The organism is Candidatus Methylomirabilota bacterium, assembly GCA_035260325.1.
Lineage (GTDB): Bacteria > Methylomirabilota > Methylomirabilia > Rokubacteriales > CSP1-6 > AR19.
Genome location: DATFVL010000295.1, coordinates 1 through 48,755 on the forward strand (window position 1 = coordinate 1; position 48,755 = coordinate 48,755).

54 protein-coding genes and 2 pseudogenes are annotated in these 48,755 nt (G+C 72.7%); 24 read left to right on the plus strand and 32 right to left on the minus strand.

The annotated features are described in order from the left end of the window. Both VKG64_18750 and VKG64_18755 read right to left on the minus strand, forming a co-directional pair. Positions 1-576, minus strand: a 576-nt coding sequence (locus VKG64_18750; GenBank protein ID HKB27081.1) for a thiamine pyrophosphate-binding protein, incomplete at its 3' end; no start/stop codon positions are given. Between the two features lie 13 nt (positions 577-589). Next, positions 590-1,486 (minus strand): SDR family NAD(P)-dependent oxidoreductase, encoded by an 897-nt coding sequence (locus tag VKG64_18755; GenBank protein ID HKB27082.1) that lies wholly within the window; start codon positions 1,484-1,486, stop codon positions 590-592. Between the two features lie 151 nt (positions 1,487-1,637). On the opposite strand from VKG64_18755, the pseudogene VKG64_18760 reads away from it, so the two are divergent. Both VKG64_18760 and VKG64_18765 read left to right on the plus strand, forming a co-directional pair. Then, positions 1,638-2,003 (plus strand): annotated as a pseudogene (locus VKG64_18760) (OsmC family protein). A 27-nt stretch (positions 2,004-2,030) separates the two neighbouring features. Then, complete coding sequence (locus VKG64_18765) at positions 2,031-2,522, plus strand: redoxin domain-containing protein (GenBank protein HKB27083.1); 492 nt, start codon at positions 2,031-2,033, stop codon at positions 2,520-2,522. Here the strand turns inward: VKG64_18765 and rpsU are convergent. From rpsU to VKG64_18825, 12 genes are all read right to left on the minus strand, one after another. Beyond that, positions 2,519-2,722 carry a 30S ribosomal protein S21 gene (gene rpsU / locus VKG64_18770; GenBank protein HKB27084.1) on the minus strand — a complete coding sequence of 68 codons (204 nt, stop codon included), beginning with the start codon at positions 2,720-2,722 and terminating at the stop codon, positions 2,519-2,521. The genes VKG64_18765 and rpsU overlap by 4 nt on opposite strands. 123 nt (positions 2,723-2,845) lie before the next feature. Then, complete coding sequence (locus tag VKG64_18775; GenBank protein ID HKB27085.1) at positions 2,846-3,217, minus strand: FxLYD domain-containing protein; 372 nt, start codon at positions 3,215-3,217, stop codon at positions 2,846-2,848. 58 nt (positions 3,218-3,275) lie between these two features. After that, positions 3,276-4,142 carry an ABC transporter permease gene (locus VKG64_18780; GenBank protein ID HKB27086.1) on the minus strand — a complete coding sequence of 289 codons (867 nt, stop codon included), beginning with the start codon at positions 4,140-4,142 and terminating at the stop codon, positions 3,276-3,278. Positions 4,143-4,204: 62 nt separating this feature from the next. Continuing rightward, positions 4,205-5,146: an ABC transporter permease gene (locus tag VKG64_18785; GenBank protein HKB27087.1), complete on the minus strand. Its 942-nt coding sequence runs from the start codon at positions 5,144-5,146 to the stop codon at positions 4,205-4,207. 18 nt (positions 5,147-5,164) lie between these two features. Next, complete coding sequence (locus VKG64_18790) at positions 5,165-6,745, minus strand: ABC transporter substrate-binding protein (protein HKB27088.1); 1,581 nt, start codon at positions 6,743-6,745, stop codon at positions 5,165-5,167. Positions 6,746-6,853: 108 nt separating this feature from the next. Continuing rightward, positions 6,854-7,489, minus strand: a complete 636-nt coding sequence (locus tag VKG64_18795; protein ID HKB27089.1) for a YqgE/AlgH family protein — start codon at positions 7,487-7,489, stop codon at positions 6,854-6,856. 107 nt (positions 7,490-7,596) lie between these two features. Continuing rightward, positions 7,597-7,839: a hypothetical protein gene (locus VKG64_18800; protein ID HKB27090.1), complete on the minus strand. Its 243-nt coding sequence runs from the start codon at positions 7,837-7,839 to the stop codon at positions 7,597-7,599. Positions 7,840-7,880: 41 nt separating this feature from the next. Then, entirely contained in the window at positions 7,881-8,351 is a 471-nt protein-coding gene (locus VKG64_18805) for a periplasmic heavy metal sensor (GenBank protein HKB27091.1), read from the minus strand. Positions 8,352-8,373: 22 nt separating this feature from the next. Then, on the minus strand, positions 8,374-8,898 hold the full coding sequence (locus VKG64_18810) for a hypothetical protein (GenBank protein ID HKB27092.1): 525 nt from the start codon (positions 8,896-8,898) through the stop codon (positions 8,374-8,376). Beyond that, on the minus strand, positions 8,895-9,434 hold the full coding sequence (locus tag VKG64_18815; GenBank protein HKB27093.1) for an RNA polymerase sigma factor: 540 nt from the start codon (positions 9,432-9,434) through the stop codon (positions 8,895-8,897). The genes VKG64_18810 and VKG64_18815 overlap by 4 nt, the downstream gene beginning before the upstream one ends. 98 nt (positions 9,435-9,532) lie before the next feature. Beyond that, a complete protein-coding gene (locus VKG64_18820) occupies positions 9,533-9,661 on the minus strand; it encodes a hypothetical protein (GenBank protein ID HKB27094.1) in 129 nt (42 codons plus the stop codon). A gap of 87 nt (positions 9,662-9,748) precedes the next feature. Continuing rightward, positions 9,749-10,666, minus strand: coding sequence for an aminotransferase class IV (locus VKG64_18825; protein HKB27095.1), 918 nt, complete (start codon positions 10,664-10,666; stop codon positions 9,749-9,751). Between the two features lie 100 nt (positions 10,667-10,766). On the opposite strand from VKG64_18825, the gene VKG64_18830 reads away from it, so the two are divergent. From VKG64_18830 to VKG64_18845, 4 genes are all read left to right on the plus strand, one after another. After that, entirely contained in the window at positions 10,767-11,414 is a 648-nt protein-coding gene (locus VKG64_18830; protein ID HKB27096.1) for a hypothetical protein, read from the plus strand. A gap of 154 nt (positions 11,415-11,568) precedes the next feature. After that, entirely contained in the window at positions 11,569-12,396 is an 828-nt protein-coding gene (locus tag VKG64_18835) for an SDR family NAD(P)-dependent oxidoreductase (GenBank protein ID HKB27097.1), read from the plus strand. Then, positions 12,396-13,181: an alpha/beta fold hydrolase gene (locus VKG64_18840; GenBank protein HKB27098.1), complete on the plus strand. Its 786-nt coding sequence runs from the start codon at positions 12,396-12,398 to the stop codon at positions 13,179-13,181. Before VKG64_18835 ends, VKG64_18840 begins: the two co-directional genes overlap by 1 nt. Beyond that, a complete protein-coding gene (locus VKG64_18845; GenBank protein ID HKB27099.1) occupies positions 13,178-14,323 on the plus strand; it encodes an LLM class flavin-dependent oxidoreductase in 1,146 nt (381 codons plus the stop codon). The genes VKG64_18840 and VKG64_18845 overlap by 4 nt, the downstream gene beginning before the upstream one ends. 13 nt (positions 14,324-14,336) lie before the next feature. Here the strand turns inward: VKG64_18845 and VKG64_18850 are convergent, their stop codons facing one another. The 3 genes from VKG64_18850 to VKG64_18860 all read right to left on the minus strand — a co-directional run bounded on the left by VKG64_18850 (position 14,337) and on the right by VKG64_18860 (position 16,103). Then, positions 14,337-14,786, minus strand: coding sequence for a hypothetical protein (locus tag VKG64_18850; protein ID HKB27100.1), 450 nt, complete (start codon positions 14,784-14,786; stop codon positions 14,337-14,339). 141 nt (positions 14,787-14,927) lie between these two features. Continuing rightward, positions 14,928-15,680 (minus strand): glucose 1-dehydrogenase, encoded by a 753-nt coding sequence (locus tag VKG64_18855; protein HKB27101.1) that lies wholly within the window; start codon positions 15,678-15,680, stop codon positions 14,928-14,930. A 12-nt stretch (positions 15,681-15,692) separates the two neighbouring features. After that, the gene (locus tag VKG64_18860; protein ID HKB27102.1) at positions 15,693-16,103 is read right to left on the minus strand and encodes a response regulator; all 411 of its coding nucleotides are present in this window, start codon (positions 16,101-16,103) and stop codon (positions 15,693-15,695) included. 93 nt (positions 16,104-16,196) lie between these two features. On the opposite strand from VKG64_18860, the gene VKG64_18865 reads away from it, so the two are divergent. The 3 genes from VKG64_18865 to VKG64_18875 are packed head-to-tail and all read left to right on the plus strand — an operon-like array spanning position 16,197 to position 20,454. Beyond that, positions 16,197-18,290 carry a hydantoinase/oxoprolinase family protein gene (locus VKG64_18865; GenBank protein HKB27103.1) on the plus strand — a complete coding sequence of 698 codons (2,094 nt, stop codon included), beginning with the start codon at positions 16,197-16,199 and terminating at the stop codon, positions 18,288-18,290. Beyond that, entirely contained in the window at positions 18,287-18,841 is a 555-nt protein-coding gene (locus VKG64_18870) for a GNAT family N-acetyltransferase (GenBank protein HKB27104.1), read from the plus strand. Before VKG64_18865 ends, VKG64_18870 begins: the two co-directional genes overlap by 4 nt. Next, positions 18,838-20,454 (plus strand): hydantoinase B/oxoprolinase family protein, encoded by a 1,617-nt coding sequence (locus VKG64_18875; GenBank protein ID HKB27105.1) that lies wholly within the window; start codon positions 18,838-18,840, stop codon positions 20,452-20,454. Before VKG64_18870 ends, VKG64_18875 begins: the two co-directional genes overlap by 4 nt. On the opposite strand, the gene VKG64_18880 is transcribed toward VKG64_18875, so the two are convergent. Then, positions 20,427-21,884: an RNB domain-containing ribonuclease gene (locus tag VKG64_18880; GenBank protein ID HKB27106.1), complete on the minus strand. Its 1,458-nt coding sequence runs from the start codon at positions 21,882-21,884 to the stop codon at positions 20,427-20,429. The genes VKG64_18875 and VKG64_18880 overlap by 28 nt on opposite strands. 108 nt (positions 21,885-21,992) lie before the next feature. Between VKG64_18880 and VKG64_18885 the strand changes: the two genes are divergently transcribed. Then, positions 21,993-22,460: a hypothetical protein gene (locus VKG64_18885; protein ID HKB27107.1), complete on the plus strand. Its 468-nt coding sequence runs from the start codon at positions 21,993-21,995 to the stop codon at positions 22,458-22,460. Between the two features lie 18 nt (positions 22,461-22,478). After that, entirely contained in the window at positions 22,479-23,228 is a 750-nt protein-coding gene (locus tag VKG64_18890) for an MBL fold metallo-hydrolase (protein ID HKB27108.1), read from the plus strand. A 13-nt stretch (positions 23,229-23,241) separates the two neighbouring features. On the opposite strand, the gene VKG64_18895 is transcribed toward VKG64_18890, so the two are convergent. Together VKG64_18895 and VKG64_18900 are read right to left on the minus strand one after the other, a co-directional pair. Continuing rightward, positions 23,242-24,186: a metallophosphoesterase gene (locus VKG64_18895; GenBank protein ID HKB27109.1), complete on the minus strand. Its 945-nt coding sequence runs from the start codon at positions 24,184-24,186 to the stop codon at positions 23,242-23,244. Next, positions 24,183-24,524, minus strand: coding sequence for a cupredoxin family copper-binding protein (locus tag VKG64_18900; GenBank protein HKB27110.1), 342 nt, complete (start codon positions 24,522-24,524; stop codon positions 24,183-24,185). Before VKG64_18900 ends, VKG64_18895 begins: the two co-directional genes overlap by 4 nt. Before the next feature lie 119 nt (positions 24,525-24,643). On the opposite strand from VKG64_18900, the gene VKG64_18905 reads away from it, so the two are divergent. Both VKG64_18905 and VKG64_18910 read left to right on the plus strand, forming a co-directional pair. Continuing rightward, positions 24,644-25,189 (plus strand): sigma-70 family RNA polymerase sigma factor, encoded by a 546-nt coding sequence (locus VKG64_18905; protein HKB27111.1) that lies wholly within the window; start codon positions 24,644-24,646, stop codon positions 25,187-25,189. A gap of 2 nt (positions 25,190-25,191) precedes the next feature. Beyond that, a complete protein-coding gene (locus tag VKG64_18910) occupies positions 25,192-25,983 on the plus strand; it encodes a zf-HC2 domain-containing protein (GenBank protein ID HKB27112.1) in 792 nt (263 codons plus the stop codon). 1 nt (position 25,984) lies between these two features. Here VKG64_18910 and VKG64_18915 read toward each other — a convergent pair whose 3' ends face one another. From VKG64_18915 to VKG64_18940, 6 genes are all read right to left on the minus strand, one after another. After that, positions 25,985-27,970 (minus strand): hypothetical protein, encoded by a 1,986-nt coding sequence (locus VKG64_18915; GenBank protein HKB27113.1) that lies wholly within the window; start codon positions 27,968-27,970, stop codon positions 25,985-25,987. A gap of 2 nt (positions 27,971-27,972) precedes the next feature. Beyond that, positions 27,973-28,878, minus strand: a complete 906-nt coding sequence (locus VKG64_18920; protein HKB27114.1) for an NAD(P)-dependent oxidoreductase — start codon at positions 28,876-28,878, stop codon at positions 27,973-27,975. A gap of 148 nt (positions 28,879-29,026) precedes the next feature. Further along, positions 29,027-29,236, minus strand: a complete 210-nt coding sequence (locus VKG64_18925) for an AbrB/MazE/SpoVT family DNA-binding domain-containing protein (GenBank protein HKB27115.1) — start codon at positions 29,234-29,236, stop codon at positions 29,027-29,029. Between the two features lie 56 nt (positions 29,237-29,292). Beyond that, positions 29,293-30,339 (minus strand): DUF6569 family protein, encoded by a 1,047-nt coding sequence (locus tag VKG64_18930; protein HKB27116.1) that lies wholly within the window; start codon positions 30,337-30,339, stop codon positions 29,293-29,295. A 173-nt stretch (positions 30,340-30,512) separates the two neighbouring features. Beyond that, the gene (locus VKG64_18935; protein HKB27117.1) at positions 30,513-31,586 is read right to left on the minus strand and encodes a deoxyhypusine synthase family protein; all 1,074 of its coding nucleotides are present in this window, start codon (positions 31,584-31,586) and stop codon (positions 30,513-30,515) included. Positions 31,587-31,624: 38 nt separating this feature from the next. Further along, a complete protein-coding gene (locus VKG64_18940) occupies positions 31,625-32,416 on the minus strand; it encodes an S-adenosylmethionine decarboxylase (protein HKB27118.1) in 792 nt (263 codons plus the stop codon). A gap of 306 nt (positions 32,417-32,722) precedes the next feature. On the opposite strand from VKG64_18940, the gene VKG64_18945 reads away from it, so the two are divergent. The 3 genes and pseudogenes from VKG64_18945 (at position 32,723) to VKG64_18955 (ending at position 38,059) form a co-directional block, all read left to right on the plus strand. Beyond that, positions 32,723-36,199: an adenylate/guanylate cyclase domain-containing protein gene (locus tag VKG64_18945; GenBank protein ID HKB27119.1), complete on the plus strand. Its 3,477-nt coding sequence runs from the start codon at positions 32,723-32,725 to the stop codon at positions 36,197-36,199. An 83-nt stretch (positions 36,200-36,282) separates the two neighbouring features. Next, positions 36,283-36,968: pseudogene (locus VKG64_18950) on the plus strand (enoyl-CoA hydratase). Next, a complete protein-coding gene (locus VKG64_18955; GenBank protein ID HKB27120.1) occupies positions 36,953-38,059 on the plus strand; it encodes a PQQ-dependent sugar dehydrogenase in 1,107 nt (368 codons plus the stop codon). The pseudogene VKG64_18950 and the gene VKG64_18955 overlap by 16 nt, the downstream one beginning before the upstream one ends. Positions 38,060-38,081: 22 nt before the next feature. Here the strand turns inward: VKG64_18955 and VKG64_18960 are convergent, their stop codons facing one another. From VKG64_18960 to VKG64_18980, 5 genes are all read right to left on the minus strand, one after another. Then, positions 38,082-38,270, minus strand: a complete 189-nt coding sequence (locus tag VKG64_18960) for a hypothetical protein (GenBank protein ID HKB27121.1) — start codon at positions 38,268-38,270, stop codon at positions 38,082-38,084. A 20-nt stretch (positions 38,271-38,290) separates the two neighbouring features. After that, the gene (locus tag VKG64_18965; GenBank protein HKB27122.1) at positions 38,291-38,788 is read right to left on the minus strand and encodes an MOSC domain-containing protein; all 498 of its coding nucleotides are present in this window, start codon (positions 38,786-38,788) and stop codon (positions 38,291-38,293) included. A 10-nt stretch (positions 38,789-38,798) separates the two neighbouring features. Further along, complete coding sequence (locus VKG64_18970) at positions 38,799-39,395, minus strand: ABC transporter substrate-binding protein (GenBank protein HKB27123.1); 597 nt, start codon at positions 39,393-39,395, stop codon at positions 38,799-38,801. Beyond that, positions 39,395-39,517 carry a hypothetical protein gene (locus VKG64_18975; GenBank protein ID HKB27124.1) on the minus strand — a complete coding sequence of 41 codons (123 nt, stop codon included), beginning with the start codon at positions 39,515-39,517 and terminating at the stop codon, positions 39,395-39,397. Before VKG64_18975 ends, VKG64_18970 begins: the two co-directional genes overlap by 1 nt. A 250-nt stretch (positions 39,518-39,767) precedes the next feature. After that, entirely contained in the window at positions 39,768-40,157 is a 390-nt protein-coding gene (locus tag VKG64_18980) for a phage holin family protein (protein HKB27125.1), read from the minus strand. A gap of 33 nt (positions 40,158-40,190) precedes the next feature. Between VKG64_18980 and VKG64_18985 the strand changes: the two genes are divergently transcribed. The 4 genes from VKG64_18985 (at position 40,191) to VKG64_19000 (ending at position 42,057) form a co-directional block, all read left to right on the plus strand. After that, positions 40,191-40,685 carry a CDP-archaeol synthase gene (locus tag VKG64_18985; protein ID HKB27126.1) on the plus strand — a complete coding sequence of 165 codons (495 nt, stop codon included), beginning with the start codon at positions 40,191-40,193 and terminating at the stop codon, positions 40,683-40,685. Positions 40,686-40,716: 31 nt separating this feature from the next. Further along, entirely contained in the window at positions 40,717-41,109 is a 393-nt protein-coding gene (locus VKG64_18990; protein HKB27127.1) for a hypothetical protein, read from the plus strand. Positions 41,110-41,117: 8 nt separating this feature from the next. Then, the gene (locus VKG64_18995; protein HKB27128.1) at positions 41,118-41,702 is read left to right on the plus strand and encodes a tetratricopeptide repeat protein; all 585 of its coding nucleotides are present in this window, start codon (positions 41,118-41,120) and stop codon (positions 41,700-41,702) included. Between the two features lie 67 nt (positions 41,703-41,769). After that, the gene (locus tag VKG64_19000) at positions 41,770-42,057 is read left to right on the plus strand and encodes a hypothetical protein (GenBank protein ID HKB27129.1); all 288 of its coding nucleotides are present in this window, start codon (positions 41,770-41,772) and stop codon (positions 42,055-42,057) included. Between the two features lie 18 nt (positions 42,058-42,075). Here the strand turns inward: VKG64_19000 and VKG64_19005 are convergent, their stop codons facing one another. Then, positions 42,076-42,267, minus strand: coding sequence for a CDGSH iron-sulfur domain-containing protein (locus tag VKG64_19005; GenBank protein HKB27130.1), 192 nt, complete (start codon positions 42,265-42,267; stop codon positions 42,076-42,078). A gap of 63 nt (positions 42,268-42,330) precedes the next feature. On the opposite strand from VKG64_19005, the gene VKG64_19010 reads away from it, so the two are divergent. From VKG64_19010 to VKG64_19025, 4 genes are all read left to right on the plus strand, one after another. Beyond that, positions 42,331-43,692 (plus strand): CUAEP/CCAEP-tail radical SAM protein, encoded by a 1,362-nt coding sequence (locus VKG64_19010; GenBank protein ID HKB27131.1) that lies wholly within the window; start codon positions 42,331-42,333, stop codon positions 43,690-43,692. Between the two features lie 70 nt (positions 43,693-43,762). Next, positions 43,763-44,044 carry a NifU family protein gene (locus VKG64_19015; protein HKB27132.1) on the plus strand — a complete coding sequence of 94 codons (282 nt, stop codon included), beginning with the start codon at positions 43,763-43,765 and terminating at the stop codon, positions 44,042-44,044. Between the two features lie 26 nt (positions 44,045-44,070). Then, positions 44,071-45,300, plus strand: coding sequence for an ATP-grasp domain-containing protein (locus tag VKG64_19020; GenBank protein HKB27133.1), 1,230 nt, complete (start codon positions 44,071-44,073; stop codon positions 45,298-45,300). Then, on the plus strand, positions 45,293-48,755 hold a 3,463-nt coding region (locus tag VKG64_19025; GenBank protein HKB27134.1), incomplete at its 3' end, for a PAS domain S-box protein. The genes VKG64_19020 and VKG64_19025, both read left to right, overlap by 8 nt.

Below are 48,755 nucleotides of genomic sequence, written 5' to 3' on the forward strand. Positions count from 1 at the left end.
CGCGGCGGGATCGCCGAGCGCGCGCGGCGCGGGCGCGACGCGGCGCGGAAACGCCACCGCCGCCTCGTCCACCGTCTCGCCCAGGATGTCGCCGGGCAGGTCGAGGTAGACCGGACCCGGCCGCCCCGTGGTCGCCTCGCGGTACGCCATGGCGACCAGCTCGGGGATGCGCTTGGCGTCGAGGATCCGCGTGGCCCACTTGGTGATCGGGCGCATCATCGCGACCTGGTCGATCTCCTGGAACGCCTCCATCTCGAGGAAGACGCGCGGGCTCGAGCCACCCACGGCGATCAGCGGGGCGGCGTCCACGAACGCGTTGGCGACGCCCGTGACGAGGTTGGTCGTGCCCGGCCCGGAGCAGCCCATGCAGACGCCGGGGCGCCGCGTGAGCCGGCTGTACGCGTGCGCCATCATGGCGGCCGCCTGCTCGTGGCGCGTGTCCACCGCGCGCGCGCCGAGCTTGATGCACGCGCTCTCGGTCTCGATCATGGGCCCGCCCATGAGGTAGAAGAGCGTGTCCATGCCCTGCGACACGAGCGAGCGCGCGAGCAGCTCCGATCCGGTCAGCGATCCCATGCGGTCCTCCTGTTCAGGGTGAGACCTTCGGCGGCCAGGGAATGCCGAGCGCGTCGAACCGGCGCAGCCGGTCCTGGCCGAGCCCCTGGTCCCAGACGTCCGCCAGCGCCTCCGGCGTCCAGCCCTCGCGGCTCGTGACGGCGCGCAGGGGCGCCGGGTGCGACCAGAGGCTCACCTGGTGGCCGCGCACGTGCACGATCTGGCCCGTGATGTGCGCGGCACGGTCGCTCGCGAGGAACGCCACGACGGGCGCGATCGCCTCGGGCGGCGCCGCCGCCTGCGCCCGGCGGTCGTCGGCGAGGCGCTCGGTCATCCGCGTCTCGGCGGTCGGCGAGATGCAGTTCACGGTCACGCCGTACTTCGCCATCGCGAGCGCCGTCGAGCGCATGAGCCCGACGATGCCCTCCTTGGCGGCGGAGTAGTTCGGCTGGCCCGGGCTCCCCTCGAGCCCGGCGGTGGACGTGAAGGCGATGATGCGCCCGCGGCGCTTCTCCCGCATGTGCCGGGTCGCTCCGCGCAGAACGGTGAAGTGGCCCTTCAGGTGGACCGCGACGACCGCGTCCCACTCCTCCTCGGTCATGTTGAAGATCATGCGCTCGCGCAGGATGCCCGCGCAGCACACGACGACGTGGAGGTCGCCGAAGCGCTTGAGCGCGGACTCGACGATCGCCTCGCCGCCGGCCATGGTGGCGACGCTCTCGGCGTTCGCCACGGCCTGGCCGCCGAGCGCCTCGATCTCCTTCACGACGGCCTGGGCGGCGGCGCTCGACGGCGTGCGCCCGTCCACCGTGACGCCGTAGTCGTTGACGACGACCTTCGCGCCCGCGCGGGCGAGGCCGAGCGCCACCGCGCGCCCGATCCCGTTGCCCCCGCCGGTCACCGCCGCCACCTTGCCGTCCAGCAGCCCCATTGGGCCTCCCGCGCGCCGCTCGATGGCGGCAAACGGATTCTGCACCTGTCCCGCGACCTATTCAATAATGGACCCCGGCACACGAGGAGGGCCCATGAGCACGGTGATCGTTCGCGGTGGAGCCGGGGGATTCGCCCAGGAGATCGTCGCCGGCCGGCACGGGCTGGCGGCGGACGAGCCCGAAGCGGCCGGCGGGACCGACACGGGGCCGTCGCCCTACGACCTGCTCCTGGCGGCCCTCGGGGCCTGAACGTCCATGACGCTCGCGCTGTACGCGCGACGCAAGCAGTGGCCGCTCGAGGAGGTGACGGTCCGCCTCGCGCACTCGAGGATCCACGCCTCCGACTGCGCCGAGTGCGAGACGAAGGAGGGCATGCTCGACCGGATCGAGCGCGAGATCGCGCTCACCGGCCCGCTCACGCCGGAGCAGCGCGCGCGGCTCCTCGAGATGGCCGACCGCTGCCCCGTGCACCGGACGCTCACGTCGGAGATCGACATCCGGAGCCGCCTGGTCTGACGGCGCTCTCGAGGAGGACCCGATCCCATGCCATCGCTCCGCTACGGACAGCCGGCCCCGGACTTCTCCCTTCCCGCGACGACCGGCGGCAGCATCGCGCTCGCCGACTTCAAGGGCAAGGCGGACGTCGTGCTCGTCTTCTACTGCTACGACTGGGGCAACATCTGAACGCCGGAGCTCGCCGACCTGGGTCAGGTCGGCCCCGGCGTGCGTGAGCGGGGCGCCGAGCTGCTCGCGATCAGCGGCGACAGCCCGCCCTGCCACGCGGCGTTCGCCAAGGCGCGGAGCGTGCCCTTCCCGCTCCTCTCCGATCTCCACCGCGTGGCGATTCGCGCCTACGGAGTCCTGGACGAGGATCGGAACGTCGCCTACCGCTCCACGTTCGTCGTGGACCGGGACGGCGTGCTGCGCTGGGGGCAGGCGGGCGACCGGCAGATGGTCCGCGACGGGCGCGAGATCCTCCGCGTCCTCGACGTGATCCGCGGGCTCCGGTCACCCCGGCCGGGGGGCTCGGGCTAGTCGTCCTCCCAGGAGCGGGAGCGCTGCAGGGCCCGCCGGCGCTTCTTGCGCGCCTGCGCCTGCTTGCGCTTGCGCTTGACGGACGGCTTCTCGTAGTGCGCGCGCCGCTTCATCTCCTGGAAGAGGCCGTCCTTCTGCATCTGCTTCTTGAGCTGCTTCAGGGCGGCCTCGATCTGGTTGTCGAAGACCTCGATCCTCACCGAGCGGGACTCCTTCGCGACGGTGGCGCGCTGCAGTCCGGGGGCGGGTCCACGCTGAACCCGCTCCCGTGGGACCCGGCGAGTATCGCACGTCTCCGAGGGCGCCGTCGCGCGAGTTTCGCGTCACCAGCGGCGCCGGTCGTGCTCGTCGAGCCACTCGAAGGAGAGCACGCTCACGCGGTAGGACGCGGCGTTCGGCACCGTCGCCTCGAAGTAGGCGCGGTTGTTCGGCGGTACGCCGCCGAGCACCCACGTCGTGGTCTTGCCGGTCACCTTGCCCGACCCGTCCAAGCCCTCGATGAGGAGCTGCATCCGCGCCGCGGCGCGGTTCGTCTGGTTGTATAGGTAGCCCGTGAGCTTCGCGCCGCTCGCCTTCCACTCGAACCGGAACCAGCGCGCGAGGCTCTCGGGCGCGTAGTTCTGGGCGGCCGCCGCGGCACCGGCGAGCCCGAGGACGGCGCCCCACGCGAGCGCGAGGGCTTCCCGCCTGGTCATGCGTCAAGGGTACCGCCGTCCGGGGCGGCGCGACCTGGAAAACTCCTGAGCGCCGCCTTCAGATCTGTCTACGGAGCCGCGGGTCGAGCGTGTCGCGCAGGCCGTCGCCGAGCATGTTGACCGCGAGCACGGTCGCCGCGAGGAAGACGCCGGGGAACAGGATGTTGTGCGGGAGGATGCGGAAGAGCGCGCGCCCCTCCGCCATGATGTTGCCCCAGGTGGGCGTCTCCGGCGGGATGCCGACGCCGAGGAAGGAGAGGATCGCCTCGACGAGGATCGCCGAGGCGCAGACGAACGTCGCCTGCACCACGAGCGGCGCCATCGTGTTCGGCAGCACGTGGCGCGCGAGCAGCGCGGGGGTGCGCGCGCCGAGCGCGACCGCCGCCTCGACGTAGGGCTCCTCGCGGATCGAGAGGACAACCGCCCGCACGAGGCGGACGACACGCGGCACCTCGGGGATCACGATGGCCAGGATGACCGTGCGCAGGCCCGCGCGGGACAGCGAGACGAGGCCGATGGCGAGCAGGATCGCCGGGATCGCCATGAGCCCGTCCATCACGCGCATGACGACGCCGTCGAGCCAGCGGAGGTAGCCCGCGAGGACGCCGATGACGAGACCGACGGCCGCGCTCACCAGCGCGACCGTCACGCCTACGATGAGCGACACGCGCGCGCCGTAGACGACCCGGCTGTACACGTCGCGCCCGAGGCTGTCGGTGCCCATCCAGTACGTGCGCGTCGTCTGCGCGCCGTCGGCGTTGCGCACGAGACGCTGCGCGCCGGGCCGCTGGTTCCGCACGACCGGATCGATCCGCGCCGGGTCCACGGTGCCGAGCACGGGCGCCAGGCACGCGAGCGCGACGACGGCCGCGAGGATCGCGCCGCCGAGCGCGACACTCCCGTGCCGCCGCAGCCGGCGGGCGATCCCGGCGGGCGCGGCGGCCGCGGGCGGGAGCGCCGCGACGGACACGGAGCCGGCGACGGCCTTCAATACCGGATCCTCGGGTCGAGGACGGTGTAGGTCAGGTCCACGAGCAGGTTGAGCAGCACGTAGACCATGGAGAACAGGAGGATCACCGCCTGCACCGTGGGGTAGTCGCGCGCGAGCACCGCGTCCACCGTGAGCCGTCCGAGACCCGGGATCGAGTAGACGGACTCGGTCACGACGACGCCGCCGATGAGGAGCGCGACGCCGAGCCCGATCACGGTGACGATCGGCACCGCGGCGTTGCGCAGCACGTGCCGCAGCAGCACCGGCATCTCCGCGAGGCCCTTGGCCCGCGCCGTGCGCACGTGGTCGGCGTTGATCACCTCGAGCACGCTCGCGCGCGTGATCCGGGCGATCAGCGCCACGTAGATCGCGGCGAGCGTGAGGCTCGGCAGGATCAGGTGCTCGAGGAAGCCCCCGACGCCCTCACGCAGGCGCTGGTAGCCCTGGACGGGGAGCCAGGCGAGCGAGATCGCGAAGAGGTAGATCAGCGCGTAGCCGATCACGAACACCGGCACCGAGAAGCCGAGCACGGAGAGCCCCATCACTCCGCGGTCGATCCAGGTCCCGCGCTTCCAGGCGGCGAGCACGCCGAGCGGGACGGCCGTCGCGACCGTCAGCACGAGCGTGCACACCGAGAGCGCCAGCGTCGGCTCCACGCGGTCCAGGATCAGCTCGCTCACCTGCTTCTTGAAGAAGAACGACTCGCCGAAGTCGCCGCGCAGGACGTTGCCGAGCCAGATGACGAACTGCTGCGCGATCGGCCGCTCGAGGCCCAGCTTGGCCCGGATCTCGGCGACCTGCTGCGAGGTGGCGTTGTCACCCGCGATGATCGCGGCCGGGTCGCCGGCCGTGAGGCGCAGCAGCGAGAACACGACCACCGCCACCACCGCCATGACCGGGATCGTGGCGAGGAGGCGGCGCCCGACGTACGACAGCATCGCCGACGCCGCGTCAGCTCACTTCTTGGTGACGTTCCAGAACACCGGCACCGGCGCGGTCATGATCCCGTCCACGTTCTTGCGCGTCGAGATCGGCTGGTACCACTGGCCGAGCGGGATGTGGGTCGGGTAGAGCGTTTCGCGCATCTGCGCCGCCTCGGCGATGGCCTTTTGCCTGGCCGGGTTCGTCTCGCGCGCGAACTGCTCGCGCAGGCTCTCGATCTCCTGGTCGCACGGCCAGCCGAACATCGCCTTCTCGCAGGAGGCGTTCATGAAGCCCATCATCACCGGGTTGAGGATGTCCGCCGCCACCCACCCCGTCAGGAAGGCGTTCCAGCCGCCCGCGGCCGGCGGGTCCCTCTTGGCCCGACGGGCGACCAGGGTCTGCCAGTCCATCGAGACCATGTCCACCTTGAAGCCGCCCCGCTCGAGCAGCGACTTGGCGACCGGCGCCAGGTTCGTGAGCACGGCGAGGTCCGTGGACTGCATCAGCACGACCGGCGTGCCGTCGTAGCCGGCCTCCTTCAACAGCGCCTTCGACTTCTCGAAATTCGACTCGAGGAGTCCGTCCATGCCCTTGGTGCTGGCCATCGGCGAGCCGCAGGGGAAGAAGGACTTGCAGGTCTTGTAGTACGCCGAGTCGCCGACCACGGCCTTCAGGAAGTCCTCCTGGTTGAAGGCATAGAACACGGCCTGGCGGATCTTCGCGTTGTCGAACGGCTTGTGCAGCGTGTTGAAGCGGAACGTGTACTGGTTGCCGAGCGGATTGTAATCGACGAGCTTGACGTTGACGTCCTGCTTGAGCACGGGCAGCAGGTCGTGCGGCGCGGACTCGATGTAGTCGATCTCGCCGGCCAGCAGCGCGTTGACCGCCGACTGGTGGTCGGGGATCCACTTCCACTCGACGCGGTCGACCTTGACGACCTTGCCGCCGGCGAGACCCGACGGCGCCTCCGCGCGCGGCTTGTACTTGTCGAACTTCACGTAGACCGCCTTGTCCCCGGCCTTCCACTCCTCCTTCTTGAAGACGAACGGGCCCGAGCCGGTGAAGTCGGAGATCTGGGTGTTCGCGTCGGTCTCGGCCACGCGCCTGGGCATCATGAACGGCACGTTCGAGCTCGGCTTGCCGAGCGCGCCGAGGACGAGGCCCGTCGGCTCCTTGAGGAGGATCTTGAACGTCTTCGCGTTCACGACCTGGAACTCCTTCACGAAGCCCGCGAGCTTCTGGCCCATCGAGTCCTTCGCCGCCCAGCGCTTGATCGAGGCGACGCAGTCCTCGGCGGTGACCGGCTTGCCGTCGTGCCAGACGAGCCCGTCGCGCAGCGTCAGCGTGTAGGTCAGCTTGTCGCCGCTGACGTCGTACCGGTCCACCATCTGCGGGCGGATCTCGCCCTTGGCGTCCATCGCGAAGAGCGTGTCGTAGACCATGTAGCCGTGGTTGCGCACGATGTAGGCGGTGGTCCAGATCGGGTCCACGATCTTCAGGTCGGAGTGCATCACGACGCGGAGCGTGGTCTCCGCGCCCGCGCGCCCGGGCGCGCCGGCCGCGAGCCAGGCGAGGGAGAGGACCGCGACGGCGAGGGGTCGGATGCGACTCATGGGCTCCTCCTCAGGGGCGGCGACGGCGATGAGACATAACCATAGGGCCGCCGAGCTTGTCAACGCGCGCGCCCCCTCGCCCCGGAGGGCACGGCATCTCACCGGACGCTAGATCTCGATCTTCCGCCGTGCCGTCGCGCGCCGCCACTTGCTCTCGGCCGCGTCATCGAAGACGAGCGCCTCGTCGGCCGGCACGCTGATCCAGGCGCCTCGCTCGAGCTCGCCCTCGAGCTGGCGCGCCGCCCAGCCGGCGTAGCCGAGGGCGAAGAGCGAGCGCCGCGGGCCCTGGCCGCGCGCGATCGCGTCGAGGACGGCGGGGTGGGAGGTCACGCCGATGCCGCCGCCGACCACGGTGGTCTCGGCGCTCGCCCAGTCGGTCGTGTGCAGCACGAACGCGCGCGTGATCTCGACGGGCCCGCCGTAGTGGACGCGGACGCTGCCGCCGACGCCCTCGCCCGCCGCGCCGAAGAGCTCGAGCAGCCGCGCCAGCGGCGTCTCGCCGAGCGGGCGATTCACGACGAGCCCCAGCGCGCCCGTCGCGTCGTGGCGGACCATGTAGATGACCGTGTGGTGGAAGCGCGGGTCGCGGATCTCCTCGGTGGCGACGAGGAGCTGCCCGGCGAGGCTCACCGGCCCTCCGGCGCCCGCGCGGAGGACCGGGGGCGCCCCGGGGCCGGCCGCGGCGAGCGCGAGCGCCGCCACGACGACCCAGGGCACACGGAGGCGGCGGCCTCTCGACCTCATCGGGTTCGGAGTGTACGCCGACTCGAGCGGGCGCCGGCGGGTTTGAACGGCACGGCGCCCGGCGAGCGCGCGTGACGCACGCCCGCCGGACGCCGGTCAACGACCCCTTACATCCCGAGCGCCTTCAGCCCCGCCTTCGCGGCCTCCACCGATTGGGCGTGCTGCCCCTTGCCGTGGAGCTCGGCCGCCTGGGCGGCCTTCTCCTTCGCCTCGGCGGCAGCCGGGTCGAAGCGCGTCGCCGTCTCATCCTCGATCTTCTTGATCAGGCTCGGACACTGGAACGCAAGCGCCGGACCGGCGGAGAACAGGACGAGCGTCGCAACGACAGCGGACAGAGCGATCTTCCGCATCGGATCACCTCCTCTCGTCGGGATTCCAAGCGGCCCCGATCTCAGGGCCGCGCTGGTTGCAGGAGCTGCCGCATCTCGGACTCGAGCGTCCGCATCCGGTCCTTCACCTGCGCTGCCTTCGCGAGCTGCTCGGGGGTGAGGAGTGTCCGCACCTCGAGCGCGACCCGCGCGCTCGCCTGGAGGAGCTGCGCGCGGAGCTGCCCGATCTGCTGGAGCTGGGCCGCGAGGTCGGCCTCCTGGAGCGCCCCCGGCGCGAAGAGCTTGTCGGCGAGGTCGGCCTGCGCCTGGTGAAGCTGCTGGACGATGGCCCGCGTGGTGGCGCGGTGGGCCGCGATGACCTCACGCACCTTCGCCTGCTGGTCGGGCGTCAGCTCGGCGCTGCGGAGCATGAGCGGCAGCAGCATGCCGTCGCCGGCCGGGCGCCGCGGCATGAAGTGCGATTCCTGGGCCCGGGCGGGCGCCGCCCAGGCGAGCAGGGCCACCAGTCCGACGAGCACGATGTGTCTGTGCATGGCGTATGTCTTCCTTCCGGCGTCAGCCATCGATGTCGGGTCGTCTGAACAGATCGAGCAGCCTGTCCACGCGCGCGTCCTCGTCGCACCCGTTGGTCGCGGCCCATTCCGGCCACTCGCAGCCGGCCTCGCCCGCCGTCGAGACGTCCGCGACGAGCACCTCCGACGGCGACGAGGGCGCCTGCCCGCTGACGGAGAACATCGTGTACGACACGTCGCGCAGGTAGGCTGGCGTCTCGTCACGCTGTGACGGCTCGGGCGGCGGCGCGACCGGGGGCCGCCCGGCCAGGGAGCTCCAGAGCGCGACGACCGCGACGACCGCCGTCGCGGCGGTGGCGATCGGGACGAGCGACCGGCGGAGCATGGGCACGCGCGCCCGCGGCTCGTCGGTCTCGCGCAGGACGTAGCTGATCGTGTCGAGCTCGGCGACGAGCCGGCGGTAGCGCTCCGCGCAGACGGCGCACATCTCGAGGTGCGCCCGCTGAGCCTCGCGTCCGCCGCCCGCGTGGATGCGCTCGAGCGCCGTGTCGGACAGGCAGCGGCTCACGACCCGCTCCCCACCGCCGCGGCGCGAAGCCGCCGGATCGCGCGGAAGAGGTGGCTCTTCACGCTTCCGGTCCTGAGCCCGAGGGCCTCGGCCACCGCCTGGGTGGACCACCCCTCGAGCTGGCGGAGGACGAACACCTCGCGCTGGCGGTCGGGCAGCCGGCGGAACGCGGCCCAGACGCGCCGCCATGTCTCCTCGCCGATGGCGCGCTCCTCGGGCGACGCCTCGCGCGCGAGCAGCGTCGCCTCGTCGAGGCGCTCGCCGTAGCGGCGGAAGCGCATCCACCAGCCGGCCCGCCGCCGGTCGTGGCACGCGTTGACGGCCACGCGGGTGAGCCAGGCGCTCCAGTCCGAGGGAGGCTCGGGGCTCGCGTAGGCCTGGTGGAGCTTGAGAAACACCTCTTGCACGACCTCCTGGCTCTCCTGGGGGTCGGCCAGGAGGAGCCGGCACAGTCGTCCCAGACGGCGCCGGTGCGCCTCGAAGAGCTCCTCGTAGGTCGGTGGACGCTCCGCGTCGGCGCGACCGTCGCCTGTCAACCCATCCCCTGCGCTCATCTCGAACAGACGAACGACGGGGACGTCGGTTGACAGGGAACGGCGGCGGACGCCCTGGGGCGGGTCGCCCGGAGCCGTGCTCAGGGGGCGGGCGCGGCTGGAGACGGCGGCAGGGGCGCGGCGATCGGGGAAACCCTGGACTCGATCACCTCGAGGCCAGCGAGCACGACGAATAGCAGCGCGACGACGACCAGCACGAGCGTTCGCATCGGGTCCGTCCTCCTCGGGTCGAGCGGGGTGCGCCCTCGTTGGGACGCCCCCCGCCGGCGCGGGGATTCAGCGACCGCGCGGAACGCTCAGACCGTCACGGGCCGGTAGACCGGCGTGCGCCACTCCGGCCAGCGCTTGTCCACGCCGCGCACGACGCTCATGTAGGCCGTGAGGAGCCGCCGCGTGGTCGCGCCGACGCCGCTGTCGGCGAGCGGGAAGCGGTCGATCGAGACGATCGGCGTGATCTCGTAGCCGCTGCCGCAGAAGAACGCCTCGTCGGCGACGTACAGCTCGGTGCGGTCGATCTCGCGCTCGACGACCTCGACGCCGAGGTCGGGGCAGATCTCCTCGATCAGCGTCGTGCGCGTGATGGACTCGAGGATGTCGCTCGACACCGGCGGCGTCACGAGCTTGCCCTTGCGGAGCATGAAGAACGTCGCGCCGGTGCCCTCCGCGACGTGCCCCTGCTGGCTCAGGAAGATGGGCGCGTCGTAGCCGTCGGCCTTCGCCTGCAGCAGGGCGAGGCGGCCGTTCTGGTAGTTCGCGCCGCACTTGAGCCGGATCGGGATCGCGTTGTCCGACGTGCGGTGCCAGGAGCTCACGCAGCAGCGCAGGCCCCCGTCCGAGATGCGGCCGCGGCGCCGCGGGTTGATGTAGATCCCGGTCGGAGTGGTGGCGTCCATCCCGGGGCCCGTCACGTAGGCGACCAGGTGCATGTGGATGTCCTCGCGGATCTCGTTCCCCTTGAGGACGTCGCGCACGGCGTCGTAGAGGTCCACGTCGCTGTACGGGACCGTGAAGCGCATCATCTTCATGGACTCGCGGAACCGGACGAAGTGCTCCTGGAGGCGGAAGCAGTGGATCTCACCGTCGTCTTCGTTCCAGTAGGCTCGGAGGCCCTCGAACACGTTGGTCCCGTAGAAGACCGCGGCGCTGTTCACCGGGAGCACCGCCTGGTCCTGGGCCACGAGCTTGCCGTTCATCCAGATCCTGAGCTCTCGCATGGGGTCACGCTCCTCGTTACGCGACCCTAGCCCGGCTGACGCGCCCCAGTCAAGCGTGGGGTGCCCTGGAGACGTCTCGCCTGCGTGCTATCTTCGAGGCGTGGGCGCCAGGCACCGCGCGGCTCGGCTGCTCGTTTTCGGCGCGGTCTGTCTCGTCCTCCTCTGGGGCGCGGGCCGCGGGCTCGCCTCGTCCGTGTGGGACGACGCGACCGAGCGGGACGCAGCGGGCACACCGGTGCGCCGGTTCATCCCGGTCGAGCTCTGGACCGGGGCGGAATGGGACGGCGAGCGCGTGCTCGCGCTCACGCCGGTGCGCCTGTCGCACAAGCCCTCGATCCCCGCCGATCATCCCGTCATCACCATCGAGGGGCCGGAGCCGTGGGCGGAGGATCCAAGCGTCATGGTGCTGAAACGCGCGCGCCGCAGCGGCCGCTCCGGCGAGATCGTACAGCTGTTCCGGATCAACGCCCAGGGCGACGGTATCGGGCGCGTCACCGACGTGCGCCAGAGCCGCCGGCGGGAGTCGGCGGAGGCCTCCAAGTTCCCGCTCGGCTGGTGGCGGGCGGGAGAGACGCGCGCCTACGACGACCGTCAGCTGACGCGGATCATCATCGAGGAGCTGGACTACGTGTTCCTGAGCGTGCCCCACGCCCTGCGGTTCCGCTGGCAGACGAATCTCAAATCGGACGGGGACAACTCCTACGTGTTCGCGCCGGGACGCGGCTTGGTGGCGGTGTTCCATCATTGACGGCGCAGCCGTCGCCGTCCTTGACCGTCCCCGGATGTTCCCCTAAGCTCGGCACACCCTTCGGGAGGAGCGTTCCCATGCTGACCGGTCGTGATCTGCGGAAGCGGTGAGCTGACCGCGGAGGACGTGAGGTACACGTGAGCGGAAGCGTCGCATGAAGCTCGAGGACCGGATCGCGCTGGTGACGGGCGGCGGGTCGGGAATCGGGCGGGCGATCGCGCTCCTCTTCGCCGAGGAGGGCGCGCGCGTCGTCGTCAACGACCTGCGCCTCGAGACCGCCGAGAAGACGGTGAAGGAAATGCGCGACCCCGGGCGCGGACGGGCGATCCAGGCCGACGTCGCCGACAGCGGCCAGGTGAGAGCGATGTTCGCGGTGATCGAGCGGGACTTCGGCGCCCTCGACGTCCTCGTGAACAACGCCGGGATCGCGCTGGGCCCCGGCGACGACCGCGCCGGGCTCATGAAGAAGGCCGAGACGCGGATCATGGAGATGATGAGCGGCCAGGGCGTCCAGACCCACCTCGACGTCACCGAGAACATGAGCGACGAGGCGTGGCGGCGGATGCTCGCGGTCCACGTCGATGGAACCTTCTTCTGCACCCGCGAGGCGCTCCGCCTCATGAGCGGCCGGAACCGGGGCGCGATCGTCAACATCTCGAGCGTCGCGGCGCTGATGGGACTCCCGGCGGCGCCCCACTACAGCGCGGCGAAGGGCGCGATCCTCTCCTTCACGCGCGCCGTGGCCAGGGAAGTCGCCTCCCGCGGGATCCGCGTCAACGCGATCTGCCCGGGCTATATCGACACGCCGATGACCCAGGGTGTGCCGCCGCTCATCCGGGCGGCGACGCTCAGCCACACGCCTCTCGGCCGCCTCGGCGAGCCGCAGGAGATCGCCGCGACCGCGCTCTTCCTCGCCTCCGACGACAGCGCGTTCTTCACGGGCCAGTGGCTGTCGCCGAACGGCGGCTTCTTCATCGGCTGATGCCCGAGCGCCGCGAGCTCTCGGTCCGCGGAACGCCGGTCCAGATGCTCGAGGACGGCGCGGGGCCGCCGCTCCTCTTCCTCCACGGCGCGGGCGGCGCCGGGCGCTGGCTTCCATTCCAGGAGCGCCTCGCGAAGGAGTTCACCGTGCGGATGCCGAGCCATCCCGGCCACGGCGGCTCGCCCGCGGCCGACTGGATCGAGCACATCTCGGACTTGGCCTTCCACTACCTGGATCTGCTCGACGCGCTCGGGCTCGAGCGCGTCCACCTGGTGGGCGCGTCGTTCGGTGGCTGGATCGCGGCCGAGCTGGCAACGATGGCGTCGCACCGGCTCCGCTCGCTGGTCCTCATCGACCCGGTCGGCATCAAAGTGGACGGCTGGATCTACCCGTTCCTCTTCGGGATGGACATCCCCGAGGTGGTGGCGACCGTGTTCCACAACCCGATGGCGGCCCTCGCGCTGGCCCCGCCCGACGAGTCCGTCGAGACGCTCGCGCTCCAGTACCGCCAGGGGGCGGCGCTCGCGCGCGTCGCCTGGAACCCCTACCTCTACGACCCGCTCCTGCGCCGCCGGCTCGCGCGCATCGCCGCGCCGACCCTCCTCTGCTGGGGCGCCCACGACCGGCTCGCCCCGCTCTCCCCGTGCGGAGAGACGTGGCAGCGCGCGATCCCCGGGGCGCGCCTCAGCGTGCTCGCCGACTCGGGTCACGTGCCTCACCTCGAGGAGCCGGGCGCGGTCGCGTCGGCGGTGATCGAGTTTTGCCGGGAGCAGGGCGCCGCATGAAGTTCTACTACTTCCACCTGATGCCGTACGTGATGGACCACGACGAGCCCTCGTCGTGGGTGACGCTCTCGAACCGCGTCTACGACCCGAAGGTCGGCCACACGCTCTACAACCAGTACCTCGACCAGCTGGAATACGCCGAGAAGCTCGGCTGGGACGGGCTCTGCGTCAACGAGCACCACCAGAACTGCTACGGCACGATGCCGAGCCCGAACGTCATGGCGGCGATGCTCGCGCGCCGCACCTCGCGTGCCAAGCTCGCGATCCTCGGCAACGGGCTACCGCTCCGCGAGAACCCGCTACGCATCGCCGAGGAGATCGCCATGCTCGACGTCGTCTCGGGCGGACGCGTCATCTCGGGCTTCGTGCGCGGCATCAGCGCCGAGTACTTCTCAACCGGTATCAACCCGACCCAGTCGCGCGAGCGGTTCTACGAGGCGGCCGAGCTCATCTTGAGGGCCTGGACCGAGGAGGGGCCGTTCCCCTTCGACGGCAAGTATTACCGCTACCACTACGTGAACCCGTGGCCACGCCCGCTCCAGAAGCCTCACCCGCCCGTCTGGTGCCCGTCGCAGGGCTCGAGCGAGACCGTCGAGTGGGCGGCGAAGCGCCGCTTCCCCTACCTGATGGTCTTCACGCCGATCAAGCGGATCGCCCAGATCTACGGCGAGTACCGCGAGGCGTGCGAGCGGAACGGCTACAAGGCGAGCCGCTACCAGTTGACGGTCAACGTCCCGATCTGCGTCGCCACGAGCGACGCGAAGGCGCGCGAGCTGGCGCAGAAGCACACCATGTGGGTCTTCAACACGGGCCTCCGCATGCGTCCGCCCTTCTGGCGCCCGCCCGGCTACATGACGGAGGCCTCGCTGCGGCGCCTCCTCGCGAACCCGCCGAAGCTCCCGAGCGAGCTCACGTTCGAGGAGGCCGACCGCGAGGGGTACATCGTCTACGGGAGCCCCGCGACCGTCCGCGACAAGCTCCGCGTCTTCGGGGACGAGCTCCAGGCCGGCATCGTCTGCTCCGGGATGAACGGCGGGAGCCACGAGGCGACGCTCGAGATGATGGAGCTCTTCGCGCGCGAGGTCATGCCGCACTTCCGCGAGGACGCCCACGTGGACGAGACGGCCGGCGTCGGGCGCTAGCGCCCGGCGACCGTCAGCGAGCGGCGCAGCGCCAGACGGCCGAGGCCTTCGCGTACCCGACGCGCGGCAGCACCTCGTGCGTCGCGAGGGCGAATCCCCAGAGGACGATGCCGAGCGCGACGACGTGGGCGACCGCGAGCCGGCCCTTCCACGAGAACAGGGTGCCCCACACGCCCGTCACGACGACGAGCGCGACCGCGGTCAGATAGAAGGACAGCCACCACCCGCAGGCGCGCCCGTACGGCCACTGGGTCAGCGCGATCCCGACGAGCACACCGAGGGCCACGCGGCCCCAGATGGCGGACTGGGTCGGCGGCGCTGCCGGTGCTGAGCTGTGGGCCGCGAGGGGCTTCGGCGCCGACGCGACCGCCGGGCTCGAGGGTCGGAGCTTCCTGATGAGCTGGTCGACTACGGCAGCGTCCTTGTCTGGGGTCCGGTCGCGTTCCAAGCTCGGGTTGGCCAAGCGCGCACCTCCGGTCGTGCCCGGTGCACGAGCAAGGCCGTTGCCACCCGCGGGACGCCTGCGATATCAGCGATTTCTCGGGAGGGAAGTCTGCCAGCGTGGCACTATCCGGCCGGCGCCGGGCGGTAGCGCCCACGCGAGCTACTGAGCCGTCCAGCCCCCGTCGATCACGAGCTCGCTGCCGGTCACGAAGGCGGACTCCTCCGAGGCGAGGTACAGGACACCGTACGCGACTTCGTCGGGCTCGCCGTAGCGACCGAGGGGGATGCGCGCGAGCATCCGCTGGTACTGCGCCGGATCGGCGCGGCGGCGCTCGGTCATGGGCGTGACGATCGGCCCGGGATGGACGGAGTTGGCCCGGATGCCGTCGCGCGCATACTGGAGCGCGGTCGTCTTCGTCAGGAGCCGCACCGCGCCCTTCGACGCCTGATACTGCGGGCTGCTGTCGTCCATCCCCACGAGGCCGAGCTGGGAGGAGATATTCACGATCGATCCTCCGCCGGCGCGGCGCATGGCGGGGATCACCGCCTTCGTGCCGAGGAACACGCCCTTGGCGTTGACGTCCATCACGCGGTCCCACGCCTCGACGGTGGTGTCTTCGATCCGGCTCGCGGCGCCGACGCCGGCGTTGTTCACGAGCACGTGGAGCCCGTCGAAGCGGTCGAGCGCCGCCGCGACGGCCCGCTCCCAGTCGGCCTCGCGCGTCACGTCGAGGCGCACGAACACGGCCCCGCCGCCCTTCGCGTTGACGTCGGCCTCGACCGCTTTGCCCTCCGCCTCGAGGACGTCGCCGATGACGACCCGCGCGCCTTCGCGGGCGAACAGGCGGGCCTCGGCGGCGCCCATGCCGCGCGCGCCGCCGCTGACGAGGGCGACCTTGCCCGCGAGCCTCATGGCGCGTGCCGCTCAGCGGCTCGGCGGCTCCGGGCGCCGCGCGAACGGCGAGCGCGGGTCCAGAACCTCCCGCACCTTGCGCAGGAGGGCCTCGGGGCGAAACGGCTTGAAGACGAGCGGGTCGCCGGACTGTACGCCGCGGGCGGCGACGGCCGAGCTCGCGAAGCCGGACATGTACAACACCTTCGTGCTGGGCCGGAGCGGCCGCAGGCGGGCCGCGACGTCGGGCCCGCTGAGGCCCGGCATGACGACGTCGGCCAGGAGGAGGGCGATGGGCTCCGGATGGCCGTCGGCGATCTCCAGGGCCTTCTCGCCGCTGTTGGCCTTCAGCACGCGGTAACCCTCGAGCTCGAGAAGTTCCCGCGCCAGCTCGAGCACCTGGGGGTCGTCGTCGACGAGCAGCACCGTCTCCCTGCGTTGCATTCCTCGGTTACGTTACACCGAAGCCCCCGCCTTCGCGGGGCATTCGTACGGGGACGCTTGACCTCGGGGGCGCTTCGCCCTAGGGTTTCGCCCGTGCCCGCCTACTCGCTCGGGATCGACATCGGCGGCACCTTCACCGACATCGTCGTCTACGACCACGACACCGGGCGGCGATGGAGCCGGAAGGTCCTGACGACCCACGACGATCCCTCGCGCGCCGTCGCGGTGGGGACCGCCGCCGTCCTGCGGGCCGGACGCCTCGACCCCTCGCGGTTCACGCGCGTCGTCCACGCGACGACGCTCTTCACCAACGCGCTCATCGAGCGCACGGGCGCGACGACGGGGCTCCTGACGACCGCCGGCTTCGCGGACACGCTCGAGATCGGGCGGGAGCGCAAGTACGAGCTCTACGACGTCAACCTCGCGCGCCCCGAGCCCCTCGTGCCGCGCGATCGTCGTCTCGAGGTCGCGGAGCGCACCCGGGCCGACGGCCACGTCGCCCGGAAGCTCGATCCGAGAGAGGTCCGGGCGCGCGCCCGGCGGCTCGTGGAGGCGGGCGCGACGTCGCTCGCCGTCGTCTTCCTGCACGCCTACGCGAACCCGCGGCACGAGGCCGAGGCCGTGCGCGTCGTCGCGCGGAGCTTCCCGCGCGTCGCGGTCACCGCCTCCCACGAGGTCGCGCCGGAGATCCGCGAGTACGAGCGCGCCTCGACGACGGTCATCAACGCCTACATCAAGCCGCTCGCCCAGCGCTACCTCGACGTGATGGCGACGCGCCTCGCCGAGCTCGGCATCCCCGCCCCGCTGCTCCTCATGCTCTCGAGCGGCGGCCTCACCCACGTCACGGAGGCGCGGCGGACGCCCGTGCAGATGCTCGAGTCCGGTCCCGCCGCGGGCGCGCTGGCCGCGGCCTTTTTCGGGCGGGAGGACTCCGGCGGGAGCCTCCTCGCGTTCGACATGGGCGGCACGACGGCGAAGCTTTCGCTCGTGGACGGCGGCGAGCCCTTGACCGCGTACAGCTTCGAGGCGGCGCGGCAGCGGCGGTTCATCGAGGGCAGCGGCCTGCCGGTGCGCATCTCGACCATCGAGCTGATCGAGATCGGCGCCGGCGGCGGCTCGATCGCGGACGTGAGCGAGATCGGGCTCCTCCGGGTCGGCCCGCGCAGCGCCGGCTCCCAGCCCGGCCCGGCGTCGTACTCGCTCGGCGGCACGGAGGCGACCGTGACGGACGCCGACTTCGTCCTGGGCTACCTGAACCCGGCGTACTTCGCGGGCGGCGAGGTCACGGTGGACCTGGACGCCGCGCGCCGGGCGGTCGCCCGCGTCGCCGAGCGCGTGGGGCTCTCGCCGACCGCGGTGGCGTGGGGCATCCACGACATCGTCAACGAGAACATGGCGAGCGCGGCGCGCGTCCACATCGCCGAGCGCGGCCGCGACCCGCGCGACTACGCCCTCCTCTGCACCGGCGGCGCCGGGCCGGTCCACGCCCACGGCGTCGCGCTGAAGCTCGGGTTGCGGCGGGTGGTCTGCCCCCCGTCCGCGGGCGTCGCCTCGGCGCTCGGCCTCCTCGTGGCGCCCGCGCGCGTGGACCGCGTCGCGACGGTCGGGATCCGGCTCGACCAGGGGAGCGTCGCCGCGCTCGAGGCCGCGTTCCGGCGGCTCGAGGCCGAGGCACGCGCCGTCATGGCGGACACGGGGCTCAAGCTCGAGACGGCCACGGTCCGCCGGCTGGCCGACGGCCGGTTCCTCGGGCAGGGCTTCGACCTCGTCGTGACGCTCCCCGACGGGCCGTACGACGACGGCGACGCGACCCGGCGCCGGCTGAGCAGCGCCTTCGAAGCCGCGTACCGCGAGAAGTTCGCGCTGACGCCACCCGACGTGCCCGTCGAGTTCATCAACGTGCGGGTCGCGGTGCGCGCCCCCGTCGCCGGCGGGGACGTCGCCCTTCCGGGCGCGGCCCGGCGCGCGCGCGGCGACGCGGTCAAGGGCCGACGGCCGGCGTACTTCGGCGAGGCCGGCGGCTTCATCGAGACGACGGTCTACGACCGCTACCGCCTCGCGACCGGCGACGAGCTCGCCGGCCCCGCGGTGGTCGAGGAGGAGGGCTCGACCCTCGTCGTCGGCCCCGGCGCCTCGGCGCGCGTCGCGCCGAGCGGCAACGTCGTCGTGACGCTCGGGGCGCCGTGAAGCCGCCGGCCGCCCTCGACACGCCGCGCCTCCACCTGCGCCGGCCCGTCGTGGACGACGCGCGGGCCATCTACGAGAGCTACGCGCGCGACCCCGAGGTGACGCGCTTCGTGTCGTGGAGCGCCCACCCGAGCGTGGCCGTCACCGGGAAGTTCGTCGAGGAGTACTGCCTGGCGGGCTGGAAGACGGGCGAGGTCTACTCCTGGCTGATCACGCTCGCCGCGGGCGGCGACGTCGCGGGGATGATCGACCTGCGTCCGGTCGCGACGCGCGCGGAGGTCGGCTACGTCCTCGCCCGGCGCTACTGGGGCCGGGGCCTCGCGACGGAGGCGGCGCGCGCCGTGGTCGAGTGGACGATCGCCCAGCCCGACGTGCATCGCGTCTGGGCGGTGGCGGACCTCGAGAACGTGGCCTCGCAGCGCGTCCTCGAGAAGGTCGGGATGGCGCGCGAGGGCGTGCTGCGCCGCTGGCTCTCCGCCCCGAGCCAGGGCAAGGTGCCGCGCGATGTCTGGTGCTTCGCCCGCCTCAAGGACACGGACGTCCCGCGATGACCGCCGGCTTCGACGCCGTCACGCTCGAGGTCCTCTGGACGCGTCTCATCTCGATCGTGGACGAGGCCGCGAAGGCGATCGTGCGGACGTCGTTCTCGACGCTCTCGAACGAGGCGAACGACTTCGCGTGCATGCTGACGGACGCGCGGGGCCATGCCATCGCGCAGAATACGGGCTCGATCCCTTCGTTCATCGGAACCCTCCCCGCGACGGTCCGCCACTTCCTGCGCGCGTTCGGCGCCGAGGGGATGCGGCCGGGCGACGTCCTCATCACCAACGACGCGTGGATGGGGACGGGCCACATGTCGGACGTCAGCGTGCTGAAGCCGATCTTCCGCGGCGGGCGGCTCGTCGCCTTCTCCGCGACCACGTCGCACATGCCCGACATCGGCGGCCGCGTCCGCGCGATCGAGGCGCGCGAGATCTTCGAGGAGGGCCTGCACATCCCGCTGATGAAGCTCCGGGAGGACGGGCGGACGAACGAGACGCTGATCGGGCTGATCCGCGCCAACGTGCGCACGCCCGACCAGACCGTCGGCGACATCTGGGCGCAGGTCGGGGCGAACGAGCTGATGGAGAAGCGCCTGCTCGCGCTGATGGACGACGGCGGGCTCGACGCCCTGACCGGGCTCGGCGACGAGCTGTTCGCGCGCGCCGAGCGGGCGATGCGCGAGGCGATCCGCGCGGTCCGCGACGGCACCTACCGCTACGCGATGCGCACGGACGGCGTGGACGCGCCCCTCGAGTACCGGGTCGCGCTGACGGTCGCCGGCGACGAGATCCTCGCGGACTACACGGGCACCTCGCCGCAGCAGCCGCGCGCGATCAACTGCGTCTACGCGTACACCTACGCGATGACGGCGTACGCGCTCAAGTGCGCGCTCCTGCCCGGCCTCGCCAACAACGAGGGGATGTACCGGCCCGTCCGCGTGACGGCGCCGGAGGGCTCCATCCTCAACCCCCGGTTCCCCGCCGCGGTCGTGAGCCGCGCCGTCACCGGCCACTACGTGCCGGTGCTGCTCTTCGGCGCGCTCCACCGTGTGATCCCCGACCGGATCATGGCCGGCGCGGGCTCGCCGCTCTGGGCGGTGCAGCAGACGGGGCTCCGCGCCGACGGCCAGCCGTACACGAACGTCTTCTTCTTCAACGGCGGCATGGGCGCGACGCCGGTGAAGGACGGCGAGCACGCCACGTCCTGGCCGAGCAACATCTCCTCGACGCCCGTCGAGGTCGCCGAGCGCAACAGCCCGCTCTTCTTCCACGCGAAGCGCCTCACGCCGGGCTCGGGCGGCGCCGGCCGGTTCCGGGGCGGGCTCGGGCAGGACATCCTGATCGAGAGCGAGTCGGACACGCCGATCCTCGTGAGCTTCATGGCCGAGCGCACGCGCTTCCCCGCGCCGGGCTTCGCCGGCGGCGGGCCGGGCGGCCTCGGCGACGTCCGCATCAACGGCCGCCGCATCGACAACCGGCGCCAGCACGTGCTGACGAAGGGCGACACGGTGCTCGTGAGGACGCCGGGCGGCGGCGGCTGGGGGCGGCCAGGCCGGCGCGAGCGCGCGCGGCGCGAGCGCGACCGCGCCCTCGGCTACGTCACGCGCGCGAAATCCACGTAGCCGCGCTCCACGTCGGTCGCGACCAGCTCGACCCGCACGCGGTCGCCGACGTCGAGCCGCTCCCCGCCGCGCACCAGCTTGCCCTCCACGTGCGGCTCCCGGATCCGCACCCACGTGCCCTTGTCGGACGCCCCGGTCACGAGGGCGTCGAAGCGCTCGCCGATCCGCGATTGCATCAGCAGCGCCGCAGCCGATTTCCGCACCTGACGCTCGACCTTGTTCGCGTTGTCCTCCTGCTCCGTGCAGTGGCGCGCGAGGGCGCCGAGCTCGTCCGCGGCGTACGGCGCCGGCCGGCCCGCGAGAGCCGCCTTGAGGAGGCGCTGCGTGAGCAGGTCGGGAAAGCGGCGGTTGGGTGCCGTCGAGTGCGTGTAGTCGCGGACGGCGAGGCCGAAGTGGGGCTCCGGCGCCTGCCCGGGGAGGTCCAGGGCGTACTCGCCCGAGCCGAGGAGCTTCACGACGCTGAGCGAGAGGTCCTGGAAGCGGTCGGGATCCGCCGCGCGGCGCCGGGCGAGGAACGCCTCGAGCGCCCTGGCGTCGGGCGCCGCCGGCAGCCGCTCGCCGAGCTCGCCGGCGAGCGCGACGATCCGGTCCCAGCGCTCCGGCGTGCGGAGGACACGGCGCAGCGACGGGCTGCCGCGCGCCGCGAGGTAGCGCGCGGTGACCCCGTTCGCGGCGATCATGAAGTCCTCGATCAGCTCCTTGGCGCGGTTCTGCTCGTCCGGCCGGAGGTCCGTCAGGACGTCGCCGTCGAACACCGCGCGCGTCTCGAGCGTCTCGAGGCTCAGCGCGCCGTGCTCGTGCCGGGAGCTCTTCATCGCCTGGGCGACCCGGTCCTGGATCCTGAGCTGCGCATCCATGCCGGCGACCGCGGCCACGCGCGGCGGGACTGGCCCCCGGCCGTCGAGCCAGGCCGCGACCGCGCCGTACGCGAGCTTCGCGCGGTTCCGCACCACCCCGCGGTAGACGTCAGAGGCCCCGACGGTCCCGTCGGGGCCGACCGTCATCTCGACGACGAGCGCCCGCCGGTCCTCGCCCTCGCCGAGCGAGGTGAGATCGGTGGAGAGCCGCTCGGGCAGCATCGGGAAGACGCCGCCGGCCGTATAGACCGACGTCGTGTTGGTCCGCGCGTGGCCGTCGGTCGCAGAGCCCGGCCGGACGAGCGCGTCCACGTCGGCGACAGCGACGAGGATCTTCACCCGGCCGCCCGCGAGCGGCTCGGCGACGGAGAGCTGGTCGAGGTCGCGCGAGTCGTCGTTGTCGATCGAGCACCAGAGGCGATCGCGCAGCTCGCGCGCGCCGGCGTCGCCGGCGCCCGCGGCCGTCGTGAGCGCGCCGACTTCGGCGAGGACCGCCGGCGAGAAGTCAGGCTCGAGCCCGCGCTCGCGCATCACCCGCTGCGCGATCGCCACGAGGTCGCTCCGCGTGCGCATGCGCCCATAGTAGACTCCGGCCGCGTGCGCAGTCCTGATTATCGGTCCCCCGCCAGGCCGCCCCACCACCGGCGTAAGTTTCCGGACGGGCGCCGGTCCGGTGGAGCGATGAACGACGCGGGGCGAACCACGGCGGTGACGTTCGCGGCGCTCGTCCTCCTCCTGGGCGCCCTCGGCGCGCTCGCCGCCGTGACGGCGGAGCGCTCGGTGGACGGCCTGCTCGGCGGCGCGGCGGCGCCGGTGACGCCGCGCGTGCGAGCGGCGGACGACGCGCTCGAGCGACGGGACAGCGGCGCGGCGCTCCGTGCCTGGCAGGACGCCTACACCGCGGCGCGCGCGAGCCGGCGCTGGGAGCCGATGCTCGAGGTCGGCGACGCGGCTCTGCGGCTCGGGGCCGACCCGGCCGCGCGCGACGACACGCGGGCGCGCGCGCGCCGCGCCTACCTGCTCGCGTTCACGCGCGCGCACCACGAGGGCTCGGTGGACGGCGTCCTCCGGGCGGCCGAGGCGTTCGCCGGCCTCGGCGACCACGAGACCGCCGCGCTGTGCCGCGGCGTTGCGGAGCGAATGCGGTAGATGACATCCTGAGGCGCGATGAGCGGCCTTGCGATCGTCGCCCTCGGCGTGGGCGACGCGTTCTCCGCCCGGTACTACTCCTCCTGCCTCGCCGTCGGCGCCGAGAGCGCGTGGCTCCTCGTGGATTGCCCCCACCCGATCCGCAAGATCCTCAGGGAGTCGGGCAGCGCCGCCGGCGTCGCCCTCGACGTCGGCGACTTCGCCGCGGTCGTCGTGACCCACCTCCACGCCGACCACAGCTCGGGGCTCGAGGGCTTCGGCTACTTCGCGCACTTCGTCCTCGGGCGCCGCGCGCGCCTGCTCGCGCACTCGGACGTCCTCGCCGAGGTGTGGGATGGTCACCTGGCCGCGGGCATGCGCCGGCTCCTCGAGCCCGAGCGGCTCACGGCGCGCGACCTGACGCTCGGCGACTACTTCGACGCGACGCCCCTCGCCGAGACGGGCGCGGTCGAGGTCGGGCCATTCAGGATCGAGTGCCGGCGGACGATCCATCACATCCCGACGACGGCGCTCCGGATCCGCGCGGGCGGCCGCGTCCTCGGCGTCAGCGCCGATACCGCGTTCGACCCCGGGCTCATCGCGTGGCTGGCGGAGGCCGACCTCGTCGTCCACGAGACCAACCACGGCGTCCACACGCCGTACGCGAAGCTCGCGGCGCTCCCCGCCGCGCTCCGCGCGCGCATGCGGCTCGTCCACTACCCGGACGACTTCGACGCGGCCGGGAGCGTGATCGAGCCCCTGCGTCAGGGCGCCCGCTACGAGGTGTAGACGACGCTCGCGCTCAGGCGAGCGTCCGGTCCACGACGGCGAGCGGGCTCCGCCCCTGGACGTACGTCACTTCCCGAAGTCCGAGGACGCCGCGGAGCCGGTCCTCGGGGACCTTCATCGGGCCGGGCGACGGCGCGGCGCCGGGCGCGGGCTGGGGGAACGCGGTGGACATCGCGGTGTGGAACGCGACGTTGCCCTCGACCTTCTGGAGTACCTGATGGATGTGACCGTTCAGCACGGTCACCGAGCCGAAGCGCCTCACGTAGCCGAGCGCCTGCTCGCCGTCGGCCGTGGCCCAGCCCCACGTGGGATAGACCGCCCAGAGGGGCACGTGGGTGAAGACCACGATCGGCGCGCTGCTCGGCAGCCCCGCCACGTCCTTCTCGAGCCACTCGAGCTGCTCCACGCCGAGGCTCCCGAGGCCCTTCGCCTTGTAGCTCTCCACGTTGACGAGCCCGACGAAGTGGACGCCCCGGTAGTCGAAGCTCTGCCAGCCCCGCCCGCCGGCCGTGCCCCGTCCGTAGCGGCCGAGGTACTCCTTGCCGCCGTCGAGGAACACGTCGTTCTCCCCGGGCACGTAGAAGACGCGCTCCGTCTTGACGGTCTTCAGGAGCTCGCCGACCGCGTCGAACGCGCCGGGCTTCTGGGCATGGGTGAGGTCGCCCGTGTGCAGGACGAACGCCGGCGGGCTCGGCAGCGCGTTGATCTTCGCGATCGCCGTCTCCAGCGTCGCGGTCACGTCCGGGTTCGCCGGGCCCTTGAAGCCGATGTGCGAGTCGCTGATCTGGACGAAGCTGAAGTCGCCGCCCGCGGCGGCGTCGGCCGCGTGGGCGAGGGTGCGCGACGAGAGCACGCCGCCCGCCGCGCCCCAGAGCACGCCCGTCCCGACCCACGTCATGCATTCGAGGAATCCGCGCCGATCCATGTGGTTCTCCTTGTCGTCGGGTGAGCGGCTCATCTCACCGTGATCGTGGACTTCATCTTCGGGTGGAGCGCGCAGAAGTAGTCGTAGGCGCCCGGCGTCGTGAACGTGTGCGCGAAGGCCTCGCCGCGCTCGAGCGCGGGCGAGGCGAAGGCGCCGCCCGCCGCCGTCACGGTGTGGATCTCGTCGTCGCGGTTGGTCCACGTCACCGTCGTGCCCGCCGGCACCGTCAGCGCCTCCGGCAGGAACGCGAAATGCTCGATGCCGACCCGTGCCTCGCGGACCGCGCCGTCCGACGTGAGCGCCGCCGGGAGCGTGGCCGCCAGCGCGACCAGCGCCGCGAGGCCGAGCGCCGGCAGGATGCGTGTCGTCATGAACTGTTTCCTCCCCTCACCCCCGCCAACGCGCGCGGCGGTCGAAGGTTCCGCGGGAACGAATCGCGCGGTCGCGCGTTGCGCAAGGTGAAGGCGCGGGCTGATAGACTCGACCACGCATGCGAAGTCGGGACACGGGTGATGCGGGTGCCGTCCTCGGGCGGGAGGCGCTGGCCTACGTCGACACCCTGCACAATCTGGCGCGCTACCTCACGGGTAACGAGACCGACGCCGAGGACCTCGTGCAGGAGACCTACGCGCGCGCCCTCAAGGCCGCAGACCAGTTCACGCCGGGCACGAATCTCAAGGCGTGGCTGTTCAGAATTCTACGAAACAGTTTTCTCAGCTCGTACCGGCGGCAGCGCGCGAGCCCGCTCGTGGGCGGGCTCGACACGGTGGACCCGGCGAACCAGGGCGTCGCCGACGAGGCGTGGCTCCGCGACGACGTCGAGCTCGACCGGCTCAGGAAGCTCGTCGCGGCGGAGATCGAGGCCGCGCTGATGACGCTCAGCGAGGAGGCGCGCACGGTGATCCTCCTCGACCTCGAGGGCCTGACGGAGACGGAGGTGGCCGAGGTCGTCGGCTGCGCCGTCGGTACGGTGAAGTCGCGCCTGGCGCGCGCGCGGTCGGCGCTCCGGCTGCGGCTCAAGGACTACGCGAGATAAGCATGGACTGCGAGGACGTCCGGCTCCAGCTGCACGAGTACCAGCGCGGCCAGCTCGGTCCGGAGCTGCACCGGGAGGTCCGCGCCCATCTCGAGCGCTGTCCGGCCTGTGCCCACGAGGATGCCGCGGAGCACGCGCTCACCGAGGTGCTCGAGCGGAAGCTGCCGCAGCACCCGGCCTCGCTCGCCCTGAAGCGGCGCCTGGCGGCTCGGTGGCCCGCGGCGTCCCCCGCGCCGCGCGTCTGGTGGAGCGGATGGCGCCGTGCGCTCGTGCCGGCGCTCGCGGCGGCCGTCGTGCTCGCCGTCGGGCTCCCGCTCTGGCGCGCGCTCGCGCCGGGAGGGCGCGAAGGCGCGGCGGGCATGGTCGCCGAAGCCATCAACGACCACGTGCGCCTGCTCCAGCGCGACCGGCCGCTCGACGTCGAGAGCGGCGGCATCCACCAGGTCAGGCCGTGGTTCGCGGGCCGCCTGGACTTCGCGCCGGTCGTCGCCTTCGAGGGCGACGCGGAGTTTCCGCTCCAGGGCGGCGCCGTCGGCTACTTCCTGGACCGCAAGGCGGCGGTGTTCGTCTACAAGCGCAGGCTCCACCCCGTCTCGCTCCTCGTCTTCCGCGCCGACGGGCTCCCCTGGCCCGAGCGCGGCCTCACGCCGGTCGGCGCCGTCGCCGGTTACGCGACCGTCGCGCGGGGTTTCAACGTGATCCTCTGGCGCGCCGGCGATCTCGGCTACGCGCTCGTGTCCGACGTGGATGCGCAGGAGCTCGCCCGGCTCGCGGCGAAGCTCGCGCGCGACTGACTCAGCGGCCGTCCCCGAACGTCACCCCGCCCGGCGGAGTCCGGCGCGCGTCCTGCCAGGCGGCGGCCACGTGCAGGGCGAGGCAGAGCGCGAGCACGACCCACGCCCACACCGGCGTGGACAGCGGCTCCGGCGCCATCGGGAGCCCGATCCAGCTGTGGCTCGGCCCCGCGATGGTCCGCAGCAGGCGGTCGAGCCCGAGGAGGGTCAGCGCGGCGGCCACCGTGAGGCCGCACACGAGGCCGCCGAGGACGGAGAACGGCGCGGGTCCGCCGGGCACCGCCCACGCCGCGAACCGCGCCACGCGCGGGAGCCACGCGCCGGCCAGCGCGCCGAGGCCGAAGAGGAGCACCGCGACGGCCAGGATCCCGAGGACACCCGTGCGCGGCCCGGCGCCCGCGGCGATAAACACCTCGTCCGGGGCCGTGGTGACGCCGAGCCTGAGGCGCTCGCGGAGCGGGATCGTCTCCGCCATTTCCTTGAAGACCGCATCGTCCGGCGGCGCGACGACGTACTTGCCGCCCGCGCGCGTCGCGCGCGCCTCCTGGCGCGCGTACTCGAGCCAGCGGTCGCGCGCCGGACTCGCGGGTCGCGCCAGGAGCCAGCGCTCGACGTCGGGCGCCGCCGCGGCGTCGCCGAGCAGCGCGATCGGCGTGCCGGCGTAGGTGCCGAGCAGGGTCAGCCAGCCGGCCACCAGCGTGGAGACGACGAGCGCCGCGCAGAGCACCGCGAGCAGGGAGATCAGGTCCGCCGCCCGCGGGCGCGGCAGCCAGGCGCGCCAGCCCGCGACCGCGCCGGCCGCGCGCCGGCGGCCGAGCGCGATGCCGCCGCGAAACCCGCTGACCAGCGCGAGCCCGAGCACGCCGAACCACGCGCCGAGGAGGAACGGGATCGCCGGGTCGAGACGGTCGACGAGCCCGCGAAGGTTGGCGAAGAGGGTCGTCCGCGCGATGGCGGCGCGCTCGTCCCACTTCCGGGCGAGGTCGTCCCGCCCGCGGGCGCGCATCCACGCCGCGACCGTCTCCCACGCCCGGTCGAGCCATTCGGCGCGGGGGGACACGGTCGCGAGCCTCGCGACAACTTCATCGTAACGCTCGACGTCGCCGGCGGCGGCGAGCTGGCCGATCTTGTCCCGGGGCGGCGTGAGGAGCACGAGCGGGGTGAGCAGGGTATGCACGCGCTCGGGGCGGATGCCCGCCTCCTTCATGCCGGCGAAGCCGCGGGCGAAGGCGCGGCGGGCGGGCTCGCGCGCGTCGTCGACCTCGAGGGCCGACGAGACGCTCAGCAGGTCGCTCCAGGACGCGGCGGGCAGGTCGGCCGCGGCGGCGAACGCGCGCCCGGCCTGGTCCCGCCGCCCCGCGGCCGCAAGGAGGCGGCCCCGGTACGTCGGGTAGAACGGATTCGTCGGGTCCGCGGCCTCGGCGCGCTCGAAGGCCGCGATCGCCGCGTCGCGTGCGGTGGGCGCGAGCGCCTGCGCGTTGCCGCCGCCGTAGCCCGCCACCAGCGTGCGCGCGTCGCGCGCCGCCGCGCCGCCCAGGTAGCTCCAGAAGCCTCGGCCGGGGCGCGGCCCGTCGGGCCGGAAGGACATCGTCATCCGATCGCGAGGCTCCATGCCGGCGAGGGTCGCGACGGTCACGAGCAGGGCGGGCTCATGGCCCTCCGCGCGCGCCGCCAGCGCCACGATCGACGCCGGGAACCGCGTGCGGCGGACCACGCGCCCGCGGGCGGCGTCGACCTCCAGCAGGTCGCTCCCGATCGCGTAGAAGGCGCGGCGGCCGAGGGTCGCAGGACCGACGGCGGTGTCCGCCTTCTTCTTCCCCTCGCCGAGTCCCGGGTGCGCGATGGACCAGCGCTCGGCCCCGCGCGCGTCGAGCCCGACCACGCGGCCCGGCTGAGCCTCGACGCGGATGGCCTCCGCCGCGAGGACCGGCGCGGCGGTGAGCAGGGAGAGGCACGTCGCGAGGGCGAGGCAGCGCTCACGGGCCATCGTCACCTTCCCGAGATCGTCCGGCCGAAGCGTTGCTCGACGACGTGCGCGACCGCCGAAAAGTCCTGTCCGCCCCAGCCCTTCGCGGCGGTCTCGGCGTAGGCGGCCAGCGTCTCGCGGAGGACGGGCATGTGCGCGAGGCTCGCGCCCGCCATCCGCGTCGCGAGCGCGACGTCTTTCAGCATGAGCTCGGCCGTGAAGGTCGGCTCGAAGTCGCCCACGACGAGCCTGAGGGCGCGCCGGTCGAAGTAGGTGGAGTAGGCCATGCCGCCGCCGTTCTTCACGACTTCGTAATAGGTCTTCGGGTCCACGCCGAGGGTGACGCAGAGAGCCAGCGACTCGGCGACGGCCACCGCGTTGACCGCGCCCAGCGCGTTGTGGAGGAGCTTGATCCGGTTGCCGGTGCCGGAGGGGCCGACGTACATCGTGAGGCGCCCCATGACGGCGAGCAGCGGCTGGATCCGGGGAAGCGCGTCACGGTCCCCGCCGACCATGAAGAAGATCTCGCCCGACTCCGCCTGCGGTGAGGAGCCGAGCATCGGCGTGTCCATGTGCGTGACGCCGAGGGCCCGCGCCTTCTCGTGGATCGCCTGCGACACCTCGGGGCTCACCGTCGAGCAGTCGCAGCTGACGAGGCCGCTCCGCGCGCCCGCGAGGATGCCGTCGGTGCCGAGGTAGGTCTCCGTGACGATCGCGTCGTTCGGCAGCGCCGTGAACAGCACGCCGACGCCCGCCGCCACGTCGCGCGGCCGCGCCTCCGCCGTGACGCTCCCCGTCGCGGCGGCCCGCGCCGCCGCCCCCGGGTCGACGTCGAACACGTGGACGGTGTAGCCCGCCTTCGCCAGGTTCCGGGCCATGGGCCCGCCCATCCGGCCCAGCCCGATGAAGCCGACCGCTCCCTTGCTCATCGTCCCTCCCAGGCCCTTCACCGGCCGCCGCGCCGCCCTATGATCCGGCAGCCGAGTGGTGTTGTCATCCAGGGATTGCGCCTCGATCGGGAGGATCGGGATGCATCGGCGGCTGACCGCGGGAAGCGTGAGGGGCTGACGCCCCCGATCAGACGCGATCCTGCTTGTCGCGGAAGGCGCGGCCGCTGACGCCGGAGGCGAGGCCGCGGTAGGCACGCATCGGACGTTCGGGTATCAGGTAGATCACGCGGCCCTTGTCGAGCACGGTGAGCCTCGCGCCTGGACGAAGTCGCAGCCGCTCCCGCACCTCGCGTGGGAGCGTGAGCCGAAATCGGTTCGACAGCGTGATCGTCTTCATCGCAGTGCTACGCAAGCGTAGCAGCCCTCGGCCCACAGTCAATGCCGGGAGCCTGCCTAGAGGACCGCGGCGTGCACCACCTGCCCCTCGGCGACGAGCGCCGCGCCGCGCTGCTTGTCGAGGCGGAACTCGAAGAGCGCCCCGACGCCGGCGCCGCGCCGGAGCGAGCCCTCGACGGCCGCGGCCCGCCGCAGCAGCTCCTCCACCCGGGCGCGCCGCTCGCGCTCGTTCACGTCGCGAATCGCCCCGCGGTCGTAGGTCTCGAGGGCGTGGGCGCGGAGAAGCTTCGGCCACTCCCCCGCGAAGAGCGCCGCGTCCTGGAAGAGGTCGAGCCCCGCGAACGTCCCGCCGGCGAAGACGGCCGCGCCCAGCGCCCCCGGCGCGGTCCGCGCGTCGAGCGTACGCTCGACCTCGGCCTGGTGCGCCTTGACCTCGGGCTTGTCGTAGATGGCCTGGTAGCTCCCGCTCGGTGACGGCGCGGCGGCGCGCGCGGCGTAGCGGCTCACCTCGGCCCAGACCTCGGCCTGGCTCTTCCGCTCCATCACCTTCGAGCGGAGCTGGGGCGCCGCGAACGTCCCGCGCGCGCCGAAGCCCATCCCGCCACCGCCCACGCTCCAGCGTCCCTGCTCGACGCAGTAGACCTGGAGATCCACCGGGCCGGAGCGGGGCGGGAGGAGGACGTCCTCGGTGACGACGCGGTTCTGCTTGCCGCCGAGCAGGATTTCGCCCGCGAGGAGGAGCACGTGCGTCTTGCCGCGGTTGTCCACCACGAGCGAAGGCACCGTCGCGCTCTCGCGCTCGGTGATCACGAGGTCGCCCCGCGCGCGCGCGTCCTCGAGCGTCGCGATCGCGAGCGGCGCCGCGGCCGCGGGGCCGTGGAGCCAGAAGACGTGGAGCGCCCCGTGGGACTTCTGGTCGCCCACCTTCACGGCGGCGACGAGCCTCCGCCACTCGGGGCTCACCTGCCCGGTCGCGTACGGCACGTCGCCGTCTCGGGGCGTGCCGCCCAGGATCCTGATCCGGTCGGCCCACGCCCCGGCCGGGCCTACGAGGGTCACACCGGTCGCCGCCGCCAGCCCCGCAAGGAATTCCCGCTTCGTCATCGTCGTGCCCTCCTTCATGGTGAGTCGTCTACCCGTTAGACCGGGGGCGGGCACGGGAGTTCCCGGAAGGGACGACGACGGCGAGGGCGCGAGGCCGCGCCCGGAAGCGGGCGAGAGCGCGCCGGCAGGGCACGATCAGGAGGCCGAGGAGCTGCGGGCCCGAGCGCCGGCGGCTAGAAGACCTCCGCCAGGTTGAGCGGCCGCGGCTCGCGGCGCCGGTGGGCGGGGCCGAAGTGCTCGGCGAGGCCCTGGCAGATCAGCGGCAGCGCGATCGTCACGTCGGCGAAGCACATGACGTTGTCGCCGCCCTTGGCCTCCTTGCCCCACGAGATGCACTCGGTCGTGAGCGCCGCGCCGCCGAGGCCGCCGAAGATCGTGTTGTCGGTCGTGATCTGGATCGCCGCGACGTGGGGCTTCGCCGACTGGTTGCCGTGCCGCGACGAGACGCTCGTGGCCGTGATCTGGAGGAAGTCCTTGGGCACCCCGCCGCCCAGGAACACGACGGAGGTCCCCCGGCCCGACGCCATGGCCTCATCCATCATGTCGGTCGCGACCTTGTAGTCGCGGAAGAAGTCCACGACGGGCGCCATCTCGGCCTTCTTGGCCTTGTCGTAGCCCTCGCCGATCGGCCCGTCGGGCAGGCCGCAGCAGAAGACCGGCACCTGGTTACGGGCCGCCGTCGCCAGGATCGAGCGCCTGAAGCCGCGGGCGTCGAGCCAGAGCCCCATCTCGTGCAGGAAGCGCACGGTCGTGATCGCGGGCTTGCGCCAGCGCTCGGCGAGGTCGTCGATGAACGCGCTCGTCACGAGCGTCTCGAGCTGGTCGTAGCGCTCCTTGGAGACGATGTGGTCGTAGAAGCGGTAGTAGCCCTCGGACCACAGATCGACGTCGTCCACGTCGTCGGCGTCCACGCGGTACACCCGCGTGCCGTCCATCTGCTCGAGGAGGTCCTCGGTGATGTTGGCCGAGGTGGACGCGAGCACGTCCACGTAGCCGCGCTCCAGCAGCCAGGTCACGAGCGGCCACATGCCGGCGCTCGACATCGAGGCGGCGTAGCCGAGGCAGATGAGGCTCCGCCCCTCGATCATCCGCTTCCAGGTCGCGAACGCCTCGCCGAGCTGGCGCCCCTGGAAGGCCGAGCGGCGCATCTTGCCGAGCATGGCGAGGACGGAGGGCGTCTGCCCCTCGAACACCGTCATCGGCTCGCGGATGAGACCCGGGTCCTCGTACCGGCGCATGCTCGCCATCCTGTCTCTCCTTATCGACTCGCCTCGGACGGCGAGGATTACCGGCCGGCGAGCCAGGCGCGTGACCTGGCGTGCTCCTCGGCGCGCTCGGTCCGGAGGTAACGGTAACGGCTGCCCCGCGCGATCAGCGCCTCGTGGACGGTGCCGCCGGGGAAGCACGCCTTGAGCTGCGGCACCACCTGGTCGCGGTCGAAGAACCGGCACGAGAAGATGTCGAAGTAGGCGCGCTCCTCGTCGGGGAAGACGTGCAGGCTCACGTGGCTCTCCGCGATCATCGTGAGGGCCGAGAGCACCCGCCGCCCATCGCCGAGCGTGTCGCGGATGACGTAGGGGCGCATGATCGGCGTCATGCCGATGGTGCGCGGCAGCCGGTCGAACGCGGCGAAGAGGGTGTCCATGCTCTGCGGGCCCTGGTAGGCGTCGATGTTGAGGAAGAGGTGCGGGCCGAAGTCCGCCTCCGTGTCGGGCTCCGTGTCCTTCATCTTGGTGCGCTCGACCGTCTGGACCGACGTCGTCTCGCAGGGGAAGACGGCCTGGAGCACGGTGCGGAGCCGGTCGGCGTCGAACGGCTCGGGCGCGACCAGGTCGGCGAAGTACGCCTCCCGGAACGAGAAGGTGTGCAGGGTGAAGTGGCCGCCCCCGAGGAAGAGGAACGCGCTGACCCCGCAGTCCTCCGCGACGACCCCGTTGTAGTAGGGGAGCACGAAGGCCGGCATCACGGGCGTGAGCCCGAGCTGCACGGGGATCTCCTCGAGCACCTCCTGGATCAGCGGGACGTGGTCGAAGCGGGAGCGGAACCCCTGGAACCCGTCAATCGTGAAGTGGAGCATTCGCCTCCTCGTCGGGACGCGCGCTCGCGCGCGCGCTGCGCTTGGTCGTGCGGCTGGCTCGGCTGAAGGGGGGAGTACCGTGGAAGCCCGCGGGGTCCGAAGAGACCGGCGGACCGTCGAACACCGTCAGAAGCAGCGACTCGATCTTCGGAGTCGCATCACGACGGGCACGTACCGTCCGTCATCGAACTCGATCGTAACGACAGTCCCGAAGCGAAGTCAATGCGAAACCGCTGTTCGGGGCCCCGCGGCGGCCCCGGCCGGGGTCCGTAGCCGCGCGCCGCCGACTCGGTTAAGCTTCCCGCCATGAAGTGCGCGGGCTGCGGACAGGCGAATCCGGAGGGCGCCCGGTTCTGCAATGCCTGCGGCGCGCGGCTCGACGCCGCGCCGGCCCCCGCGCCGAGCGCCTACACGCCGCGGCACCTCGCCGAGAAGATCCTGACGTCGCGTGAGGCGCTCGAAGGCGAGCGCAAGCAGGTGACCGTCCTCTTCGCCGACCTCAAGGGCTCGATGGAGCTGCTCGCCGACCGCGACCCCGAGGAGGCGCGCCGGCTCCTCGACGCCGTCCTCGAGCGGATGATGGAGGCCGTCCACCGCTACGAGGGCACGGTGAACCAGGTGATGGGCGACGGGATCATGGCGCTCTTCGGCGCGCCGCTCGCGCACGAGGACCACGCGGTGCGCGCCTGCTACGCGGCGCTCCGTATGCAGGCGAGCGTGACCCGCTGGGCCGACGAGATCCAGCGCCTCGAGGGCACGAGCGTCCGAATCCGGGTCGGCCTCAACTCGGGCGAGGTCCTCGTACGCTCGATCGGCAGCGACCTCCACATGGACTACACGGCGGTCGGCCAGACGACGCACCTCGCCGCCAGGATGGAGCAGATGGCGGCGCCGGGGACGATCCTCATCACCCCGTGGACGCTCCGACTGGCCGAATGGGCGATCCGCGCGAGCCCCCTCGGGCCGCGGCCGGTCAGGGGCCTCGACGCGCCGCTCGAGGTCCACGAGCTCGTCGGCGCCGTCACGTCGCGCTCGATTCTGAAGTCGGCCGCGGCCCGCCGGCTCACCCGGTTCGTCGGCCGCCGGGCGGAGCTCGCACGGCTCCAGGAGATCCTCGCGGCGGCGCACGCCGGCCGCGGCCAGATGGCGGCGGTCACCGCGGACCCCGGCGTCGGCAAGACGCGGCTCGTCTACGAGCTCGTGCAGTCGTCGGACACCCGCGACTGGCGGGTCCTCGAGTCGAGCTCGGTCCTCTACGAGCAGATGACCTCGTACCTGCCGATCATCGAGCTCCTCCGGAAGCACTTCGAGCTCGACGACGCCGACGGGACCTTGGAGACCGCGAGGAAGGCGGCGGCGAAGCTCCTCGGGCTCGACTCCGAGCTGGACGACGCGGTTGCCCCGATCCTGTCGCTGCTCGACGCGCTGCCGGAAGACGACCCGTTCCGCGCCCTCGACGCCCGCGAGCGCCGGCGGCGGATCCTCGATGCGCTGACGCGCATGATCCTCAGGGAGAGCGACCGGCAGCCCCTGCTCCTCGTCTTCGAGAACCTCCAGTGGGCGGACGCCGAGACCCAGGCCGTGCTCGACAGCCTGCTCGAGCGCGTCCTCGGGGCGCGTCTCATGCTCCTCCTCGACTACCGGCCGGAGTTCGAGCACGACTGGCGCAGTCGTCCCGGCTTCAGCGAAGTCGCGATCGCGCCGCTCGAGCCGGCGAGCGCCGAGGAACTCCTGCAGGCCCTGCTCGGCGCCGACCGATCGCTCGCGCCGCTCCGGCGGCTCTTGGTCGAGCGGAGCCAGGGCAACCCGTTCTACCTCGAGGAGATCGTCAGGACGCTCGCCGAGACCAAGGCGCTGGCCGGCGAGCGCGGCGCTTATCGCCTGGCGAGCGACCTCGACGGCCTCCAGGTGCCGGCGACGGTCCAGGCGGTGCTCGCCGCCCGGATCGACCGGCTGCCCCACGAGCAGAAGGTCCTGCTCCAATCGGCGTCGGTCATCGGCGTCGACGTCCCCCTGGCGCTCCTCGAGGCGATCGCCGAGCGCCCTGCGGACGCGCTCCGGAGCACGCTCGGCGAGCTCGTGGCCCGGGGCTTCCTCGACGAGACCCGGCTCTTCCCCGACATCGAGTACCGGTTCAGGAACGTGCTCGCGCGCGACGTCGCGTACGCGAGCCTGCTCCGGGAGCAGCGCCGGGCGCTCCACGCGCGCATCGTCGAGGCGATCGAGACGGTCCACCGCGACCGCCTCCCGAACCACCTCGACCAGCTCGCCTACCACGCGACCACCGGCGAGGTGTGGGCGAAGGCCGCGGTCTACAACCGCCAGGTCGCGGCGCGGGCGGTGGCGCGGTCGGCGAACCTCGAGGCCGTCCGGGCCTCCGGCGCCGCCCTCCACGCCGTCGGCCGCCTCCCGCAGACCCGGACGACGATCGAGCAGGCGATCGACATCCGGCTCGACATGCGGCCGCCGCTCCTCCAGCTCGGCCGCCTCGACGAGGTGCTCGCCGTCTCGCGCGAGGCCGAGCGGATCGCGCGAGAGCTCGGTGACGAGCAGCGGCTCGCCCGCGTCTACGCCTACCTCGTCAACCATCACTACTTGAAGGGCGAGACCGCCCTCGCCATCGAGTACGGCGAGCGCTGCCTCGCCGTCGGCCGGACCATGAACGACGTCGCGCTCCAGGCCCTCGCGCGGCAGTACATCGGCCAGAGCCGGCACGCGCTCGGCGACCACGCGGGGGCCGAGCGGATCCTCCTCGAGAACGTCGAGGCGCTCGACGAGGCGCGCGCCGGCACCTCGTACGTCGCCTCGTGCGCGTGGCTGGCGATGAGCCTGGCCGATCGGGGCGAGTTCGAGGCCGCCTACGCCGCCGTCGGGCGCGCCCTCCTCGCCGCCGAGGGAACGCCGCACGCCTACAGCCAGACGATCGCGTGGACCATCGCCGGCCTCGTCTCGATCCGGCACGGCCACCTGGCGCGGGCCGTCCTGCCCCTCGAGCGCAGCTTGGAGGCGTGCCGGCGCAAGCGCCTGACGGTCTGGCAGCCGATCCCCTCGTCGCTGCTCGGCCTGGCCTTCGTCCGGATGGGCCACGTGCCCGAAGGGTTGAGCCTCCTCGAGGACGCCGTGCGCCTGAGCCGCGAGCTCGGCATCCGGGCCTATTTACCCTCGTGGATCACGAACCTCGCCGAGGGTTATCTGGCCGCCGCCCAGCACGCACGCGCGCGCGTCGCCGCCGAGGAGGCGCTCGAGCTGGCGACGGCCGGCGGCGAGCGCGGCCAGGAGGCCGCGGCGTTGGCGCTGCTCGGCGACATCGCCGCCCGCAGCGTCCCCGCGTGGGCCGAGGAGGCGCACGCGCGCTACGCCGCCGCCCTCGCCCTCGCGCGCGAGCTCGGGCTCCGGCCGCTCAGCGCCGAGATCCACCTCGGGGCGAGCCGCCTGTGCGCGGCGCTCGGTGCTGCGCCCGACGCCCGCCGGCACCGCGCGGCCGGCGAGGCGCTCCTCGGCGAGCTCAACATGCGCGCGTCGAGCCAGTGGGGCGAGACCGAGGTGGCCGAGCTCGGCCACCTCTTCATCGTGGCGCGGGCGAACACCGACCTCTACGACTTCCTCGCGCAGGAGCTGTCCGACGCGCGGACGATCCAGGTGATCCTCGACCGGCGGCAGGGCGAGCGGCGCCAGCCGCCGGGCACGTCCGCCGAGGACCGCCGTCAGGCCGAGCGTCGCCGGGCGCAGCTCGACGAGGACCTCCGAGACTGGGGCCTCGCCGTCGCGCCCCGCCGGCCATGAGCGAGCTCCTGCTCGAGCAGGACGGCCCCGTCGCCACCGTCACCCTCAACCGGCCCGAGGCGCGCAACGCGATGACCTTCGAGATGTACGACGCGCTCCACGACGCCTGCGACCGCCTCGACCGCGACGCCGCCGTGCGCGTCGTGATCCTGACGGGCGCCGGCGACCGCGCGTTCGCGAGCGGCACCGACATCCGCCAGTTCCTCGCCTTCGAGACGCGCGAGGACGCGCTTGGCTACGAGGCGCGGATCGGCCGCGTCCTCTCGCGGATCGCGGGGATGCGCAAGCCGACCCTCGCGATGCTCCGGGCGACGCGGTCGGCGGCGGCCTGTTCATGGCGCTCGCGTGCGACCTCCGGCTCGCGGCGTTGCACGCCCGCCTGGGCGCGCCGGTCGCGCGTACGCTCGGCAACTTCCTCGCGCCCGAGAGCTTGGCGCTCCTCGTCGCGACCGTCGGGCCGGTGCGGGCGCGAGAGCTGATCCTGACCGCGCGTCTGCTGGAGGCGGCCGAGGCGCGGGCGGTCGGCCTCGTGGACGAAGTCCACCCGGCCGACGCCCTCGCCGCGCGGACGCGCGAGCTCGCCGGCCGGATCGCCGAGCACGCCCCGCTCACGCTGGCGGCGACGAAGGAGGCGACGCGACGGCTCCTCGCCGCCCGGTCGCCGGGGAGCCTCGAGGACCTGATCCTCTCCTGCCACTTGAGCCAGGACTTCCACGAGGGCGTCCGGGCGTTCCTCGACAAGCGCAAGGCGCGGTGGCAGGGACGCTGACCCGCCCGGTCCTCGGCGCGCTTCTCCTGCTCCTCGCAGCCGCCGCGGCGGCCGACGAGCCGGCGCGGATCACGCTGCCGCCCGGCTTCAGGATCGACCTCTACGCCAAGGGCTTCGGCGCCACGCGCTTCATGACGCTCGACCCCGCGGGCACGCTGCTCGTCTCGACGCCGCGCGAGGGCCGCGTCGTCGCGCTCCCGGGCACGGACCGCGATGGGCGCGCCGACCACGTCGTCACGGTCGTCGCGGGGCTCGATCTCCCGCACGGTCTCGCGTTCAAGGACGGCTGGCTCTACGTCGCGGAGACCGGGAGCGTCCGGCGCTTCCGCTACGATCCGGCGAGCCGGCGCACGAGCGACCCCGCGCTCGTCGTCCCGAGCATTCCGCCGCGCGGCGGCCACTGGACGCGGACGCTCGCCTTCGGCCCCGACGGCCGGCTCTACGTCTCGGTCGGGTCGTCGTGCAACGTGTGCCGCGAGCGGGACCCGCGGCGCGCCGCGGTCGTGCGCTACGAGGCCGACGGCTCGGGCGAGCACATCTTCGCGACGGGCCTCCGGAACGCGGTGGGGCTCGCCTTCCAGCCGGGCACGGGCGAGCTCTGGGCGACGGTGAACGAGCGTGACTGGCGCGGCGACGACCTCCCGCCCGACTACATCACGGCGGTGAAGGAGGGCTTCTACGGCTGGCCCGACTGCTTCGCGGACCACGGCAAGGTCGTCGCGGATCCGGAGTTCGCGGGGAGCAGGGAGCAGTGCCGGCGGATGACGCTCCCGACGCTCGAGATCCAGGCCCACTCGGCGCCGCTCGGCCTCGCCTTCTACACGGGCCGGCAGTTCCCGCCCGAGTACCGCGGGAGCCTCTTCGTCGCCTATCACGGCTCGTGGAACCGCACCGTGCCGACGGGCTACAAGCTCGTGCGCGTGCCCTTCCGCGACGGGCGGCCGAGCGGCCCCGTCGAGGACTTCGCGACGGGCTGGCGGCGCGCCGGCGTCACGTTCGGGCGGCCGGTCGGGTTGCAGGTGGCGGCGGACGGCGCGCTCTTCCTCTCGACGGACGACGCGATCTACCGGATCAGCTACCGGGCGCCGTAGCCGCGCGCGGCGGGCCGGCGGGCTAGGAGGTCCCGGACTTGCGGCAGACGACCGACCAGAGCGCGCCGGTCGCGAGCAGCGCGAGGCCGACCAGGAGCGGAGTCCAGTACCGCGGCAGCGCCAGCGCGTGGCTCAGCACGTTGATCGCGCCCACCAGCGTCAGGATCAGGCCCGCGAGCATCAGCCACCTGGGGAACCTCGCACCGTTCATGGAGCGCCTCCCATTCGAGCTCAGTCCGGCTTCGGCCCGACGGCGTCACCGACGCGGATCACGCCCTCGTTGAGGATCCGCGCGCGGAGGCCCCCCCGATGGATCAGCCCGCCCATCACTCCCTGCTGGGTGAGGCCCTCGAGGTGCTTGCAAGGCTCGCAGAGGCGCGTGCCGACCATGAGGACGGGCCCTACCCAGAACTCGCGGTCCACGAGGTGGTTGAGCGGAACGCCGGCGGTCGCGATGTTCCGTCGGGTCTCGGCCGGCGAGAGCTTGATGCCGAGGCGGTGGCCCTCGGCGTTCTGGACGCCGTCGAGGAGCGCCCGCACCGCCTCGACCTCGATGAGGGTCACCTCGCGCCCGCCATGGCTCGGCTTCGACGAGTAGAGGCCCGTGCCCAGGAAGTAGCGGTCACCGGCGAGCCCGCGCCCGGGCACCGCGCGCGCCTCGGTGACGGACTCCATGGGCGCGGCGGCCTTGGGTGCCAGATGGATCGAGACGACGCTCCCCTGCCACATGCAGGGGATTCTACTGCTTTTCGCGGACCTGTTTCACCAGCTGCTGGTAGGAGGTGCGGCGGATGATCTTGTCGAACTGGGCGCGGTAGTTGGCGACCAAGCTGATCCCACCGATCACGACGTCGCACGCGCGCCAGCGGTCGCCCCGCTGGAGCATGCGGTACTCGACGGGGATCTCGGTGCCCTGCTTCGTGACGATCTTCGTCTGCACCGTGGCCAGGTCACCCTCGGTGGTGTCGCCGAGGAACATGATCTTCTCGTCGCTGTAGGTTTCGAGCTTGCCGATGTAGAGGCGCTCGAGGAGGTCGCCGAAGAGCTGCATGAATTCCTCGCGCTCGGCCGCCGTGCGCGCCTCCCAGTGACGCCCGAGGGTGCGCCGGCTGAACTCCTCGATGTCCAGGATCTCGCGCGCGACGCCCAGGAGCGCCTGCCGCCGCTCGTGCTCGCGGCCCGGCTTCCGGAGCTCGGGGTCGTCCACGACCTTGAGCACCAGGGCGATCTGCGCGGAGAGCTGGTCGGCGGGCTCGCCGGCCCAGGCGATCGGCACGAGCGCCGCTGCGACGAGCAGCAGCGCGGCGACGAGCGCCATGAAGCGACCCGGGATCATCAATTGAGCCCTGTCAGGTTGAGGATCCTTCCTTCGAGCAGATGGAGCAGCGGCACGTACTCGTCGCTGCCGCAGGACGGGCACGTGGGCTCGCCGAGCTCGAAGCACTCTTCGCAGGCCACGCACACAGCGAGGCTCCTCAGCGGAACGGGCACTCGTGCGAGCGATCTGACCACCGTGCTGATCATCGTCGTGAACCTCCTGGGAGGAGGTCAACGCAAAGTGGATACCAATCCGGAAACAGAGCCCAACAGACTGAATTCACTCGATTTCGGGACAGGCTCAGGTAGAACCCTGAGGTCCCCGCATGGTTTCTTACCAGCCGGATTGGCGAGCGACTAACCAGGGGGACCGGCGGCCCGGCGGCGGGCTCTAGCCCCGGCGGGTGATCACGTCGCGGCGTGTGATCACGACGATCCGCCCGCCGTCGCTGACGAACGCGCTCAGGGTCCAGCTGACGACGCTCACCAGCAGGGAGCCGAAGAGCGCCGCCCAGAAGCCGTGGACCTCGAAGCCTCGCACCAGCTGGGCGGTGAGCCAGAGACAGAAGGCGTTGAGCACGAAGAGGAAGAGCCCGAGCGTGACGAGCGTCACGGGCAGGGTGAGCAGGATCAGGATCGGCCGGACGACCGCGTTGATCAGGCCGAGGACGAGGCCCGCGCCCAGCGCGGCGAGCACGCCATTGACGGTGATGCCCGGCACGATCTGGGCGACGAGGTAGATCGCGAACCCGTTGACGAGCACCCGGATGAGGAACCCCACGGCACCCTCCTTCTCGGATAGTATCCTCTGCGAGTGCGCGTCCTCGAGCTCCTCTATTTCATGGTGCCCGCCTACGTCGCGAACATGGCGCCTCCCTTCGTCCGGTACTGGAAGGGCTGGAACCGGCCGATCAGCCCGCGCTGGCTCGGGAGCCACAAGACGGTGGTCGGCTTCGTGGCGGGAGTCTTCGCCGCCGTCCTCGTCGCGTTCCTCCAGTCGCGCCTCGGCTGGGGCGGCACGATCGCCGACTACGGCGGCTGGCTCGACCTCGGCGTGCGCATGGGCACGGGCGCGATGCTGGGCGACACCGTGAAGAGCTTCTTCAAGCGCCGGCGCGGCGTCGCGCCGGGCGGGACCTGGATCCCGTTCGATCAGCTCGACTTCGTCGTGGGCGCGCTGCTCTTCGTCTGGCCCCGCGCGGCGCTCGCGTGGACCGACGTGGTGATCGTGCTCGCGCTGAGCTTCGCCGGCCACATCCTGGTGAACCACATCGGCTACTGGCTGGGCGTCCGCGACGCGAAGTGGTAGGCGGGCGACCCGACGGCGCGAGCGCGCTGATATGATCGACCGCGTGGACGCGGCCGTGGCGCGGGCGCTCGGCACCGCGAAGCGGATGTACCTCACGACGTACGCGGCGTCTGGCCGCTCGGGCACCGTGCCGACCTGGTTCATGGTCAAGGACGGCGTCCTCTACTTCACGACGCTCCGCGCGAGCCTCAAGTCGCGCCGGATCCGGGGGACCGGGCGCGTACGCGTCGCCCTCGGCGCGCCGGACGGCCCCGCGTTCGACGGGTTCGCCGAGTGGGTGGACGACCGTCCCGACCTCGAGCGCTTGGTGCTGGCCGCGTACCGGCGCAAGTACCCGATCGTCGTCCCGCTCTTTATGGGCCGCCTGATCGCGAAGCGGCTCGCGACGAAGGCATCGGTCCTCGTCAGGATCACGCCGGCCTGAGACGAGCCATGCGGTGCCGTCGCGTCGCCCCGGGCCTGGCCGTCCTCGCCGTCCTCCTCGCGGGCTGCGCCACGGCCTACACCGAGGGCGTCGCCGCCGCGCGCCAGGGTCGCTACGTCGAGGCGTCCACGCGCTTCGAGGAAGCACTGGCCCAGCGGCCCGACCGGCTGGACGCGCTGATCGGCCTCGGCGTCGCCCGGTACAAGCTCGGCGCGTACGACGAGGCGATCGCGACGCTCGACCGCGCGCGGGAGCGCGCGCCCGGCGACGCCGGCGTGCGGCTCTACCTCGGGCTCGCCCACCTGCGGCGGGGCGACCTCGGGCCCGCGGACGAGCACCTCACGGCGTACGCGAACGCCGCGCGTGGCCGCCGGAGCGCGGCGCGGGCGGAGGAGGCGCTCCGGCTGCTGCGCGGCGACCCGGCGGTGACGGAGGCGATGCGGACGTTCGTCGCGGCGAGCCTCGAGGACGAGGCCGAGCTCGAGCGCGAGGCGGAGGACGCGCGACGCGCTCTCGAGCGCGCGCCGACGCGGTACCCGATCTCCACGACACCCCTGTGCACGGTCCGGTCCGGGAGGCTCTACTGCTTCTAGCGGCGCGTCCAGTTTTCGGACGCCGGCGGCGCGCCGACGGGAGTACGATGCTCCGCATGGTGAGCGTGTGAGCCGGGGCGGGCACTACGGCTTCGAGCGCCGGCGGCGGGCCGACCTCCAGAAGGCCAAGCAGGAGGCCAAGCGCCAGCGCAAGACCGACCGCGAGGCGACCGGCGCCTCCGGCCCCGACATCGGCGAGGCGCAGGACACGGGCGCTCAGCCGGGTGTCTGGGAGTGGTTCTCGCCGAGCCGCGGCCGGACCGTCACGTCGCCGGCCGGCGTGCGTCCCGAGTCCACGCCGCCCGACGATTGGACGCTCCTGACCGACGTCGAGCCGGGCGCGACGCCGCAGTAGCGCCGCGCGCCGCCGCGCCTACGAGGCCTTGAAGGCGATCTTGTTGTGCGTCCCGTCGCAGAACGGCTTGTTGCTCGAGCCGCCGCAGCGGCAGAGCGCGATCGTCGGCCTGCCGCCCGTGTCGAGCTTCTTGCCGGAGGCGTCGTACACCTCGACCTCGCCCTCGACCACGTTCGGACCGTTGGGACGCACGGTGATCTTGACGGGCATGGACTCGCTCCTCCTCGGGGTTGACCAGCGCCCCCACCATATCACGCGGGATACACTGGGCGCGTGAGAGAGCCCGGCGCGATCCTGCTCGTCGCCTGCTACGAGCTCGGCCACCAGCCGCTCGCCGTCGCGTGGCCGGCGGCGTTCCTCGAGCGCGCCGGGTACGCGCCCGCGGTCCTGGACCTCTCCGTCGAGCCCTTCGACGCTGAGCGGGTCGCGCGCGCGCGGCTCGTCGCGATCTCGGTGCCGATGCACACGGCGCTGCGCCTGGGCGCCGGGGTCGCCGCGCGCGTGCGGGCGGCGAACCCCCGCTGCCACGTCGCCTTCTACGGGCTCTACGCGAGCCTCAACGCGGGCCACCTCCTCGCCCACGGCGCCGACTCGGTGCTCTCGGGCGAGGTCGAGAGCGCCCTCGTGGACCTCGCGGGGCGGCTCGAGCGCGAGCCGCGCGCGACCGCCCGGCCCCGACCCATCCTCGCGAAGCTCGACTTCCCCGTGCCGAGCCGCGCGGGGCTCCCCGCGCTCAAGCGCTACGCGCACGTCGAGAAGGGCGGCCGCCTCGAGCTGGCGGGCTACGTGGAAGCGAGCCGCGGCTGCAAGCACCTCTGCCGCCACTGCCCGATCCCCCCCGTCTACGGCGGGCGCTTCTTCGTCGTGCCGGAGGCGGTCGTGCTCGCGGACGTCCGCCAGCAGGTCGCGGCCGGCGCGACCCACGTCACGTTCGGCGATCCCGACTTCCTGAACGGCCCGGGCCACGCGCTCCGCGTGGCGCGGGCGCTCCACGCCGAGTTCCCGAGCGTCACCTTCGACGTCACCGCGAAGGTGGAGCACCTGCTGCGCCACCGCGACCGGCTCCCCGAGCTCGCCCGCCTCGGCTGCATCTTCGCCGTCACGGCCGCCGAGTCCCTGAGCGACACGGTGCTCGCGCACCTCGCCAAGGGCCACACGCGCGCGGACGTCGTCGCCGCGCTCCGCGCGGTCCGCGACGCCGGCATCGCGCCGCGGCCGACGTGGGTGCCCTTCACGCCGTGGACGACGCTCGACGACTATCGCGAGCTCCTCGACTTCGTCGAGGACGAGGGGCTCGTCGACGCCATCGATCCCGTGCAGTACTCGATCCGGCTCCTCGTGCCGCCGGGCTCCCTCCTCCTCGAGAGCCCCGCCCTCGCGCCGCACCTCGGGCCGCTGGTCGCGGACGCCTTCCACCATCGCTGGACGCATCCGGACCCGCGCATGGACAGGCTCGCCGGCGCCGTCGCCGCGCTCGTCGCGGAGGCCGCCGACCGGCGCGAGGACCCCGCCGCGACGTTCGACCGCATCTGGCGGCTCGCCGACGAGACGGCCGGCGCGCCGTCGCGCGCCGCGGTCGCGCCGCGGCCCGAGCGCGAGCGGCCGCCGCGGCTCACCGAGCCCTGGTTCTGCTGAGCGGAGCCCACCGAGGGCCAGTTGGCCTTGAGCGGACTTTCGGGTACAGTACCGGTGTAGAGGTGGAGCCATGAGCGACGATCTCAAGCAAAAGGTCCAGGAGCTGATCGACACGATGATCAACCCGGCGGTCGCCGGCCACGGCGGCTTCGTCGAGCTCATCGACGTGCAGGACAACCGCGTCTATCTCCAGATGGGCGGCGGCTGTCAGGGCTGCGGCGCCGCGGACGTCACGCTGAAGGCGGGGATCGAGCGGCTGATCAAGGAAGAGCTCCCCGAGGTCGTGGAGGTCCTGGACACGACCGACCACGCCGCCGGCGCCAACCCTTACTACACGCCGGGCAAAGCCTAGCCCGCGCGCCGGCCCGGCGCCCCTCGATGGACCGGGTGCTCCTCCTCCTCCCGACCACCACCTATCGCACCCAGGCCTTCGTGGACGCCGCCCGCACGCTCGGCGTCGACCTCGTGTGCGCGTCCGAGCGTCCCAGCACGCTCGAGGCGCACGCGCCCGAGAGCCTGATCACCCTGGACTTCGACCGCCCGGCCGCCGCCGCGGCGGCCGTCGCCCGCTTCGCCAGCGCGCGGCGCCTCGACGCGGTCGTCGGCGTGGATGATCGCACGGCGGAGGCCGCGGCCGCGATCGCCGCGCGCCTCGGCCTCAAGGCGAGCGCCCCGGCGGCGGTCCACGCCGCCCGCGACAAGCACGAGATGCGCGAGCGCCTCGCCGCCGCCGGCGTCCCCGTGCCCCGCTTCCGCCTCGTGCGGCTCGCCGACGACCCCGCGCGCGTCGCGGCGGACGTCGCCTACCCGTGCGTCCTCAAGCCGCTCGCGCTGTCCGCGAGCCGCGGCGTGATCCGCGCCGACGACCCCACGGGCTTCGTCGCCGCGTTCCGCCGCGTCGCCGCGATCCTGCGCGGCGACGACGCGGGCGTGTCCGGCAAGGCGGCCGAGCACCTGCTCGTCGAGGCGTTCGTGCCGGGCCGCGAGGTCGCGCTCGAGGGTCTGCTGACGGGGGGCGGGCTCCAGACGCTCGCGCTCTTCGACAAGCCGGACCCGCTCGACGGGCCCTTCTTCGAGGAAACGATCTACGTGACGCCGTCGCGGCTCTCCGCCGACACGCAGGCGCGGATCGAGCGTGTGACGGTCGCGGCCTGCGCCGCGCTCGGACTGACGGAGGGGCCCATCCACGCCGAGCTCCGCGTAAACGAGGCGGGCCCGTGGGTGCTCGAGGTCGCGCCGCGCTCGATCGGCGGCCTCTGCTCACGCACGCTCCGCTTCGGGACGGGCATGACGCTCGAGGAGCTGATCCTCCGTCACGCGCTCGGCTGGAAGATCGAATCGCTCGAGCGCGAGCGCCGCGCCGCGGGCGTGATGATGATCCCGATCCCCCGCGCGGGCCGCCTCGCCGAGGTGCGCGGCCGCGACGCCGCCGCCGCGGTCCCGGACGTCGAGGAGGTCACGCTGACCGCGCACCTGGGCCAGGAGCTCACGCCGCTGCCCGAGGGCTGGCAGTACCTGGGCTTCATCTTCGCGCGCGCGGAGACGCCCGAGGCGGTCGAGCGCGCGCTCCGCGCCGCGCACGCCCGCCTGGCGTTCGACATTGCGTAAGCGTCCGGCGAGGCGGAACGCCGCGCCCGCGCGTCCCCGCGTCCGCGCCGGCGCCGCGCCCGCCGGCGTCGACATCGGCCAGCTCCTCACGCGCTCGCTCGACCCCGACGTGATCGCGCAGCGGGTCGCCGACGCGCTCGTGACGCTGTTCCACGCGCGCTCGGCGGGCGTCTACGGCCTCGACCCGCGGTCCGGCGCCCTCGTGTCCGTCGCGATCGCGCCGCCGCGTGCCCGCGACGCCGGCCAGCCCGCGAGCTTCCCGTCCGGCGCGGGCGCGGTCGGGCTCGCGCTCCGTGAGGGCGGGCCGATCGTAACGCGCAATCTCCTCACCGACGCGCGCCTCGTCTACCCGCCCGACATGCGGGCGAGCCTCGCCGCGAGCCCGAACCGCGCCCTCCTCGCCGTGCCGCTCCTGATCGGCGGCCGGCCGATCGGCGCCCTCTCGATCGCCGACGTCGAGGGCCGGACCTTCGACGCGTCCGAGATCGCGCTGGCGGGCGCCTTCGCCGACCAGGCGGCGGTCGCGCTCGAGAACGCGCAGATCTACCAGCGCGCCGAGGAGCGCAGCCGGCGGCTCACGAGCCTCGCCGCGCTCACGCGCCTCGTCACCTCGGCGACCACGAGCGGCGAGGTCTTCCGCGGCGTCGCCGAGGCCGCGACGGTGCTCCTCAAAGCGCGGATGACCTGGGTCTTCGTGGACGACCCGGCCCGCGGGGTGCTCCGCCCGGACGCGAGCTTCGGCGTCTCGCCGGAGGAGGCCGCGCTCATGGCCGGCTTCGCGCCGGCCTACGGCCAAGGCGTCGCCGGCGCCGTCTTCGCCTCGCGCCGGGCCGAGTTCATCCAGGACGTCCAGCGCGACCCGCGCTGGCTGAACCGGACGCTCGTGGAGAACGGCGGCCTGCACGCGTGCGCGGCGATCCCGCTGCTGACGCGGGAGCGGGCCGCCGGCGTGCTCATCGTCCTCTTCGGCCGGCGTGCCGACATCACGCAGGAGGAGCAGGAGCTGGCCAGCCTGCTCGCCGACCAGGCCGCGATCGCGATCCAGAACGCCCGCCTCTACGAGGAGGCCGAGCGGCAGCGCCGCGAGACCGAGTTCAGCGCCGAGATCGCGCGGGCGATCAGCGCGTCGCTCGACCTCGACATCGTGCTCCAGCGAATCACGGACGGCGCGAAGGACCTCGCCGGCAGCGACACTGCGATGATCGCGCTGCGCGAGGGCGACGCGGAGGCCGTGACCGGCCGCTACCGCGTCGGCTCGCTCGACCCGTCCGAACGCATGCTCACCGTCGAGCCGGGCAAGGGGATCGGCGGCCAGGCGCTGCTGACCGGGCGCGCCGTGCGGACCGACGACTACGCGCAGGACGCGCGCTTCGGCAAGGAGTACGTCCGCGTCGTCCGCCGCGAGGGCGTCGTCGCCGCGATGGTGGTGCCGATCAAGCTCGAGGCGCGCGTGGTCGGCATCCTCTACGTCGCCAACCGCGCGCCCCGCCCCTTCACCGACTGTGACGAGGCGGTGCTGGTCCGCCTCGCCGAGGGCGCGGCGATCGCCATCCGCAACGCCCAGCTCTACGCGCGCGAGCGCGAGAGCGAGCGGCGCTACCGGAGCCTCTTCGAGAACGCGAACGACCCGATCGTGACGTTCGCGCTCGACGGCACGATCACCGGCGTGAACCCGGAGGCCGAGCGCGCCCTCGGCTACCCGCGCGACGAGCTGGTCGGGCACCACTACCGTGAGTTCCTCGTGCCCGCGTCCGTCGCGGCGATCGCGGATCGCGCGCGGCGCGCGCTGGCAGGCGAGAAGGTGCCGCCGACCTTCGAGGTCGTCGGCGTCCGCCGGGACGACGCCGAGATCACCGCCGAGGGGCGCATGAGCGTCATGCGCGACGCCGCGGGCGCGGTCACCGGCTGGCAGGTGATCTACCGCGACACGACCGAGCGCCAGCGCGCCGAGCGGGCGCTCCGGGCGAGCGAGGAGCGCTACCGCACGCTCGTCGAGGGCTCGATCCAGGGCATCCACATCCACCGTGACTGGGTCACGCTCTTCGCCAACACCGCGTGGGCGAGGATGATGGGCTACGCGAGCCCGCGCGAGGTGATCGGCATCGACGCGCGCTGCTGGATCGCGCCGCGCGAGCTCGCGCGGATCGAGGGCTACGCCGCGGCCCGCGCGCGCGGCGAGCTGGCGCCCGCGCGGTACGAGATGCAGGCGCTCCGGCGCGACGGGACGCCGCTCTGGGCCGAGCTCCAGGTGTCGTCCATCGTCTGGGACGGCGAGCCCGCCACCCAGACCGCCATGCTCGACATCACCGAGCGCAAGCGGGCCGAGCAGGCGCTGCGCGAGTCGAGCGAGTTCCTGCGGCAGGTCATCGCGAGCGCACGCTCGGGCATCATCGTGTACGACCGCGAGCTGCGCTACACCGTCTGGAATCCACTCATGGAGGAGCTCACGGGCCTGCGGGCGGCGGACGTCGTCGGGAGGTACTGCCTGGACCTGTTCCCGTTCCTGCGCGAGCAGGGCATTTACGCGCTGCTCGAGCGCGCGCGCGCGGGCGAGACGGTGTCGTCGCCCGACTTCCGGTACACCGTGCCCTCGACCGGCCGGACGGGTTGGGTCTCGGGCCGCTACGGCCCGCTCCTGGACGCCAACGGCCGGATCATCGGCGTGATCTCGACGGTGCGCGACGTCACCGAGCGGCGCCGCGCCGAGGAGGCGCTGCGGCAGAGCGAGGAGCAGCTCCGCCAGGCGCAGAAGATGGAGGCGGTCGGCCGCCTCGCGGGCGGAATCGCGCACGACTTCAACAACCTGCTCACGGTCATCACCGGCCGCAGCGAGCTCCTGCTGCGGCGCCTGCCGCCCGACGATCCCGTCCGCCGCGACCTCGAGCAGATCAAGAAGACGGCGGACCGCGCCGCGACGCTCACCAAGCAGCTTCTCGCGTTCAGCCGCAAGCAGATGCTCCAGCCGAAGGTGCTCGACCTGAACGGCATCGTCGCCGGCGTGGCCCAGATGCTCCAGCGGCTGATCGGCGAGGACATCGATCTCGTCACGCTGCTCGATCCGAACCTCGGCGCGGTGCTCGTGGACCCGGCGCAGATCGAGCAGATCATCCTCAACCTGGCCGTCAACGCGCGCGACGCGATGCCGCAGGGCGGGCGGCTCAGCATCGAGACGGCGAACATCGACCTCGGCGCCGGCTTCGCGGCCGCCAACCCCGGCGCGTCGGCCGGGCCCTACGTGCTGCTCCAGGTGAGCGACACGGGCTCGGGGATGAACCCGGACGTCCAGGCCCACATCTTCGAGCCGTTCTTCACGACCAAGGACGTGGGCAAGGGCACCGGCCTCGGCCTCGCGACCGTGTACGGCATCGTCAAGCAGCACGACGGCTGCATCACCGTCGAGAGCGCGCCCGGCGCCGGGGCCACGTTCCGGGTCTACCTGAAGCGGGCGGACGAGG

Excerpts from the sequence above, each read along its gene's own strand:
- VKG64_18755 (HKB27082.1), bottom strand. The coding sequence starts at position 1,486 with ATGGGGCTGCTGGACGGCAAGGTGGCGGCGGTGACCGGCGGGGGCAAC.
- VKG64_18775 (HKB27085.1), bottom strand. The coding sequence starts at position 3,217 with ATGACCAGGCGGGAAGCCCTCGCGCTCGCGTGGGGCGCCGTCCTCGGG.
- VKG64_18785 (HKB27087.1), bottom strand. The coding sequence starts at position 5,146 with ATGCTGTCGTACGTCGGGCGCCGCCTCCTCGCCACGATCCCGGTCATG.
- VKG64_18790 (HKB27088.1), bottom strand. The coding sequence starts at position 6,745 with ATGAGTCGCATCCGACCCCTCGCCGTCGCGGTCCTCTCCCTCGCCTGG.
- VKG64_18795 (HKB27089.1), bottom strand. The coding sequence starts at position 7,489 with ATGAGGTCGAGAGGCCGCCGCCTCCGTGTGCCCTGGGTCGTCGTGGCG.
- VKG64_18800 (HKB27090.1), bottom strand. The coding sequence starts at position 7,839 with ATGCGGAAGATCGCTCTGTCCGCTGTCGTTGCGACGCTCGTCCTGTTC.
- VKG64_18805 (HKB27091.1), bottom strand. The coding sequence starts at position 8,351 with ATGCACAGACACATCGTGCTCGTCGGACTGGTGGCCCTGCTCGCCTGG.
- VKG64_18820 (HKB27094.1), bottom strand. The coding sequence starts at position 9,661 with ATGCGAACGCTCGTGCTGGTCGTCGTCGCGCTGCTATTCGTCGTGCTC.
- VKG64_18825 (HKB27095.1), bottom strand. The coding sequence starts at position 10,666 with ATGCGAGAGCTCAGGATCTGGATGAACGGCAAGCTCGTGGCCCAGGAC.
- VKG64_18835 (HKB27097.1), top strand. The coding sequence starts at position 11,569 with ATGAAGCTCGAGGACCGGATCGCGCTGGTGACGGGCGGCGGGTCGGGA.
- VKG64_18840 (HKB27098.1), top strand. The coding sequence starts at position 12,396 with ATGCCCGAGCGCCGCGAGCTCTCGGTCCGCGGAACGCCGGTCCAGATG.
- VKG64_18845 (HKB27099.1), top strand. The coding sequence starts at position 13,178 with ATGAAGTTCTACTACTTCCACCTGATGCCGTACGTGATGGACCACGAC.
- VKG64_18855 (HKB27101.1), bottom strand. The coding sequence starts at position 15,680 with ATGAGGCTCGCGGGCAAGGTCGCCCTCGTCAGCGGCGGCGCGCGCGGC.
- VKG64_18860 (HKB27102.1), bottom strand. The coding sequence starts at position 16,103 with ATGCAACGCAGGGAGACGGTGCTGCTCGTCGACGACGACCCCCAGGTG.
- VKG64_18875 (HKB27105.1), top strand. The coding sequence starts at position 18,838 with ATGACCGCCGGCTTCGACGCCGTCACGCTCGAGGTCCTCTGGACGCGT.
- VKG64_18880 (HKB27106.1), bottom strand. The coding sequence starts at position 21,884 with ATGCGCACGCGGAGCGACCTCGTGGCGATCGCGCAGCGGGTGATGCGC.
- VKG64_18885 (HKB27107.1), top strand. The coding sequence starts at position 21,993 with ATGAACGACGCGGGGCGAACCACGGCGGTGACGTTCGCGGCGCTCGTC.
- VKG64_18890 (HKB27108.1), top strand. The coding sequence starts at position 22,479 with ATGAGCGGCCTTGCGATCGTCGCCCTCGGCGTGGGCGACGCGTTCTCC.
- VKG64_18895 (HKB27109.1), bottom strand. The coding sequence starts at position 24,186 with ATGAGCCGCTCACCCGACGACAAGGAGAACCACATGGATCGGCGCGGA.
- VKG64_18900 (HKB27110.1), bottom strand. The coding sequence starts at position 24,524 with ATGACGACACGCATCCTGCCGGCGCTCGGCCTCGCGGCGCTGGTCGCG.
- VKG64_18905 (HKB27111.1), top strand. The coding sequence starts at position 24,644 with ATGCGAAGTCGGGACACGGGTGATGCGGGTGCCGTCCTCGGGCGGGAG.
- VKG64_18910 (HKB27112.1), top strand. The coding sequence starts at position 25,192 with ATGGACTGCGAGGACGTCCGGCTCCAGCTGCACGAGTACCAGCGCGGC.
- VKG64_18915 (HKB27113.1), bottom strand. The coding sequence starts at position 27,970 with ATGGCCCGTGAGCGCTGCCTCGCCCTCGCGACGTGCCTCTCCCTGCTC.
- VKG64_18920 (HKB27114.1), bottom strand. The coding sequence starts at position 28,878 with ATGAGCAAGGGAGCGGTCGGCTTCATCGGGCTGGGCCGGATGGGCGGG.
- VKG64_18925 (HKB27115.1), bottom strand. The coding sequence starts at position 29,236 with ATGAAGACGATCACGCTGTCGAACCGATTTCGGCTCACGCTCCCACGC.
- VKG64_18930 (HKB27116.1), bottom strand. The coding sequence starts at position 30,339 with ATGACGAAGCGGGAATTCCTTGCGGGGCTGGCGGCGGCGACCGGTGTG.
- VKG64_18935 (HKB27117.1), bottom strand. The coding sequence starts at position 31,586 with ATGGCGAGCATGCGCCGGTACGAGGACCCGGGTCTCATCCGCGAGCCG.
- VKG64_18940 (HKB27118.1), bottom strand. The coding sequence starts at position 32,416 with ATGCTCCACTTCACGATTGACGGGTTCCAGGGGTTCCGCTCCCGCTTC.
- VKG64_18945 (HKB27119.1), top strand. The coding sequence starts at position 32,723 with ATGAAGTGCGCGGGCTGCGGACAGGCGAATCCGGAGGGCGCCCGGTTC.
- VKG64_18960 (HKB27121.1), bottom strand. The coding sequence starts at position 38,270 with ATGAACGGTGCGAGGTTCCCCAGGTGGCTGATGCTCGCGGGCCTGATC.
- VKG64_18965 (HKB27122.1), bottom strand. The coding sequence starts at position 38,788 with ATGTGGCAGGGGAGCGTCGTCTCGATCCATCTGGCACCCAAGGCCGCC.
- VKG64_18970 (HKB27123.1), bottom strand. The coding sequence starts at position 39,395 with ATGATCCCGGGTCGCTTCATGGCGCTCGTCGCCGCGCTGCTGCTCGTC.
- VKG64_18990 (HKB27127.1), top strand. The coding sequence starts at position 40,717 with ATGATCGACCGCGTGGACGCGGCCGTGGCGCGGGCGCTCGGCACCGCG.
- VKG64_18995 (HKB27128.1), top strand. The coding sequence starts at position 41,118 with ATGCGGTGCCGTCGCGTCGCCCCGGGCCTGGCCGTCCTCGCCGTCCTC.
- VKG64_19005 (HKB27130.1), bottom strand. The coding sequence starts at position 42,267 with ATGCCCGTCAAGATCACCGTGCGTCCCAACGGTCCGAACGTGGTCGAG.
- VKG64_19015 (HKB27132.1), top strand. The coding sequence starts at position 43,763 with ATGAGCGACGATCTCAAGCAAAAGGTCCAGGAGCTGATCGACACGATG.
- VKG64_19020 (HKB27133.1), top strand. The coding sequence starts at position 44,071 with ATGGACCGGGTGCTCCTCCTCCTCCCGACCACCACCTATCGCACCCAG.